Source organism: Clostridium sp. AM27-28 (assembly GCF_003480955.1).
Classification (GTDB): Bacteria; Bacillota; Clostridia; order Lachnospirales; family Lachnospiraceae; genus Otoolea; species Otoolea fessa.
Genome location: NZ_QUJT01000007.1, coordinates 115343 through 171677 on the forward strand (window position 1 = coordinate 115343; position 56335 = coordinate 171677).

The following is a 56335-nucleotide window of genomic DNA, read 5'->3' on the forward strand; positions in this document are numbered from 1 at the left end:
CTCGCTATTTACAGAAAGTGCGAAGTCATTCATCCAGTCTGTATTTCCTGCTGGATTAATTCCCACAGCTTCTCCTATAGCGGTTGCGGTACCAGAAGCAGGAGAGCTTCTTAAGTTACCAAGCCACGAGAAGATTTGTGGAAATCCGATGAGACGGAACGGTATAAAGGGAAATGTCAGCAACCCAAGAAGCAGGAACCACAGATTATACTGCATACGGCTGGAAAGGTTGTCTTTGAATATCCGCTTGGCTATCAAAAGAATTCCGATGATACCGCTGATAAATACATTGCATATTAAAAAGCGTATCATAAAATCAGCCACGTTAATTGCCTCCTTTTTTTGACCTCTTTGAAAGAAGGGAGCGGAGGGTATCTATTTCTGTTTCAGACAGTCTGTCATTTTCTATATAGGCAGACAGCATGGCAGTGATATCTCCGTCATAGTATCGTTCCAGAAAAGAATTGCTTTCCTGGCCGATGTATTCGCTTTCCTTCACGACTGGGGTGTAAACAAACACTCGGCTCTGTTTTTCATAAGTCAGAGCGCCTTTGGTCACAAGGCGTTTGATTAAAGTCTGTATCGTTTTCGGACTCCAGCTTGTGGTCTGTAATAATTTATCTGTTATTTCATTTGTACTGATCGGCGCATGTTTCCATACGATTTTCATAACTTCAAATTCAGCTTCAGAAATCTGTGGTAAATCGCTCATTTCAAATCCCTCCTTAAATCTTACAGTTGTAATAAAAATATTATAGACGCTATTTATGTGGTTGTCAATTTCAGAAAAAACAGATTGACTTGAAATCTTACTCGCGTAATAATTGAAATATTACAAGAGTAAAATTTGGAGATGGCAACAAAAAGAAAAGAACCAGAATCACAACGGATTAGCTGGTTCCTTTACTCGTTTGAATTACCTCTTTTATGTATAAGTGCTAAGAGGTATTCAATTGCTGGAAGAATCTCGGCTGCCTCTTGCTCATCACATTCCTGTAGCATCAATAACATCAGATATCACGGCATTTGTACTTGTGTTTCCACCGAGAAATGATGAAGAGAAATACATCATTTTACCATACTGTTGGATACCGGAAGATAATATGAGACTCCGTGTCAGAAGGGACCATGTTCCTTATGATGTGTGGACAGCAGAAGGGTGTCTTGAAACTACGGAAGGAAATGTCATTCATTATGGTTTTATAGAGAAATTTATAGAGGAACTTGGAACGAAGTACCATATAAAAGAAATTGCTTTCGACCGTTGGGGAGCAACGCAAATGGTACAGGATTTGGAAGGAATGGGATTTACTGTTGTTCCTTTCGGGCAGGGGTACAAAGATATGAGTCCGCCAACGAAGGAACTTATGAAGCTGACACTTGAGGAGCGAATTGCCCACGGTGGGCATAAGGTTCTTCGTTGGATGATGGACAACGTGTATGTCAGACAAGACCCTGCCGGAAATATCAAAATGGATAAAGAAAAATCCACAGAGAAAATTGATGCTGCAGCCGCAACCGTCATGGCACTTGACCGTGCAATTCGTAATCAGGGCAGCGAGGGAAGTGTATATGATGGCAGGGGAATTCTTGTTTTTTAAGAAAGAAAACCTCTCCGGCAGATGGAGAGGTTTGAAGGATCATGGTTTTGTTTATGTATCGGAATAAGAACTGCATTTTTCTTCCAGCATTTTGAAATTACAGCATCTTGCAGCAAGGGAAGAATCCGGCTTGGCAATGCACTTCTGGTATAATTTCAGGGCTTTGTTTTGCAGAGTGTCCTGAACATTGTCAATCAGGGCTTTTTCTTTCTGGAGAAGGTAAACATAGTCGGTTTTTTCCTTTTCGTTGCTGAAAGAACGGAAACTTCCTACCTGATTATATTTTAACTGAGTAAGGCAGTTATCAGGAACCGGAATCATATTATTGATATTTAATACCGCATAAAGATATCCGGTGGATTCATCCTGGAGTTTGTGGAAATCCAGACTGTTGGACATCTTCTGATGTTTTGGTTTTGCAGAGGAAATAGGGACATAGTAGTGGAAATCTCCGATAGTAAGAAGAATTCCCACATGGAGTTTCAAACGTTCCCCATACTCCACATATCCGACACGGGAATCAAACTGTGTCAGGTAATTTATGTATATTTTATCGGCAACGAACCAATCCATAGAGCCTCCTGAAAAGTAAAAAAGCGGGTGGATTACTCCACCCACTGCTGTTAACCGATTGTTTTAATTGGACAATCTAACCGCTTTTAAACGAGCATTTTAACTGGACGCTCTAACTGCTGCACAGATATTTCTATCTGTGTTTTTATTATATGCAATTTACAGCAAAAAATCAATGCCTTTAATTGCTAAATTTTTATGAATTTTTTCGATGTTTATAGATTCGATTTTATCACAGGCAGATACAAAAAGAAAGAGAGGGATAGCAGATGGGAATAAAAAGTTTGTTTGGTTTCGGTCAGGCGAGGGATAAGCCTGTACGGAATTACAGCAATGGTGAGTATTCGTTCAATTTCGGACGAAGCACCAGCGGAAAGAGCGTCAATGAAATGACAGCCATGCAGACTACTGCAGTTTATGCATACACCACAGTTTGGTATCAGGGCACAGGTTCAGCATTTGAAAGCCTATGCTTCCACAGTGGATTTGAAGTATAAATGCGTTGATCCGCGATTTAAGTATGTCACAAGAGGCTGTGCTGAATATGTGTAGTGGCTTGGACAGAAAGAAAATCCAGATGGAAGGGGATGGGCAGCAGGAGCCGGATATGGTGCAAAGATTATTACAATCTTAAATGCCATGATTGGAATTAAGAACGAGACAGCAGAAGCGGAAGAAGTCTGGTATCGTGTGCGTAAGACATGGGCGGATGCTGCTACACAGAAGGGGGCATTCCATAGTTTGGAAAATGCCAAGAGGTGTGCAGATGAAAATGAGGGATATTCCGTATTTGATGAATCCGGTAAAGTGATTTATTCCAATGCTACATTCACACCGTATCTTGTGAGAGTATCTATCGAAGATTTGAACATCCGCAAGGGTCCGGGAACAGACTACGACAAAACAGGTAAGTACACCGGAAAAGGTGCTTTCACTATTGTGGAAGAAGCAGAAGGCAAGGGTGCGAGCCTTTGGGGGCTTCTGAAATCTTATCAGAAAAATCGTGATGGATGGATTTCAATGGATTATGCCGAGAAGGTTTAGAAGCAAGCCGGACAGAGACAACAGGTTTCTGTCCGGCTGCTTTTTTCGGTTCCTGACAAGTTTGGGCAGAGTGAAAAAAGAGTGGGTGGAAACCGTAGAATTGCTTGACTTTACAGGGGTTTAGAGTGATTTATACACTACCAAAAACGAAAGGAGTACTTATTTATATGGTGAATGCAGGAACGATAAATAGGGTGGCTTTTTACTGCAGAGTCAACCATCGTGACAGAGACTATGAAAAATATCTGGACGATGTAATGAGGCGGTTGGAAGAAGAATATGGAAAACAGAAATGGGATTTGCAGATATTCTTTGAGGAAGCTTCAGGAGCCGACCCGAACAGAAAAGAATTTAATCGTCTGAAAGCGGAAATCGCAGCAAAGAAGATAGATGTGGTGGTTACCATGAGGGCTGCCACGATTGCCCGTAACTGGGGACAGTTTATGGAGTTCATGCTGATTTGCAGTAAGAAAAATGCGGATGTGGTGTGCATTGACAAGGTAGAAGATGCACAGGCCATTTTCCGAAGAATTCATGAGTTTAAGAAAAGGTTTTTTGAAGGAAGTGATGTAACGTGCGAGTAAAAGTGATTAACAAACGACCAGCTTCGGTCTTACAAAAGAAAAGGGTTTGTGCTTATGCCAGAGTTTCCACAGACAGCAGAAGACAGGAAGACTCTCTTGAAAACCAGATGGAAACCTATGAGAGACTGATTACTGGAAATCCGGAATATAAATTTATCGGAGTATTTGCTGATTAGGGTATATCCGGCTATTGTGAAAACCGCCCACAGTTCCAGAGAATGATGGAGAAGGCAAGGGCAGGAGAAATTGATTTAATTATTACAAAATCCATATCGAGATTTGCAAGAAATACCGTCACCGTTCTAAAGTTCGCAAGGGAACTGAAAGAACTGGGTGTCGGTAATTTTTTTGAAGAACAGAACATTAACACTCTATCAGGGGACGGTGAAATGATGCTTGCCGTCCTCGCTTCTTTTGCACAGGAAGAAAGCAGAAGCATGAGTGAAAACACTAAATGGTCCATTCGGAAGAAGTTTGAGAGAGGGGAAGTGATGATTACCACCTCTCGTTTCCTCGGTTATGATAAAAACGAATATGGAGATTTGATTGTGAACCGAAAGGAAGCGGAAATTGTCAGTCTGACTTTTGACCTTTATCTGATGAATGTTGGCTCGTCAAGGATTGGGGAACTGCTTGATTACCTGGGCGTGAAAATGGTGACGGGAACTACATGGGAAAGTGGGACCATCAACGGGATGCTTTGCAATGAAAAGTACAAAGGGGATTTCCATCTGCAGAAGTATTATACCCCTGAAAACAAAAGAAACTATACAAGGAAAAACAACGGGGAAGTGCAGAGTTATTACATTTCGGAAAACTACGAGCCAATCGTAACGCCTGAGGTATGGGAAAAGGTGCAGGAAGTCAGGGAACAGCGGAAGCGTGACAGGAATATCGGACAGGACAGCACAATGAAGTTCCAGAACCGCTATCCCTTAAGCGGAATGCTGATTTGCCCTTACTGCGGAAAAACGCTCCGGCGCAGACAGGTTTACAAGAAGAAAATTCAATGGCTCTGCAGCACCTACATTGAAAAGGGAGTCAAGGCGTGTAAAGGGATACGAATTGATGATGCAGAATTGCAGGGATTGAATATTGCGGAACAGACAGTAGTTGAGGAGGTGATTAAAAATGGCAAGAAGCATTACTGTTATACCAGCAAAGCAGATTTCGACTGCGGAATCAGGAACAGCACAGTCAGTGCAGAAATTGAAAATGGCAGCGTACTGCCGAGTGTCAACCGACCAAGAAGAACAGTTATTAAGCTATGAGAATCAGGTCAATTATTACACAAATTATATTAGCAAAATCCTCTTTATGAATATGTAGGGACTTATGCGGATGAAGGAATTTCGGGAATCAATACCAAAAAGAGGGATGAATTCAACCGCATGATTGCTGATTGCAGGGCGGGGAAAATAGACATGATTATTACTAAGTCCATTTCCCGATTTGCAAGAAATACGCTGGACTGCTTGAACTATGTGCGAGAATTGAAAGATTTGGGGATAGGGATTATTTTTGAAAAGGAAAATATCAATACCCTCGATGCAAAGGGCGAAGTGCTGCTGATCATTCTTTCCTCACTGGCACAGGATGAGAGCCGGTCCATTTCAGAGAACTGCACATGGGGAATTCGTAGAAGGTTTGAAACAGGAAAACACAAAATGAGTACAAAGCGTTTTCTTGGCTACGATACGGATGAAACGGGGAAGCTGGTAATCAACAGGACACAGGAGCCGATTGTAATTCGGTTGTATCAGGAATTCATGGACGGAAAAACAACCGATTACATCAAGAGGATTTTTGAACGAGAAGGCGTGAAAAATTGGGATGGCGGTACGAAGTGGCAGTCCACAACCTTAATGAGTATGTTGGAAAATGAAAAATACAAGGGTGATGCCTTGCTGCAGAAAAGTTATACGGTGGATTTCCTCACCAAGAAACGGACGCAGAACAAAGGGAAAATTCAGATGTTTTATGTGGAGGATGACCATGATGCCATCATTTCAAAGCGGATATGGGAATGTGTACAGCTTGAAATAAAACGCAGGAAAAAGTATCTGGAGGAGCATGGGACAAACTCCTATTCCCACCGGCCGGAAAGCAATCCATTTGCATTCAAGATAATTTGCGGAGACTGTAATAAAGTATTTGCACGGAAAGGCTGGCGGAGCAGCACAGGTGTTGACCGGAAGGTATGGCAGTGCAGTGAGCGGTACAAGGTTAAGGGTGTGGTAGGCTGCACTAACCGACATGTAGAGGAGGAGACGTTGGTAAAAGCGTATTTATTGGCTTGGAACGCATTGGTTGAGAACCGAGAAAGCTTTCTAGAATGGTGGCAGAAGCAAATACAAGGAGAGGATTTGTTGGCCGGATATCGGGCGGAGAAGTTTATGGAGTACACGGATGGAGTAGAGCCGCTAGTGGAAATGGATACGAACTTTATGTTGAAGATATTGGATCATATAAAGGTGTTTGAGGATGGAGTGCTGGTGGTGGTGTTCTTGGATGGGACGGAGATTGAGTGCAAATAAATATGAAAAACAGAAGTGTATAAAGTCATTCCATATTTATTTACAAAAGGAACTGGTGCTTTCCGTTGCAGTATGTTATAATTGTTGTCAACAACATTGTTTACAACGATGAATAAGCGGAGGAAGAAAATGTCTGATGTCAATAAATTATTAGAGAGAGCAATATATGAAATAGATTTTGTTGAGGTGGATGAAATATTTTTGGTTAAAGATTTGTTCAAAGGCTATGAGTGGAAACGCATTCCACGAAGTGACAGATTGTTGCTAGGAACTTTATTCTTGAATTATGTAAATACCGTTTCTGGAGTAATAAAACCGATTGAAAAGACGTCTTCTAATCAGCAGCAATATAAAAAAATAGCAGATAGGATTGAGAAATAAAATGCCAAATATAGTGATATTTTCATTTTTTTCGGGTGTGGGAATTTTAGATTTAGCATTTGAAAAAAATGGTTATGAAATAGTGTTTGTAAATGAGTATGAAAGTTGTTTTATGGAGGCATATAGGTTTTCTAGAAGAAACTTACTAATAAAAGAGCCTCGTTTAGGATATTCAAATAAAAGTGCTTTGGTTTATACAAAGGGTAAAAATAAGCAGAAATTAATAAGAATGATTCAAGAAGAAAAAGCAGCAGGCAATGTTGTTGGATTTATTGGAGGACCTCCCTGTCCAGATTTTTCGATAGGAGGAAAGAATAGAGGTGCATCGGGGAAAAACGGAAGATTAACAAAAACGTATTTTGATTTGATTGTTAGATGCAAACCGGATTTTTTTCTATTTGAAAATGTGAAGGGACTTGTAAAAACGGAAAAGCATAGAAGGTTTTACAATGAAATGAAAATGAAAGTAACGCATAGTGGTTATGTAATATCTGATAAGGTTGTGAATGCTTTAAGTTATGGGGTTCCGCAGTTTAGAGAGAGAATTTTAATGGTGGGATTTTGGGGAAATGATTTTAGAAGAAAAGGAGTGCTTAATGTTGACGAGAGAAACTACTTTAGCTTTCCGTGGGAGAAATATAAACAATTTGACATAGAAAAAATTCTAAGCTTAAATTGGCCGGTTGCTGAAGAATTTAAGGAAAATAGTAAGCGAGATTTTGTGTATGACGTACCGGAATCGTTAACAGTAGAATATTGGTTTAGGAAAAACAAGGTCACGGAACATCCAAACCAGAATAAGGTGTTTTCTGTGAAGGATGGATTAGAAAAAATCAAAAGAATATTTGAAGGTGATACAAAAAGAAAATCGTTTAAGAGACTTCATCGCTGGAAATATTCTCCAACAGCAGCATACGGAAATAATGAGGTGCATTTACACCCTTATAAAGTACGTCGATTATCAGTTGCTGAAGCAATGGCAATACAATCTTTGCCAGAAAAATTTATTTTACCTAATGATATTCCTTTGACAGCTATGTTTAAGATGATAGGAAATGGTGTTCCTTATTTGATGGCTGAATGTATAGCAAAAACACTTAAAGAACTTGTTAGTCAAGTATATGATGTGTAGAAAGGACAAAAAAATGGAGCATAAACAAATAAAAATTAGTCCAAGAGTAATTAAGCATTTAGGAAAGGATTTAATTACCACTTCCGAAGTGGCTATTATTGAGTTGATAAAAAATTCCATTGATGCTAAAGCACCAAATATAAAGCTTCTGCTTTTTGAAGATGGTAACATGTTAGGTGGGGCAGAAAAATTTTCAATTCCTGTATGCATGGATGACATATCCGAACTAGTACCCCGGTCTCTTTTGGGTGAGCCTTTGTTGATTGTTGAAGATAACGGTAAAGGTATGAATGAATTTCAACTGGAAAAAGGGTTTCTGGAAATTGGGACAGACTTGAAAAACAATAATGGTGAGACAACGTTGGGAGAAAAGGGTATCGGTAGATTGGCGGTACAACGATTAGGAAAATATTTACTGGTTGAAACTGCATCTGAATCAGAACCGTTTGCTACATTGACGTTCATTAATTGGGATGAAATAAGTAGTGCTAGTAATAGTGATTATTTTGTTCCATATAAAAAAGTAAGGAAAATGGGAGAGAGTTATACAAGATTATGGATTCTAGGAATTAATATTAGCGATTTTTTAGAAACTCCGGCTCAGATGGTATTACATTTTGATAATTCAAGTTTAGTAGTTAATAGAGAGTTAAAATCGGCTATTAATTTTTTGATTTCACCTTTTAGTAAAGTAAATAAGAAAACTACAATTCAAATGTATTATAACAATATAGAATTAGATATTGATTTTCCGGATAAAATGTTGCAACTTTCGGAGAGCATTCATAAGTTTAGAATTGTTGAAAATGGGGGAGAAATACTATTAAAGTATGAACTTAGTTTGCAACCTTGGTATATAGAGCGTGTTCATAGAGTTTTGGCGAAGCCTGAAGCATTTAAACGGCTCAAAAAAGAGCATAGATTTTATAAAGAATTGTTAGATACAAATAGAGATAGAATCGAAAATGTTCTTGTACAAGAAGTGCGTTACGATGAGTTGTTTGACTTAGTTGCACAGACATTTTATGACATGTTCGAGCTGGGTATAACAGATAAAAATATAAGAAAAGAGTTTGCGGAACAAAAAGCAAATGAATGTATGAAAGCACTAATAAAAATAGTGCCTATTTCGGGTGAAATTTTTTCGTTTAAACAGAATGCAGCAATAGGAGAGAACATAATAATTGAGTCTTTAAAAGAAATCGAAAAAGATCAGGAATATAATTTAAAAGCATTAAAGGAGTTTTTAAAGGATTATAATGGTATAAAGCTATATCGTGATGTATATAGAATCGGCTTTTTGGGAGATAAGGAAAATGACTGGATTAAACTGCAACAATTCAGGACGAAAGGTCAACAATGGTATAGATTTGATTTGGGTAATACAGTAGGATATGTTTCAGTAAGAGATCCAGAGCAGAAAAATATTCAGGAGATTAGCTCTCGACTAGATATAAATCAGAATGAAGTTTCTTATGCATTTAAGATGCTGATAGGTATTGTTTTCAATAATTTATTTTATGAATTAAACAGAAAGTCAAATGATATTATTAAAGTCTTGCTTACTGAAAATGGATTATTGGAAGATAATATATCGAAGCGTGTAAAGAAAAATTCAACGGACATTGAAAAGTTCATTATGCGTAATAAGCGAGTAATGGCTGAGATGCAGAAAATCACTAAAGAATTTAGTGGCAATATTAAAATTGAAGGTGAAAAAGCATCTATGCCAATCAGTTTGTATGAAAAGATGGAAAAGGTTTTTCAAAATGTTACAGAGCATTTTGGAGAAAACGAAAAGGTACAAAAGCAAGCAGCTAATTTATTAGTAGAAGCGGATGAACAATTAAAAGCAATAGAAGTAGAGTCTTACAACAATTACAAATTAATGGCAAATGGATTAATAACGGAGACAATTACGCATGAGTTGCATTCTATTAGTAAAACGGGTATAGATGAAAATATCGAAGAACATTTTGGCTATTTGAAGGATTACTTTGTAGCACAAAAAAACGTAAAAGTTTATAACACACATGTTTACCCGATTCAAACAAGTTATTCAATTGTTGCAGGAAAAATGAATGATGTGGCGAATTTATATTCTTTTCTAGAGAATACGTTTATCAAAAAAGGTACTTACGATGAATTTATACTTCAACAAATACAAGTAGTTGTAAAAAACATAGAAGAAAATCTGGTAAAAACAATCAAGGATAATGACATTAATATAGTTTGCAAAACAGAAGGTTTATCGTGGTTTGTTCCTAAAGGCGTTTTAATACATGTTTTTTACAATTTGTTTAATAATTCAATTTACTGGATTGATAAAAGAAGAAAATTTGCGGAGGTAGATAATGTATATGAGTATTCGGAAAGGGATCAGATAACAGTAGAACCATATGGAAGTGATATCGTGGTATACGATACAGGAACAGGTGTAATTAAAACGATGGAGGATATTTTGTTCGAACCTCTAGAATCTGGTAAGCCAAATCATGAAGGCAGGGGAATGGGGTTATATATAGTGAAGAAAATATTAAATTCATTCAATGCAAATATCGAATTACTATCTGAACGAAATTCATATGGTAATCGTTATAAATTCCTTATATCTATGGTAGATGAGGAGGGTTAAAATGGCTATAACATATGATAAATTTTTTAGAATTACGAACTGCGATACTATCATATTTTTAGAAGATGATTTTGCGTTTAAAAATAGCAAAGAAAGCCTTTTTTATGGACTGGCAAGATTAAATGGTAATAGTCGAGAAAGATTGTATGTTGAATTAAAGGATGCAGGCGCAGATTTTGTAGATGAATTGCAGGAATATAGTGCCACTGTGAGTGGTTATATAGAGGCTATTGATTGGGAAAATGAGATACCTAGGGATGATATTGAAACGTTGTTCTCAATTATTGAAGGAGGCGGTCAAGATGGTGGCCTCATAGGAGTAAAACTGCGAAAAAATTATGCAAATATTGACGTAAAGGACATGGTAAAGTTTGCTTCAATATTGAATCAATACGGGTTGGGTGTTCAGATTCCAAGTTATTTTGAACAAATCTTCAATGATTATATTTATAATGATGGTGAATGGAAAAAATACAAGATATATACAAATTTTAACGCAAAAACGAAAGATTCCTTTGCGAAGGACTTGAATGAGTATGGCCAAGCGAATAAAACGATAATATGTATCATTGATAATCAGTTGGAAGAAGAACAAAGAGCTAATGAAATTCTACAAGAAATTGAACAAATTAATGAGAATGGTAGAAAAAATATTGTTGCTGCTATTTTGAGTTCTAAAGAAAAGGAAGAAAAAATTAGCAGTAAAGTTTTTGCAGAGCATGTGTCAAAGGATGCACCAGATGGTTTGCAGATTGCATTGGCTAAGAGTGCATATAGTTTGCTACTATTCAAGTTGAAGAATGTATATCAGAAGATATTAGAAGAAGCTTTTGATGACGCTATAGTAAACAAGGACATTGCATACTATTTTGCTAAGATGGCATCTAATGAAGGTGTTACAAATTATAAGGTAGTAACGGATTGGCTCAATTTACTATTTCAATATAAACTTAACGTAAATAATGAAATATTTGATATTATAAGGCTTACTCAAATGATGGATATATTGAATGATGAAGATATTCAATATTCAAGTGAAATGCAAAAATTGAATACATTTGAAGCGTTTGATTTAAGCATTAATCAATATTACCAACCTCCGGCTGCCGGCGATATTTTTAGAGATAGTAACGGGAATTATTATATTCTTGTAGGACAAGATTGCGATCTAATGATTAGCCAATCGCGTAGTGGAAATAACGCTGTGATAGAATTGGTTAAGGCTTCGGTTGTTAGTCAAAAGGATATTGAAAAATATGAGAAAAATTTGGAGTATATGTATGTTAATAATTTTAGGGAGTCCGATACAGAGCAGCCGAAAGGGTTAGAAATCAAATATTCATCAAGGGTATATCTTGATAATGTAGTTATACGATTATGTTGTTTTAATAAAGACGGAAAATGTAAAATAAGTTTAAACGAAAAACTTGATCCTGTAATACAGGATATAATATCGCCATACTTGTGTGATACATATGTAAAAATCCAACAGTTTTTGAGAAATATAGATGAACTTAAACAAACAGTTGGTGATAAAATGAATGCGGTTCTGGAGTCGGAATTTTCGCCGCGATTAACATCTATCGTGCATTATGAAAAAGATCAAGATGGTTGCATAGAATATCCGTATAGAAGAATTGGCCGATTGAACAGAAGCTATGTATTGTATTTGTATAAATTGTTCTTAGAATACAGAGGGAGACATCCGTTTGATTGTATTAATTTGACACGCCATGCAAGCTTAACAATACCTGTGGTTGGCAGTAATATAGAACTTCCGATAGAAGTGATTTTGTCCACGAATCGGGAGGATAATAGAAAACACTATTGCAAAAAATTAGATTGGTATATATATCCAAACAATTTAGAACAGGTAATAAAGGAATTATTTAATGAAGCTGTTCAAATAAAAGATTCGAAGTTACTTGTTTTGACAGATAGTGAAAATAACATAGAATGTACTGGTAATAAAAAGATAATCCTTACTAAAACTAAAAAAGGTGTACAACTTCAGTTGAAGTGACATGCAATAAGTGTCGAGATGCTCTCTATAGTGGGGAGGTTTACCTATCCCCACTATAGAGATAGAAATAATTTCGCAAAAGCTACCAGTTTCGCTATTTAGTATAAGAAGTAACTTTCACCGCATGTGGAGACGGTAGTCTTGATGTCAAGAAAATAAAATCAAGTGCCAGAAAGCGGTGTATTTCCGGGCTTTTTCGGAGGGTTGGATTTGAAGCCAGACTTCCGAAAAAGCTCGGTTTTCTTATATTGAAACATATCTACTGCAAAAAGTGTGTCAGGTTGTAACCTCGGATTAGATGTCACGATTTGAGACAGTGGATTAGATGTCAGGCATTTTGGGATGATTTTTGGAAAATGAAAACGGATGACAACCAATCCGGCAACTCGACCATTTTGGGTGTTTGTAGGCAATGGGATAGATGTGAAGGAAAAGCAGATTAAATCGGAGGTCAGAAAAATATAAAATGAACAAATATAGAATTATTTTTAGCCCAACAGGTGGAACTGAAAAGGTAGCAAATACGATGACAAAATTCTGGAATGAAGTGAAAGACATAGACCTTTCAAAAACAGATTTGGATTTTAGTTCCATTTCATTAACAAAAGAAGACATAGCTGTGATTGCAATGCCTTCTTTTGGTGGAGTAGCACCACAGCTTGCATTAGATCGGCTTGCGAAGATGAAAGGTAATCAGTGTAAGTGTGTGATTGTTGCTGTATACGGAAACAGAGCATATGAGAATACGCTTGTACAGATGGAAGATTATGCTGTTAAAGCAGGTTTTCATGTGATTGCAGCTGTATCAGCAGTTGCGGAGCATTCTATTTTGCATCAGTATGCGACCGGAAGACCGGATGAAAATGATGACAATCAATTAACTGAATTTGGTAATCAAATATTAGAAAAAACGGGAAGTGGTAATGAATCTACGCCAAGCATTCTGGGGAATAGACCATATAAAAAATCTAGTGCAGTTCTGATTCCAAAAGCAAATGCTTCATGCTCTGGTTGTGGATTATGTGCGGATAAATGCCCTGCAGGAGCAATTGACAGGAAAAAGCCAGGAATGACAGATAAAAGTAAATGTATTTCATGTATGCGGTGCGTAGCCGTATGTCCAAAGCATGCTCGGAAGGTAAGTGGCTTTATGACGGCAGTTGCGGGTATGGCAATTAAAAAGGCTTGCTCAGTCAGAAAAGAATGTGAATTGTTCATATAAATCGAAATTTATCGACAACTCCACTTATTTTATATCCTGCATATCTCCATATTTATCTTTCAGACTTTCTATTCCGCTAATTACAGAGAGGAAACATGATTGATCTGTATCCATTTCAAAAGAGAGAACATTATTAATGTCAGGCCTTTCCTGAGATTTACCCTTTACCGTTGCATGTCCAGAAGAACCCATTGTTAGGGTAAATATTAAATCGTTTTCTAAGAGCAGTGCATACCGATATGTTCCGGTGCGAGAGTGATTGCAGGGATTAACGATTTGGCGACATTAGAGCCGCTACTGGAAAAGCAGTGGTCGGAAAAGAATAAGATAAAACCGACAGAAGTTTCTATTGGTTCTCATAAGAAAGTGATTTGGAGATGAGAGAAAGGACACGAGTGGGAAGCTGCTGTTAAGAGCAGGACAATAAATAAAACAGGTTGCCCGTATTGCAGTGGGTACATACTCCTGAAAGGGTTTAACGATTTGCAGACAACACACCCTGAAATTGCTTCGGAGTGGTCGGAGAAGAACTTGCCATTGAAGCCTGATGAAGTAAATGCAAAGTCGAGGAAAAATGTCTGGTGGAGATGCAGTAAATGCGGTAACGAGTGGAAATCTGTTATCAATGCCCGTGTGAAAGGTACGGTATTGCGGTATGGAAAAATCCCATACCGCAGATAGTATGTTAGGTGAGATGGTACAAAGTTATACTGTCAGAAATAATATTTTCAAAAAAATTAGAAGATGTTAATCTGTCAGTTTGTTTTCTTCACCCCAAACACAAAGCTGATCTAACACTACCATTAGTGACTTGCCACGTTCCGAAAGACAGTATTCCACCTTGGGTGGAATTTGAGGATATTCAGTACGGATAATCAGTTTGTCAGACTCTAGTTCCTTGAGATTGGTACTTAATGTTTTATCGGAAATTGTTTTCAGATAACGCTTCAGCTCATTGAACCTTACAGTTTTAAATTCCATTAAACAATAAAGAATGACCATTTTATGTTTGCCGGAAATCAGGGACAAGGTGTAAGCAAAGCCTGTATCTTCAAAATTGGCATTTTCAATGTAGTTTTGTATCATTACACTTTCTCCTTGGATAGTACCTATCATTTTGACCAGTACTTGAAATTCTGAATTGATTGGATATAATTATAAGCAGGATAAATAATTCTGTCAATTTAATTTTAAGGAGAGATTATTATGAGAACAAAGTTGAAAATTACGGAAGGAATTTTTCCTATGCCAGTGTTGATGGTGGCAACTTATAATGAGGACAACAGTGTGAATGTAACTGCCGATGAGAGCGTTATGGTAGACGGTAAAATTGATATTTCCAAGGTAAATGCCATTGCATTTGACCCTTATGCTCATGGTTACTACAAGGTTACAGAGCGTGTGGGTGAAGCTTTCAAAGATGGGTTAAAACTGAAAAAGTAAAGCTACAGGAAAGAAAAATTGATTAAGAGAAGATTACATCGCTTGACAAGGGCACACAGCCCTTTGTCGTGTGCGATGGATAAGTAAAAGTCAAATTTTCCACTCAATCGAAACGTGTTCATCGGTTGCGCGGATCTGTGAGATCAGGCCGTCGGCAACCTGCCGCCTGTCCTCGAAGTCAATTTCTTCCCATTGGTTGAGGTAGACCGACAGCCGTTCGATTTGTTCCGGGGACATGGTTTCCGCCGACAGCGCCGCGATCTCTTTTGTCAGGGCTTGGCGGCGTGTGTCCAGCTCCTCGATTTTGCTGTTGGCATAGGACAGCAGCACCGCATTGGCCCCGGTCAGAGTATTCAGCAGCTTTTCAATCTCGTCCTCCACGCGGGCAAGCTCCATGTTCAGCGCGGTCAATTTGGGATTGACCGTTTCCCGCTTTGCCGTCAGCGTCTGGAACTCGGACAGCTTCTTGACCATTTCGCCGTACAGGAACCTTTCAAATTCCCGTGTACGGAGCGTCCCGCAGCCGTCACAGCTTTTACTGTCGGCCCGCTTGGAGCAGCGGAGATACTGAACGCCTGTAGGATTGCCGACGCTCATAAGCGCGTACCCACAGCGGCCACACTTGACCTTTCCGGCAAGCCATGTGTTCTTTGCCTTGCGCCCGCCTTGGAACGTCTTGTTCGCCATGAGCTTCTTCCGGCAGCGCAGCCATGTATCAGACGATACCAGCCCCTCGCTGGGAGCAAGAACAAGTATCTGATCTTTCAGGTGCTTGTTTTTTCTTTCCTGCACATCCCGGCCCTGATAGAGATAGCAGCCGTTTGTCCCGGCAAAATCCGTGGCTTCATTGACTACCACCGTACCCTGGCTTTTGAAGAACTCGTACATATCGAGGTCAGCCTGCGCGTAAATGGGGTTTCTCAAAAGCTGGGAGATAAAGCCCCGTTTCATTTCCTTACCGTAGATCAGGATACCCTCGTCGGCAAAGTAGCGGGCGATGTCCCCGAAAGAGGTTGCGGGCTGGGAGTACATTTCAAACATCAGCTTTGCAATATCTGCCGTTTCCGGGTCAGGCTTCATCATTTTTGTGCGGATGCCCTCAATGGTGGTCGGCTCCAGTTGGAAGCCGTAGGGGGCCGCGCCGCTCATGTGAAAACCGTGCTGGCAGCGGGAATAGTAGGCATCGGTCACGCGCTTCTGGATGGTTTCACGTTCAAGCTGGGCGAACACAATGCAGATATTCAGCATGGCCCGCCCCATCGGGGTGGACGTGTCAAACTTCTCCGTGGAAGATACGAACTCAACATTGTATTCCTGAAAAGTTTCCATCATGGTTGCGAAGTCCAGAATGGAACGGCTGATACGATCCAGCTTGTAGACCACCACGCGCTTGATCAAGCCCCGGCGAATATCGGCCATCATTTCTTGGAACTTGGGCCTGTCGGTATTCTTGCCGGAATAACCCTTGTCGGTGTATTTGCGGAAATTGCCTCCTCTCAACTCATACTTGCAGAACTCGATCTGGCTTTCAATGCTGATACTGTCCTTGCGGTCAACGGACTGTCTGCCATAAATGGCATCTTCACGAATAATCATTTGGTGCTCCTTTCCGTGTAGGAGCTACCAAACCTTACACCTATATTATACCTCTGGCAGCCCCGCATCTCAAGGATGTCCCGCATTAGTGCATCTGCGCCCGTCCCGGCGCATACTTCACAAAGACCTCATACAGACAGCTTTCAATTTCACGCTTGCGCTTGTCCCGTGCTTTGGGAGAGAGCATCGGGGTCAGGTTTTCCACGGTGATGGATTTGCCCTGAAAAGACGCGGTTTTGACTTCCTTGTGATAGCCGACTCTTGCCTCCGTCATCTGAAAACCTCCTATAATAATCAGCGGTGTGAATAGATTTGATGGTTTCCCGTTGTCCGTGGGGAAACGTGAAAGGACGGCACAACAGCGCCGTCCTTTGACCTTGCCCCACTTCTGGCCACGATGACCAGAAGCAGCGGGACAGTTGTTTTCCGTTTCAATCCACAAAAGAGGGAGCCGCCGCGCCGGAATGGTTTGGGCTGTCATAAGACAGAAAGGCCCGGTTGGACGGCTCCCTGTATGATTGTTGTGTGCCGTATTTGCCACGCATCCCCGGCACGGGGAGTATTCCAGACCGCCGATGGCTTCGGCTGCATAGCCCCACAGTACCGCTGCCCGTGGAGGGCTGGCGCATACCGCAGGGACTCCCCCTCAAGTCTGTGGGAGGGCGTGAGCAAGTTTCATTATCCTCCGCGCTGTCCTCGCGCCCGGTTTGCCAGCACCGGGTCAAAGGCTGCGTTGATCGCTCGGCCAGCTTGTCCATCACCTCCTGAACTGGCTGTCGTGGCGGCGCACCTTACGTCGCTATCACGCGGATTTCGTATCGGGAATACTGTCTATTCAGTTTTCAAGGTGAGGAAGAAAACTCCTCTCACCTATCAGGAGGTTTCGGGGGCAAATGTACTCCCTCTTACAGAGATTTTTTCAAAATATTTTTCATAGCGGCCAGCCCGCGCTCAATGGAGCAGCAGATGCGGCTCCGGCCAACGCCCTCGGCTGCCGCGATCTCGGCCTTGCTCATGCCGAGAAGATAGTGCTGGTACACACGCCGGGCCTGCGTGGGCGGGAGCTGGGTCAGCGCGTCATAGAGGGCAAACGTGGTTTCCCGCGCCTCAATGTACTCGTCCGGGGTCATGGGCTGGCGGAGCACGTCGGCCTCAAAGCCGGGATCGGTGTCCAGCGAGCACTCGCCATTTCTGCGCTTCTGCCGCTTGTAGCTGTCGCACAGGCGGCCTCCCATAGAGAGGGTGGCGGCGATCTCGTCCGAAACTTCCAGCATCACATTTTCGGTCATATAGGGGTAATACCGTTTCAGGTTGATAGTCGTCATAATTGTCCTCCATTTCAAAAGGTGGTTGGTGAGTGCGGATTGAAATGGAGAACAGGCGGCCCCCGGCACCTTGGAGCCTCTGGCCACCGTGACCAGAAGCAGGGGCATATAAAAACGCCCGCACAGCATGACGCTATGCGGACGCGAGTAAATAAAATTCGTGTTACATGATGTTTAGTTTCACTTTCGAGGCCGGACTGCTCCGATGGAGGGGCTATGCTTTTTTTAGCTGGTGCAGATCATGAACGCTATGGAAAAGTAAAATGGACACGGCAGATTAACCTCCAATCGGCTACCGTGTCCCTGCAAGTCGTCATCAGTTTGTGCAAGCGCAAAGAAACGGCGGCTCTGAAATTCAAAGCCGCCGTTTCATATAGGCGTGTTGATGGGACTGCTGTACGACGGCTTTTTTTCTTTTGCCGTCGTGCAGCAGATTTGGCAGAGTTAGTGCAACGCTTTATTACAGGTTATAGTTAATTTATTCATACTTCTTTCCAACCACATATATTGGCAACAGCACACCGCAAAGGAACATAGCCAAGAAAACATATTTCCCTATGTTTTCCCATACATCTGCTACAATGCTGCCCGCCACGATGTTGATAATCGGGAATAGTATCATACACAGGCACAAACTCAAGCGGAGAGTTCTCACAATATGTGGCCAGTTGCGATTATTGAATTTTACTCCCGGCACATTCATGCGGAATGGGCCATCATAAAAAATGTTTACACTGTTTTCATCATAAAAGCTTGATAACTTAGTGCGGACGAAGCAGCAAAAGTACGCGCCGAATACCGCACTTAGAAGCGCAAGCGTTTCCAAGGTTTCCATGCAGGGCTGCGCCGTTGTATAGTTCAGAAATGTACCGATACAACAAATCAAAAGGGAAAATCCGTAAAAGACAATCCACTTGCTCTTTACATGATATGCCCTTTCAGGGCTTTCGTCCGCATAAATGATTGCCGTCTTAACAATATCCTCAACTTTATCAGGTTTTAGTACATCATCGTTCGGCAATCTCTCACACATCAAAAGTTCCGTAACGGAAACATCCAACAGATTTGCCAGCGGGATCAATAGAACGGTATCGGGCAAGCTAACTCCCGTTTCCCTTAATTAAAGATATTGTTGGGTAAAAAAGAAAGGTCAGTCGATTTTGCCGATGAAGCGGTAGTAGATTTCTACTTCCTGCTCACGACTTCCGTCCTCGCCCTTGACAGCTTCGTGGACGGTTATTTTTTCAATTAGAGTGTTCAGAAGTTCGGCGGTCAGCTCCACAGGGTTGACATACTGTTTCATTAGGGCAATCCACTTTTCAGCATCCGCTGCGGTCTGTACGGCGGCTTCCATCATTTCGTGAAGCTGTCTTATTTTTGTTTCAAGCTCCTTTTGCTCGTTCTGGTACTTCTCGGACAGCATATTGAAGTTATACTCGGTTATGCGTCCGGCAGACCAGTCCTCATACATTTTAGCAAACAGCCCGTCAACCTCGGCTTTACGCTTCTCTGCCTTTTTCAGCTCCGCAGCCTGCTTTTTCTTCGCAGAGTTTCTTTCCCTGTCGCTGGCATTGAGTAGCCGTTTCAGCAGCTTGTCCTCGTCTTTCTGTACCATCATAGACCAGTATTGCAGTCTTGCAAGCACATAGGCATACAGTACATCATAGCGGATATAGTGCATGGAACACTGGCGTAATCCCTGTCCGTTCTTGCTGCAATGGTAGTACCCGTATGGGTTTTTGTTCTGCTTGTTTTCCCCATAGGCTAAAGACCATCCGCAGTCTGCACATTTTATCAATCCTGCGAAAATCTGTGTCGTACCGTTTCTGCGTTTCCTGCGTCTGCTTGCAATCAGCTCTTGAACTTTTTGGAACACTTCTTCGGAAATGATGGCTTCGTGGGTATTTTCCACACGATACCATTCTTCCTGCGGCTTCCGCACCTTTTTCTTGTTCTTGAATGAAATGTTGCTCTGCTTGTTGTGAACGCTGTGACCGATGTAGGTTTCCTCTTTCAAAATGCTCTTGACCTGTGCAATCGTCCACGCATAGGCTTTTTCTGCGGGCGCACCGGCGTAGATATTGGCGAAAGTCCCGTATCTTTCATAGTTCAGCCAGCCGGGGGTAGGTACTTTTTCCTCCACCAGAATCCGTGTAATGCTGGCGGCTCCACGCCCGTGTACAGCAAGGTCAAAAATCTTCTCTACAATCCAGCGTGTTTCCGGGTCGATCAGAAGATGACCTTTTTTGTCCGGGTCTTTTACATAGCCCAGCGGTGCATAGGCTCCATAGTGTGCGCCATTGGCAAATCTTGTGTGCATGGCAGCCTTGACCTTTTTGCTGGTCTGTCGGGCGTGCATTTCATTCAGGATGTTTAAGAACGGTGCAAGCTCGCTTTCTCCGTTGATGGTGTCCACATTGTCATTGATGGCAATGTAGCGTACTCCCTTGCTGGGGAAATAGATTTCCGTGTACTGACCGGTCAGGATATAGTTTCTTCCCAGACGGGATAAGTCCTTTGTGACAACGCAGTTGATTTTCCCGTCTTCGATGTCATCAATCATCCTTTGGAAACTTGGACGCTCGAAATTTGTCCCACTCCATCCGTCGTCAATGTACTCGTCTACAACGGTCAGCCCATGCTCTGCGGCATACTGTCTAAGCATCATGCGCTGGGTCTGGATACTGCCGCTTTCCCCCTGTAATTCATCGTCACGGCTCAATCTCAAATATAGTGCAGTGTTATAAATCGTTGTATTGTATGGTTGTTTCACGGTTAAAAATCCTCCTTCTAAAAGAAACAACCCACGCTTATACAATACTCGCTGGTACAAGTATATCATAAGCGTGGGCTGATTGACAGTCGTTATTCCGTATTTTTTCAGGAAGCGGCGGCAGCGTGCTGGATCACATCTTCCAGCAGGCTGTCAAGCGGCTTCCCATCCTGTGCGAAATGCTCCGATACCTTGATACGGACTTTCCCCATGACAAAATACTGGGTGCCGTCTTTTTCGGTAAGCAGGGTGCCGCTGTTTTTGTTATTGCTCTCGTTTTTGCTTTTTGCCATAGGCAGTTACCTCCATAAATGAAATATGCCCGACAAGGGAATGTCAGACAGGTGTACAGCCGCAGACTGTCTCCGTGTCAACCAAACCGTGTCAACCGGCAGAAAAGACTTTGAAAACAATCCATAGGCGCTCTATTATTACTTTTTACTTTTTCTTTGATTTCTTGGTTGACATGGTTGACAAAGGAGAGAAATGCCCCAAATATCAGGCTTTTCCCCGTCAACCGGCTGTCAACCAAAGCGTCAACCAAACTGTCAACCGGTGGCTTTTCAGAATGGAAGTTCCATTTGCCGGGCTTCTTCTTCCGTGATTTCCTGAAAACCGTCCCCCTCCGGCGGAGCTTGGTTGACACGCTCCCAGCCTTTTTGAGAACCGTATTTCTTATACCGCTTCGGGCTTTTGTAGGCTACCCAGCCCTGTATGATGCCGCCCGCAATGCCGGTATTCATAATCTCGCAGATTGCCCGTGTCTCCCAGTCTGCCGGGGAATTTAAGTTCCCCAATGCTTCCTCATAAAGCTGCTTGGAGCATACCCTGTCGCCGGTGTAGTCCTCCAAATAGGCGTAGATCATGCCAGCCTGTGTGTCCTCCTGCATGAAGTCCTGCTGATGGGCGTTCAGGTATCGGTTCATTTCCATGCTGAATGACAGCTTATACTTCCCACTGCGGTAAACCGTCATGGCTTCCGCCCACATCTGTTCGATATACGCCCTCGCCGCCGCTTCATCGTCCAGTATGTGAACCTCCGCCCGTTCCGGGTACACCGTCACGGGGAGAAAGCGCCGGTTGCCGGTGCGGTCACGGGGTAAAAAGTCCTGCCGGTTGGTCGTCCCTCCAAATACACATTGCCGCAGCCGGTCTGCCGGATGTGTCTCATACGGCACTTTGTAGGTTTCTTTCTGGCGGCTTAAGAATGACTTGATTTCCTCAATACTCTTGGCGTTGGCTGTGGCGATCATCTCCGACATCTCGATAATCCAATGCCCTTGCAGCTTGCGGTACACATTTTCATCGTCCAGCTTCTTCAAATCGTCTGAAAACCATTCGTCCCTGCCTGCCAGCAGCCGGAAAAAGGTAGATTTCCCGGCTCCCTGACCACCAACCAGACAGAGCATGACCTCAAACTTGCTCCCCGGTCTGAATACCCGCCGGATGGCTCCCATCAGGAACAGTTTCAAGGCTTCATAAGTGTATTCGTCCGTATCGGCTCCCAGAAAGTGATGCAGGGCGTAACGGATGCGCTCTGTGCCGTCCCATTGCAGGTTGTTCAGGTAATCCCTGACCGGATGGTAGCGGTTTTCATTGGCAACAATCTTGATGGCGCTCTGCACCTTTTTCTCGCTGGTAAGCCCGTAATTTTCTTCCAGATACAAAAGCAGGTAGTTCATGTCCATGTCGGTCAGCGTGGTACTGGTGCGCTCCCAGCCCAGCGGCTTCACAATGTCAATCTGCTCCGTCAAAAGGTTCAGACGCAGTGCCCCACGAAACAGCGGGTCACGCTGGAACACCGTCAGGCAGTTTCGGATGCTGTTCTTCACGCCGCCTTTCTGCGTCCCCTCTAACGTCTCCCGGATTTCTTCCGGTGTCTGCGCCGGTTCCATTGTGTCCATCGTCCTTTTGACCGCTTCCTGCGTTTCCGGCGGCAAGCTCTGAAATTCGCTGTTCAAGCCGCAGCACCTCCTTTCCCTGTGCGGCGATCAATGCCGCTTTTTCTTCTATTTCTCCGTATAACAAAATATCCAAAAGGTATTCTGTGTAGCTTATCCTCTGCAACGCTTCCACAAAAAGAGGATGCCAGATGGCATCCTGCGGCTGTGGGGCGTGTGCTGTTTTCCAATGCTCCAGCAGGCGCAGATAATCGCATAGCACCCGGAAACAATACCGTTCCGTTTCCTGAAATCTCTGCTCCGCTGATTTTTGTCGGGGCTGTGACCTGTTGTGACGCTTCCTATCTGGCGGCGCATTGCCGGATTTCTCATAGGAAACGCCGAAGTCCTCCGCAAGCCTGACCGCAGCTTCCCGTTTCCCCAATCCATGCAGCAAAGCGGCAAAGTCGATCACATCCCCGGAAGCCCCGCAGCCGAAGCAGTAAAAGCGGCTGTCCACTTTCATGCTGGGCGTGCGGTCATTGTGGAATGGACAGCAGACCATGCCGTTTCTTCCCACCCGGATTCCATAGAATGAAGCAGCCTGCCGGGTGGTAACAGACTGTTTCACCGCTTCAAATACATTCAAATACTCCCTCCATAAAAATACCGGTAGCGGTAAAGCTGCCGGTTATATCATAGCTCCATCTCATGTTTCTTTCTCTGTACTGCCTGTGGCTGCTCCCTCCGGCGCAGTGCGGTATCTACGGCGTTCTGCACCTGCCGCAGCCGTATGACTTCCTCCCGGAGTGGCTTGTGCTGCGGAGACAGTTCGGCATACTCTGTTTTTAACTGTGCATATTCCTGTTTCCATGCTTTCAGGGCAATGGGTTTTCCGTCCAGTTTTTCTTTCAGAATACGGCGGGCGGCATAAAACAGCCGTAACTCCGCATCGTGGGATGTTTCAAATTTCTCCCTCTGTTTCTTAAACTTGATATTGTTCAATTCCGTATGGACAGGTTTTAGCCGCTGGTAATTCTCGCCCTCCCGTATCAATTCCTGCAATTCCTTTATCCGGGCAGATTTCTTTTTCATGGAGCCGCTTAATGCTTCAAATTCTTCACTGACAGAGGAAAGACGCTCCTGCAAATCCTCTAATGTGAGCAGCTTGTTTTCCGTCAGATAATTGACGGCTTCGGCAAACTGCTTTAAGTTTCCGGTTCTGGCTTTATTGCTCCATGCCCCTGCGTTGCGCTGGTTGTAATAAGCGATCAGCAGGTCGGCAAGGCTCGGTGTCTGGGGTTTGGAAAGTTCTTCTTTTACCTCTGCCATCCAGACAAACAGGGCTTTGATCTTCTTCCTCACATCCTGCATGAGCCGGTTGGTGGCTTTAATCCAGCGGTTCAGTTCCCCTTTCTCGGTGCGGATGCCCTTTGCTTCCATCTGCCGGACATTAGCTCCCTCGTGGACAGTAGGTATCAGGTCAAGCCCCTGCCGCACATAGGAACGGTGGTCGATACGCACATCCAGCCCTTTTTCCTCAAATTTTGTATTAACGGCAGCCGCCCACTGCTCCCGCCAGTGTTCCAGCGTTTCCGGCTCATGCCAGTCTGTTGTATGGACAGCGTTAAACATATAATCGCCGTTTTTATCCCGGATTCGGTTTCCATCTTCATCAAGAAGATATTCCCGACGCTGTTTTTGTCCCCATGTGCCATCCGGGTTCAAAGGGCGCATGGTTGTCATCACATGAAAATGCGGGTTAGGGATGCCGCCGTCCTCTTTCTCCGGGCTGTGAAAAGCAAGGTCGGCAATCATGCCTTTTGTCACAAACTGCTCCTGTACGAACTTCCTCGCCAGCTCCATGTTTTCTTCCAGCGTCAATTCATTCTGCATGGCAATATCAAAGGAATAGGCAAGCTGTGCTTTTGGATGTTTCTCGCAGTTCTCCACAGCATTCCAGAGGGTCGCCCGGTCAAGATATATTTCCGGCGCATGGGGCGGCAGCATGATTTCCGAAGCGATCACGCCGCCCTTTTTGGTGTAGTCGCTGACTTCTCCATAGTAGCTGCTGTAAAGACGCTCCCCGGCTCGGTAGGCTGCGCTGGCAATGGCGCTCTGACCGGCGCTGCGCTTGATCTGTGCGATTGAAAAATGATAAAGTGCTATCCTTAGTCACCGCCTTTCTCCTGCCCGGAAATACGGGCGTGGTTCTCTGCGGCAGACCGGATGAAATGCTCCGCCTGCGGCAGATTCAAAATGCTTTCCATGAGGGAATAAAATTCCGCTTCGGATAGCTCCTTTGTCTGTGGTGCAATGCTCTCAATAGCTGCCCCACGGGTAATCAGCCGGTGCGTCCTCTGTTTCCGGGAACCGCTTTCCAGATACGCCTGCCGGTTTTTCAAACGCTGCATTTTCCGTTTTTCCTGTTCCAGCAGGACAGTGGTTTTTTCATATTCCTGCTTCAACTGTTCCAAAGATTTTTCCATGTTCTCACATCCTTTGCTGATAAGATAAAGAAAGACCATCCGCAGACAGTCCGTGTGTCAGTGCTTCTATAAAACCCGATGAAAAGGGAAAACCGCAGAGCGGATTTCTCTTTGCGGCGGGTACACAGGGGATAGCCGCTTTAGCGGCGCAAGGGGGTGCAGCCGCCTTGTCGGAGCGAAGCGAACGCAGACCTCGGATTGCTGATTTTATCAGCGGCAGAGGTAAGCTCCGCAGGACGCACGATACATGGTCTTTAGACTATGTATAGAAGTGCGCCCTTAGTTCCTAAGGGATTTTTCCGTTTCCGGCAGTCTTGTCCTTTTTCTTGGAACGCTTGGAAAGATACTTCGGGCAGTCAACCACAACCGCCCGGAAGCTCTGTTTACATTCGTGCTGGCATTTCCGGCACAGTTCGTTGTAAGTGATACGGCTGCGGTCATTTAAGAAGAAAGACCATTCCAGCCGCCGCTTGTTGCTCATTCTTGCCATAACCGGCTCCTTTCTCCGTTTCTATCTGATGTACGCAGATAGGCTGTTTTGGTGTAGCGTCTCGGTATCATTTTTAAGGTTTTTTCTCTCTGTATGCCCCTTTGGAAAGTGCGGCAGTATTGCAGTCAGGGAATGATACCTCACGCTTATTTGTCGCTTCCCGGTACGGTTTCGGAGCCTTTTGCCATCCATTCAAAGAAAGCAATTTTGCTGACCTTGATAAGCCTCCCCCTGCGGAACGCCGGAAAGCCGGGGGTGTGTACCAGCTCATAGGCGCTCGCTCTTGAAATTCCCATAATCCGCTGAATGTCCGCCACATCCAGAACCAGCGGTAAATCCTCGTAGCTGTTCAATCTCTTTTTATCGTTCATTCTGTTCCTCCCATAAATCAAATAGGTTAAAATGCTTCCTGCTGCCGCTCTCCCCAAAAGCCGTTTTCCTGCCCCATTCCTGCGGTGTTTCCCTGCATTGGTGCGCCGGATGCGTCACTTCTCCTGCCGGTCATATCCTTTTTGGACGGTCATTCACTTGTCAAGGTACTGTGCGGTACGAAATTACCAACCGCAATCATCATAGCGTACTATCCTTGACAAAACAATGATTCTGCGATACCATGAGTGTAACTGATATAACTGAATTATATAATTACCATAAACAAAGGCAGGGGATAGGGATGGAGAATCAGTTTATACGGCATGAGCCATGTTTTGAGAGGATTTTGTTTGTCCTGACGCTGGACAGGAAGAAAATGAAAGAGCGGATTTTGATTGGGGAAGAACAGCAGATCCGCTTCCGGCTGAACGGGAGCCAAAACGCAGAGGTGCTTTGTGATATGACACGCCCGCTGGGAACTTTTTTGATAAACTTTGAGCGTGACACGGACAGAGATTGGAACTTATACGGGCTTTCTCCGCTGCGGCAAGCCCTCCACTCCAACCGACGGAAACAGCCGGAGCTGGAGCAGACGGCAAGCGAATTTCTCTGGGGAAAATATCTTAGCAATGACCCTCTGAAAATGTATGTGGCGTTCCGTATCTGGAACAGCTATCTGCTTGCCAGAGAACCCCGTGACCGTAACGCTGCCTGTGACCGCTTCATGGATAAAATGAGCAGCCTGACCGGGGTATTCCATAACGAAGCCATGAGCTTTGACAGGGAGACAGGAAAACCGAAACATTTTCAAGCTGGCAGCCTTTATTTCAAAGGCGCACCGTCAGAAGATACCCGGCTTGACCTCTGGTTACCGGACAACCGGCGCACAGAAGAATGTGTGTCTGCCTATGCGTCCCTCTACCCGTTGATTACCTATTATCTGAACAGGCTGAATGACTGGGGGCTTTGCTTCCGGCGGTGCAAGGTCTGCGGGAAATATTTTCTGGCAAAGAGCCAGCGGTATGAGCTGTGCAGCGACAAGTGCCGAAAAGCACAGGCACTTCAAAACAAGCGGGAATTTGACGAGAGGGCAAGAGAAAATAACTATGACCTGCTTTATAAAAATGAATGCCAGAACTGGCGCAACAAAATAAACCGGGTAAAAAATACCGCAGGCTTTCCGGCTGACCGTCTGGAAAAAATACAGGCTGCCTTTTCCGACTTTAAGAAAGAAGCCTTACAGAGAAAAAAGGCTGTAAAAACAGGAACGGCCAGCCCGAAAGAATTTACGGACTGGCTGTATCAGCAGAGTAATGTAATTGTGAAGCTGACTGAATACTAAATTTTTTCTCGTTGTGAGGTTTCTGTGACATTTGCCTGATGGCAGTATCGAAATTGCAGTAATTACTCATGCAAAATGCTTCTTCGTTTTATACACTATACCTATATGGTGGAGCACCAAATGAAAGGAGCAAAAAATATGTCTGAGATTCAAAATGCGATTGAAGTAAAGAACTTAAAAAAAGGTTTTGGTGGCAGAGTTTTGTTTGAGAATTTTAGCCTGAATGTAAAAGCAAATACAATCCATGCGATTATTGGCCCGAACGGTTCTGGAAAGACAACACTGCTACGCTTGATTACAGGGGTATACCAGCCAAATGCAGGGACAATCAACATTGCAGGGAAATATGCAATGGAGCTTGAAAATGACTATCTGTATGAAGAACAGACTGGTCTTGAAAATTTGAGAATTTTTGGGAAATACTTTGGATTTGAAATAAATGATCGTTCAGACAGTTATTGTACGCAATTAGGATTGACCGAGCATTTAGGAAAGCGTGTTAGCACTTATTCTAAAGGAATGAAAAGAAAACTGTCCCTTTTGATTGTGATTATGATGGGACGGGATATTCTGCTCATGGATGAACCAACATCGGGTGTAGACCCCATATCCAGAGTAGAAATCCGTAGTTTGATAGAGGCTCTAAAAGCTGACGGAAAAACGGTTATTATCACTTCACATGACCTTAGCGAGATTCAAAAGTGCGCTGATGATGTATCTATGATTAAAAATGGCAGATTGCTGTTTGATAAGGGTATTCAAGAAATGCAAGGACAATCATTGGAAGAAATCTTTATTAAGGAGGGCAATCGGTATGAGTAACATGGGAAAAGGCGCAGTCTACTATCTTACCAGAAGCAAAAGCCTCCTAATTGATACTGCGATTGTTGCCATTCTGGCAACTTTTATGAGCTTTGCAATGCAGATGGACGCCTTGCAGTCTAAGGGAGAGGATTATTTAGTCTTAATGCTCTATGCGGTTATTTTGGGTCTTACCTCCCTGCAATCCGGTGCTATGATTGTAGATTTGACAGCAAAGGATAAGTTAAGCCGGAGAATTGAATTTTTTGCAGCTTCTGGAATTGCGGTAAAAGAGATTATAAAACAGTATTCGGTACAGATTTTCCGCTTTTCTGGTATTATCCCGTTCTTTGTTTTTATGAGTTGCTATTACTTTACCGACTGGACAATGAGCTTTGGGCGGATCGTATGCGTTTATCTTAGTATTCTTGTACTTAGTTTTTGTGAGATTGTCGCTTTGAATATCATTGTACTGGATGTGAAACGAGTAAAACTGTTCAAAAATGTTCTGTTCTTTGGTAATTTTGCACTGGTTTATTTGATTGCGATGTCGGCAGAACGAATTACAGAGCTTGTGAATCAACATCATATAGGAATTGACTATTTGATTATTGTGGTTGATGTTGCACTTTGCATGATGTTTGCACTATTAAGTTTCTTTAAGACTCGGCACATGAGCAACGAAACAGTTATCAGGAGGGATGGCGAATGGGTTTGATAACCTTAAACCTTAAAAGGGTATTGAACTGGAATTTTATATTTATGAGTGCGGTAGCAACTATCTTCGGCATAATCTCTCTGATGAACTTTGGGGATATTTCAGAGAACATTGTATTTGGCGTTGATATAAAGTATTTTATGCTTGATGGCTACCTGTGCTTATTTATCTTTTTTGCCGGAGAAATAAGCAAGGATATGTTGCAGCAAGAAAAAATTACAAAGAGAATAGAATGGAAACTTGCTAATGGTATTAAAATCTCAAGTATTGTTAAAGAGAATCTGCTATCACTATGGATTGGAACGCTGATTCTTTTGTTTCCTCTGCTTTTGATGATTTCCATTCGTCTGCCAAACCTTATCTTGTTATCAGGCACCTATTTTCTGATCCTTAGCATATTGTATTCGGCATTTATAAATGTTTTGATTCTCTGGATTAGAAATATGAACTGGTTTAAGAGTATTCCTATCTTTGCAACACTGCTTCATATTTTGCTGGTTTTCTTAAAATGTGGGATATTTATGAAAACGAATAATGTGTGGGTGTTGCTACTATTTTCTCCAGTGAGTATAATAGTTTTGACTGCGTGTGGTTTATGTCTGATGACTAAAGAACGGATCGTATCATCATATTACTAACATAATGAATTTTAGCTGAAAGGAGGGGGGTCTATGCAGGATAAACGCTTCTATCCGTATCTGTTTCTTCATGCGGGTATTGTGACTTTATGGGTTATATTGGATAGAACACATAAAGGAATTGCGAATGACGGAGCCATCAACTTATTGTCGATTGCCGTCTTGCTTTGTTATTTCAATCTGCTCTATCTACATGTAATGACATCACGGCGAAAGGCAACAATATCTGAATGTGGCTGGAACCTGCTTTCTGTTTCCTTTATTGCGGCGCTGATGTATGATGGATTTTCCACCTTATACACGGGTGCATTTCTGGTTTTTGCATTGATTATCGGAATAATGCTGGTAAGAACTGACGCAAGCCGGGGAAAAATGGTTCGCTTGCTGTTTGGAATTGCGTCTATCATACTGTCGTTTTTCAATTTCCGAATTCTACCTGCGGTAACTATGTTAATTGGAATGTTCGTGGGAATTTTCCTTGATTATAAATATATAAATTTGAAACAGGTTAATATTCTTCCGATTGCCCAGAGGAAAGCAAGATATGTCCTTGTTTTCATGATTCCTTTGCTTACAATCGTACTTTATTGCTTTGATTTGTCCACCCTGCAAGTCAATGTATTTTTTCAGCTTATAATGCTTTTATTTGAGGCTTTTGCTGTCATTCATCTTGGCGACATGGAAGCTCGTTACAACGAGCTGACAAAGTATTATGAATTAACGAACTATATTGCAAGTGAGAGGGAAGATTTTTCAATGCTACTTCACAACGATGTGCTTCAAGATATTGGAGGTGCCAAAAATCTTCTGTCGCTTCGCTCACCAGCTATTGATGAAACAAAAAGGATATTATCTGATTTGGAACTGCGAATAAGAAATATGATGAATTTCTATTCGTCTAATATCTTTTCGGGGTATGCTTCATGGGAACATATTGAATATATGCTTGACGCCATTAAGAAGCTGTACCCAAAGAAAAATATATTTATAGATTTTACCATTGACAGCGAAGCAAGGATTGCTTTGAAAAAAGATAACAGTTTGGAACAGACTATGCAGATAATCAAAGAGCTTGTCAACAATGTTTATAAACACGCTGCCGCTACTTTTATCCATTTGGAAATCGCGTTAAATGAAGAAAGTAAACTCGTAATTACCTGTCAAAATGATGGAGCGAAACCAAATGACATTGAAAATATTCTTTCTTCCAAAGGTGGCATGCTGTTCTTGACGGTGTTGATAAATGGGAATGGTGGTAACATTCAGTATTTAGAGAAAGATGGTATTTTAACTGCAACGGCAGTTTTGGGGAGAAAAAATGAAGATATTACTATTTGATGACCACAGGATATTTGGAGAGAGTTTAAGCAAACTTCTGGAAGATTGGGACGCAATCTCAATCTGTCACTATGTAAGTAATGAAACAGAGTTTTGGAATATTCTTTCCGTAGACGAATGGGACATTGTATTATTGGATGTTAACCTAAGAGATCAGTCAAAAAATTCTGGCATTGACCTGATAGAAAAAATATATAACAAAAACCCAAAAACAAAAGTGGCTATGCTATCCTCTTATGATATGCCGGTTTATAGACAGGAGGCACTTAAAAGAGGTGCTGTAAGTTATATTGACAAGTCGGCTTCTGCTGATGAACTGGTAAAAAAACTTACAGCTATTAGTAAAGGTCACAAATCCACTACGCCCCCTTTATTAAATCCCCTGACAGATCGTGAAGCGGAAATTATTAAGGCGATTGGAACAGGGAAAACAAAGCATGAAATAGCTCAAGAACTGTATATCAGTGAACGGACACTTTACAACCATATCCAAAGCATCTATGATAAGCTGGGGGCTAAAAATGCTATCGAAGCCTATAACAAGGCTATTGCACTTGGATATATCACACCCTTAATATGAGTTTAGGCAATAAGAGGGACAGATATATCAGAACACAAGTGACAAGTATGCACATTATGTAAGCAGATGGCAAAAACAAGTATCATTGAACGACTTCATCAAAACAATAAAGAAAAGCTGGGAGCAAAATTAAGTCTGCTTCCAGCTTTTTTGTATTTGTTATTGTATGTGGTTGACTAAGAAATATTGTTTAAGCGTGAGTTTGTGATATTGGGTGTGGTATCTTTAACTATGGGAATGCCCCGTTTCCCATTTGCTTACAGCCTTATCAGATATACAGAGTTGTTCTGACAACTCTTTTTGAGTGATTCCTTTTTCTTTACGAAGTGCGGCGACAAATGCGCCAAATTTCTTCTTGTCAATATTGAACATTGATTTTGACCTCCTGTGATTGCTAAGAGCATTATCGCTCTAACGCTGCCATTTAGCAACCGAATGGCAAGCGAGTATATCATTTTGGATGTTGAATGATAGTAGAGTTGAGATATTTCTTTCGTGAAAGGTACACTATTGTTTATTTTATCATTACAGTATCACAAGTTCAACTGTGTACATAAAATGAAAAATGAGTACGAATGAAATGTAGCACCGTTCAAATACTATCACCCGAAATGTAAAATTACATTAGGTGGTGATGACATGAAGAACGAAAAGAGCGAACGCAAATTTGATTTTCGTCCGATGGGGCTTGCAATCAAGAAAGCCCGCGAGAAGAAAGGCATGACACAGGAGCAACTGGCCGACATCATCGGGCGGGACACTCGTACTGTCATGTACCACGAAAACGACGGTCAACATCCGAGCTTAGATATTTTCTATCAACTGGCAACCATGTTCGACCTGTCAGTAGATGAATACTTCTACCCCGATATGAGCGCCGATGAAGCCGCAAAGAAGCGGATCAACATTCTGCTTAATTCCCTCAGCGAAAGTGAGCTGCGGCTCGTCGAAGGAATTATCGACGCAATCATAGAAAACCGTGGAACGGAGGGAGCGTAAGAAACGGCGCTGCCTCCGTTTTTTCGCGGAGTTTCCGGGGGAGCGCGTTAGCGGCAAGCAAGGCAAGTGTATTGACACTTGCAATTTCCGCGCTGCGGAAATGCTTGTTGGGGTGCCCCCAAACCCGCTGGACTTCTGGCCACCGTGACCAGAAGAAACATTGTCTGCGTCGCCGTCCCTAACGGGCCTGCTCCTTATTGCGCTGGTTGTCCGTCAGCCCGCGCAGGTGATCCACGCTGCCCTTGACCGCTACCAGCTCCCGCATATCCTGTTGAGCCTTGCGGTATTCCAAATAAAGAGCTTTTTTCCGCGCTGCCAGTTGGCGGCGTTTTTCTTTTAGTACGTCCATTTTGGGGAGCTTCTCGCCGCCCAGCAGCTCGGCCATTGTCGCCTTGGCCGCCCGGTAGTCGGCCAGCTCCGCCTCATGCTCGGCAAGATATTTCCGGCTGTACTTTGCGGCCTTATACCCATCGAACACAGGGCGGGTCTTTGCGTACTGCACTACGGCGGCCATCAGATCGGACACACGGGAAAGCTCCGCCTCGGTATGCTGAATGTCCCCGGCCAGCGTGTGAAACCGCTCTGTGGCGGCGTCGGTCTTTACGGCCAAATCGTCATATTCAAATAGCTGGTGCTCTTTCAGATATTGCAGCGCGGCAGCCATCTGTTTGAGGTTATACACCTTGGCCCAGCGTTCATAGGCGGGGCCTTTGCCCTGACGCATCCTCTCCTGAATATCGATCAGCAGATTGACACGGCGGGGTGCGGGCGCTTTCCGCGCCGTGGCCGTTCGTGTGGGAGCCTTGCCGTCAATGACGGCCTGCACGTCCTCGGGGCCGTAGCCGTCCCCCAGCGTGGCCGCCCGGAAACGGGCCGCCCGCTGTTGCCCTGGCACAAGGAATGAGATCACACCGCCGCGCCCGTGCTTGACCTGTATGCCTGCCGTTTCCATGCGCCGGAGAAAATCTGCGAAGTCCCCGGGGCGCTCCGTCAGGGCCGCGTCAATGGCAAGGCGAATCTGTTCTTTCTGTGAGAGCTTTTGATTTTCGCCCAGCCATTGACCGTAGTGCAGATACCGTCCCTTGCTGTGGAGCTTGGGATTTGCAATCACGGATAGGTCGTGCTCCAGACATACCCGGTCAGACAGCCGCCGCAGGGCGAACGAGGAGCCGATGAAGTTGCGAAACTTCCGGGAGCGGTCATAGGCGGTGGAATTGTAGTAGATGTGATTATGAATGTGCTCTTTGTCTATATGGGTACAGACGAAGAATTGATACTTGCCCTTTGTCCAGCGCATCGCCGTTTCATAGCCGATGCGGTTGGCCTCCTCCGCCGTCACCTCGCCGTGAGGGAACGCCTGCCGGATCTGGTAGCACAACGCCCCGTGTCCGGCCCTGCGGTCAGTTTCGCCCTGGTACTGATTTTTGACCAGCATGAACTCGGCGTGTGCCGTGGCCGGATCGCAGAGGTAGGAGGAAACGGCCCCCAGCTTCTCCGGGTTCAGGCCATAGTCAAAGCGGTCTTTCAGGCTTTGCAGGGCCGTCCGCTTATCGGCCCGCTTGTGGGATTTGAGGTAGGTTGTGGCCGTAGGCATCCCTCCTTTCCATACGACAAACGGCGGATGGGATCAGCCGCCGTTTTCTGCATCTTCTGGCCACCGTGACCAGAACTCAGCCCATGATGAAGCCCCGCAGGGAGCCGTTCAGCTCGTCCAGCTTGGCAAGCAGCCATCCGGCCAGCGCAGGCAGGCCAAAGGGTGAAATGGCAAACGCCATCAGCAGCCCCGCGATCCCCGTGGAAATGTCTTTCTCCACAAACAGCATCAGGACACTCAGCAGCCCCAGCACCGACGCGAGGATGGAGAGCAAACCAGCGGAAAGACTCAGCAGGAACGAGAGCACGGCCACGAGCAGGGTCAGCACCAACACAAAGGGAGCGGCAAGGATTTTGAATATAATCCGCATAGGGGGGTCCTCCTTTTTCCTGTATATGTCTATTATAACTCTGAAAAAATCGGCACTCAAGGATGTCCCGGCCCTCCGCACTTCTGGTCACGATGACCAGAGGTGCGGACAGCCGGGGAACGGCGCGAGGCCGTTCCCCCTGTGTCACATCGTTACAATGGCGGAGAGCTGGGCCAGCAGATCAGACAGCGGCCCCCACAGATCGGCATAGTCCTTTTGCAGACGCTTCAGCTCGTCCGGGTACAGGCCGCCATAGCTGTTGGCATGGATGGCCGCCTGATTGAGATTGTTTGCACAGCGCCGCTGGAGCGACACAAGCTCCTTGACGGGTTCAAGGTCAACGTGGAGCACATAGCCGCCCAGCGCCATTTTTCGGATATAGGCGCTCATGTTGCGGATGCCCGCCTCGGCCATGCGCTCCCGAATGACCTCCAGCTCGTCAGGCCGTACCCACACATAGATGGGGACGCTGCGGACGCGCTTCTTTGTCAACGCTCCTCACGCTCCCGGCTGCGGCGCTTGGGCGGATGTTCCCGTACCTTGTCCAGCGGCTTATCCTCCGGGGGCGGCACAGGCAGATTGTTGATGATGCCGTCAATCTGATTATAGTTCTGCTCCATAGAAAGCTCGGCGTTCTTGTTGGGATTGCGTTCCTGATCCATAAATGTCCTCCTATCTGTCGCCCCGGTCAGGGGCATTTTTCTTTGGGGCAGCTTGGCCCCGGTCAGCCTCGGCCTGCTTTGCGGCGGTTTTCATCTGTTCCCGGATCGAACGGGGCCTGTCGGGATTGTCAGGCGCAGGCCGCAGCTCATAGTCAGACGCCTGCCGTTTCGTCAATGGCCGTGTGTAGGTCAAATGCCCCCACGCCAGAAATGATTCATTTTCAACCGGGACGCGCTGATCGTAGTTGACGATCTCATCCGGGGCGTTACGGGGCGGCTTGGGGAATGTCCCAATGTCCACAGGGCGCTGGGTAGAGTAATACTTGTAAAGGCCGGGAGCCTCGACCTGCCTGACATCGACGTTGTAAAGGCGCTGGTATTCCTGCACCCGCGCCGCAAAGTCCTGTTCCAGAGCGGCACGGTCGCTGCCGTAATGCCCCCATTCATACTGCCGCTGGCCGTCCTTGTCGTCATAGCAAGCCCATGTGACATAGGGCGAGGGAGCGGTAGGATGATGCCCCAGCGCAAAGCCCCTGCCATTTTCCAGCATGACGGCCTGAATGATCTCATAGCCTTGGTTTTTGTCCATACGACCTCCTTTCCAAAATGTTAGCAATATCTCTGCAAAACCGGGCGGGGCTATGAAATCATACGCCCCGCCCATGAAGCGGCCCCGGAAAGCCCTACAATTAAGGGTGTTTTCCGGGGTCAAATGCTCACAGCCTACCCCCGGTATTTCCGCATATAGCCGCGCTGCTTCTGCCGCCTTGCAGCCCCGGCGCAGGCCGGTGAGCAATACCGCTGCCGCCCGTCCGGGAGAAAGGCCCTGCCGCACACCGGGCAGGGCCGGGTTTCCACCACGGCCTCCACGGTCAGCGACCTTTCCAGCACGGGATCAAGGGGCAGCACCGCCGAACGGAAATAGCGGCAATAAGCGCCCGTCCAGCATTTCCCCAGCATATAGCACTCGCAATCCAGCGGCAGACAGCCAATGTCTTTGTCATAGTTGGCGCACCAACGCTTCACAAGGGAGCGGATCGCCGCCTTTTCCTGCCGGGTCAGTTCACGGCTCATGTTTGCCCCCTGTCTTGGGCTTGAGCTGTTCCCGGTAGCAGGACACGCAGCCGATCCCATGCCAGTAGGGGCAGCCGTCGCAGCGGGAGCCTTTGGGCGGCAGGTTGGGCGGAGCGCCCTTAAAGTAGCTTTTTTCTTTCATAAAGTCCTCATAGGGGCTGTCGGTAAACCTCATTCTTCACCGTCCTCGTCCCACGGCGGCCCGTCATCCTCGGGAGCGGTTTCGTCATAGTCCTCCGCGCCGTCATACTCGCCGCCGTAGTCGGCCTCGGACTCAGCGGCCCGCTGCTTCTTGGGACGGTAGATTTTGAAGTACCAGCCAGCGCCGCCGCCAATGACCACCACGGCCAGCGCCAGCAGAAGCATACCGCCGTTGCCCGTGGCCTTGGGCTGCTCCGGCTCGGGGTCAGGCTCCGGCTCTACCACAGGCGCAGGCTCGGGAGCCTTGCCCTGGCACTCGCTCATGTTCACGGCGCAGACGGTGCAATCCGTGTTGATGGCACCAACGGCGCATTTATTGGTACAGGAACACTCCGGCAGCTCACCGCCCGCCGCCTGCATCGCCGCCAGCAGGTCGGCCTCGTCCACCATGTTCAAAAAGTAGGTCTGATACTGCTCGCCGTCCTCATCGGTGGGCTTGTCATAGTCAATGACGATGTAAAAGGTGTTGCCGTCGCTGGTCTGCACCGTGATGAACTGCTTGTTGGTGGCCTTATCGTAGAGCAGGTCACGGGTCACAAGGTTGCCGTCCTCGGTAAAGCCCTCGCCGGGGTCAACGGTTTCGGCGGGCAGCGGCTCCACCGGGGCAAGGCCGTCCCATTCCTCGCCGCCTCCGGCGTAGGCCGTGACCGCCATACTGCCCATGAGGACGGACACACAAAGCGTTATCAGCAAAAGCCGCAGTTTTTTCATTCCGTCACCTCCGCCTGTTCTGTCGGCTTCTGGCCACCGTGACCAGAAGCGCCGCCCCGAAGTTGCTGGAGCACCAACGGCAGATCGGCAAGGGAAATACTCATGCCGCGCACGATCTCCACGATCTCGCTGTTTTCCGCCTCCAGCTTCTTTTGCTCCAATTCTTTGAGCCGTGCCTGCTGCTCGGCAATTTTGGCTTTGACCTTTTCAATCTCGGCCTCAATTTTTGCGCTTTTCGTAATTGCCATATCAAAAAACCTCCTTTACGGTAGTCGCCCGTAGGCGTAAAGATGGGACTGCCAATAGCTGCTGTTCAGGTTGGCATAGCTGATAGGATCGCCACAATGGAGCATCCAGCCGTCGCCCACATAGATGCCCACATGAGAAATGCTCGCTGTGTCATAGGTGCCGACAAAGAACACCAGATCACCGGGCCGGGGGCTGCTCGTCCGGGAGCAGATGTTATAAAGGCCCTGCGCCCCCAGCCGCCCGAAGCTCCAGCCGCATTGATTGTAGACATAGCTGACGAAGCCGGAGCAGTCAAAGGATGTGGACGGACTGCTGCCGCCCCACACATAGGGGAAACCGAGATACTTTTCCGCTTCTTTCAGAATGGCGGCAAAGGTTTCATCGTCCAGATAGGACTCTGGGACTTCATGCTCCGGCGGGCGGTTGGTGATGTATTTCCCGATATAGCCGGACGAGGGGAACAGATCGGGCCGGTTTCCCAGCGTGGACATATACAGGGCGTACATGGAAAGCTGCTCCTCGGACATCATGTAAACCGGGACGTGGGAGAGATTGAAGTTTTCCAGCGTGACATAGCAGATGTAATAGTTGTACGGCACCTCCATCTCATAGTCGTTGCCCTCTCTGTCCGTCCGGGTAACGGTGCGGTAGCGCACCTCCACCACCACATCCTCGGTCAAAATGTACTGGTAGTCAAAGAGGTCTTGCAGCGTCCCGCGCACCTCTTCCAATGTCCACGCGCCCTCATGGAGCGCGGAGATCATGGAGATCAGCACATAGGGATCGTGTTCAATGCTGTCGAGGTCAAAATGGTATTCGTCGTAATCGTGGGTGCGGGTGTAGGTGTCGAGGTAGCGTTGCAGCTCGTCCTCCAAAGCGCAGTAGGCGGCCTCGGCTCCCAGCATATCCGCGTCCTCCGCCTTATAGGTGCTGGCGGCGATGGCCGCAAGGGTGCTGTTTCCCACGGAAACCATCGAGGACATACACGATTGCAGGGTCAGCACCACCAGCAGGCAGCCCAGCGCAAGCAGCGTCCCCACGGGATGCCGCTTGACGAACGCCGCCGCTTCCCGGACAAACCGCTCTGTGGCTGACGCGGTTTGTTCGGCGGCCTTGGCGGTCTGCTTGGCGGTTTCCCGCGCCTTGCGCTGATACTCCCGTTTCAGCTTGTGGCGGTGCCATAACCGGGCGGCGGCGCTCTGCGCCTCCGGCTGCTCCTGTGCAAACTTGCGGGAATGGTAGTCCGCCGTGGCCTTGATGTACCGGGACTCCGCACGGGCGGCAGCCTTGGCCGGGTGCTCCCGGATGGCCCTGCGTACCTTGTACCGCCCATAGTGCAGCGCGGCCTCGCCGGAACGCTCCACAAAATGACCGCCCTCCACACCTACATTGTCGCGCTCCTCCTGATACACCTTTCCATGCAGAAAAGCATGGGTTTCATGTCCGGCGATCCGGGCGATCCGCTTGATGGGGCCGGGCTTTTTCGGCGGCTTCTGCTTTGCCAGCCTTTCACGGGCCTTGTTCAGCCGTTCCTCCCGGCTCTCCATGCGGAGCTTGGACTTGTGGAGCTTGGCCTGTTCGCTGTCGGTATGGAACTTCTGGCCACCGTGACCAGAAGCAGCCCCGCCCTTGGGCGGCTTATTCTGCCTGTTTTCCATTGGCAGCGTCCTCCGGCTTGGTAGTCAGCAGGTCGTAAATCTCGCCACGGGGGAAGCGGTCAACAAACGGGATGGTGACGCTGCCATAGAACAGCAGGCCCTCGCCGGAGTTGGACTGCGTGATATACGATAGCTGGTGCTCTGAAATACCGATCTGCTTGGCAAGAATGGCGCGGTCACTCTGCGCCTGCGACAGCAGGATCATAAAATCCGTGTTGTCCAGAATGTTCTCGATCTCCCGGCTGGCCAGCAGGTCTTTCACATTCTGCGTCAGGGCCGAGGGGACGCAGCCCTGTTTGCGGAGCATCTTCCAGACGGTCACGAAGTAACTGGCGGTCAGCGGATCGCGGAGCAGAATATGGAACTCGTCAAAGTAGCACCACGTCGCCACGCCGTTTTTGAAGTTGGTTCCCACCGCAGAGGTGACAAAATCGTTGGTGATGTGCATGGCGATCTTGCGGAGGTTTTCGCCCATGCCTTTCAGCACAAAGCACACCACGCGGGAATTGAGGTTGACGTTGGTGGGATGGTTAAAGAGATTGAGGGAGCCTGTGCAGTAAAGTTCCAGCGCCGTTGCGATCCGCTTGGCCTCCGGCTCCGGCTGGCGCAGCAGCTCCTCATACAAATCTTGGAGCAGCGGCGTTTTGGCCGTTTCCAGCCCCAGCGCCATCTCCCGGTACACCTGACGCACACAGCGGTCAATGACGGTTTTCTCGATAGGCTGCAAACCGTCCCGGCCTCCCACCACCAGTTCACACAGCGACAGCAGAAAATCCGCTTTCAGGGACAGGGGGCTGTCTCCGCCGCCCATGTCCATCTGGACATCCATCGGGGAAATGTGGTTGGGGCTGTCCGGCGCGATCTCGATGACCTGACCGCCCAGCCGTTCCACCAGCGGAGCATATTCGCCCATCGGGTCAACCACGATGATGCGATCCTGCGGGATGGCAAGAAAGACGTTCAGCAATTCACGCTTGGCGGCAAAGCTCTTGCCGCTGCCCGTGGAGCCGAGGTATAAGCCATTGGCGGATTTCAGCTTTTTGCGGTCAGCCATGATGACGTTATGGGATAGGGCGTTCATGCCGTAGTAGAGGGACGGGCCATCCATGCGAAGCTCCCTCGTCATAAAGGGAACGAAGATGGCCGTGGAGCTGGTGGTCATGCCGCGCTGAATTTCAATGCCGTTGTAGCCGAGGGCCAGCGAGGACATATAGCCCTGCTCCTGCTGCCAGTCCAGCCGCTTGACGACGCAGTTATATTTCTGTGCGATGCCGTTCACGGTGAAAATGTCGTTTTCCAGCCGCTCCCGCGTGGGGGCGGTGTTGACGATCAGGAACGTCAAAAGAAACATTCGCTCGTTGCGGCTTTGCAGGTCGGCCAGCAGCTCGGCGGCATCCTTGGAAAAGGTGACGAGATCGGGCGGGAGAATGTCAGGATCATATCCGGCGCGGGTAGCCTTGCGCTGCTCCTCCACTTTCATCTTGTCAATGTCGGAGATTTTGCCCTTGACCGTTTTAATGGCCTTGACCTGATCCACCGTCTGAATGTGCATGGTGACAGTCAGCTCGGCATCCAGCTCCAAAATCTCCAACAGCAGCTTGTCCGACAGCTCCGACGCCATAATCTGCAAGTAGGACACCGCGCCCCATGTCTGGCCCACGCGGAACGAGCGGCTCTGCCGGAAGTCAAAGCTGTCCGGCACGATAAAGTCTTTCGTTCCCATGCCCGTATGGGCGATGTCCGCCCACTTGAAGCGGAACGGCTCCCGGCTGCCGGGGTGAAGCTGGCCGTGCAGCAGGGCCAGACGCTCCCGCCCGTCAAGGGGCTGGCTCTGTACCCCCAGCCGCTTAAAGTTGCCGATCACGTCCGCCTCCACACGTTCCAGACGGGGACGGGCGGCGGCCACATTTTCAGCGGGGATGCAAAAGGTGACGTACTTGGCCCGTTCGATACCGTTGTTGCTTTTGGCGATCTGGTTTTTCAGCATCCCCGTGTATTCCGTGCGGACGCTGTTGAAGCGGTCATCCGCCTCGGAGATATTCACCTTGTAGCGGCTCCCGGAGCGGCTGCGGCGGTTGACAAAGGAAAGCTGGAACGGCAGCGAACTGTCAAAATAATTCAGCCACGAACTCCAGCCTCCGAAAATGGCCGTCTGATCCTCGGCGGACGCAACGGAATAGTTGATGTCCTCATATTCCAGCGTTTTTGTGTAGACACCGCCGGGGAGCTGACAAATGCCGTCTGGCAGCATCCGCACATAGGGAATGGTCTGCTGGGCCGATATGGTCGCCGGACGATTACAGGCCCGCGTCAGGCTTTTTGACTTCTTGGGGCTTTTGCTCAAGTGTGACCTCCTTTCCCGCAAACGGGGCGTAGATATTCTGCGTCTGATAGGGCCTCACACCGGGCCGCAGGAACTTGGCCCGGATGATATTCCGGGCCACCTTTTCAAAGGGCAGGCCATCACGCTCATACATCGCCATGAAAAAGGCCGGGAGCATGATCGCGATCATCAGGAACATCGCCCCGGTGCCGCCCAGCGCGTGACGGGTCAGCAGATACACGGGGATACCCACGGCAGCCGCGCCGCCGAAGCAAATAAGCTGGCGGCGGGTAAGGTTAAAGGCAATTTTCGTCTTGATCTTGGAAAGATCGTTGGGAACATTCACATAGGGCAAGAAACATCCTCCTTTCCGCTATCTTCTGGCCACCGTGACCAGAGGCCCGCTGTCGGCTCCACCTCGTTGCCCCACACGTCCCAGCCGGGAGTGGTCTGCCGTGCGAACAGCTCCACGCGGGGCCTGTCGCCCATGAGGGCAACAATCTTGTCCCGCGTTTCGTCCGGCTTTTTGCTGTGGGCCTCGATGGGGGAAATGATAAATTGGTGAATATCGGCGGCCTGCCGCTTGGGGTGTCCCTTGGTCGCCAGCAGGCAGACCTCGGCGTTGGCCCTCGTCCAGAAGCCCAGCCCATAAAACCAGCTATCCGCCTTTTTGTTCTTTTTGAGCCAGACAAAAGCGACGCTTTTATAGGTGAAGCCCCACGCACGGATGAGCCGCAGGGCCTCCGGGAGCTGTGGGAACGTGGCCCACATGAAAAGGGCGCTGTCCTTGGCCGCAAGCTCGGCCACAGGCAGCGCGCACAATTCATCAATGCTCATGGTGGGGTAATGGTTTTCTGCCGCCCCCTGCACTTTCTTTGCGGAGTAGCGCCACGGGGGATCGGCGTAAATAATTTCGTAGGTTCCTGTCATCATTCTCCTTTCCCGCCAGATGCCACAGCCTCCTGAGCCCGCCGGATGCGCTCCGTGGCGGGGCCGTAAAAGGCCGGGGCGGTTTCAAAGCAGACGAAGCGGCGGCCTGTGTTCAGCGCGGCTACGGCAGTTGTGCCGGAGCCAGCGCAGACGTCCGCCACCACCTCGCCGGGGCGTGTGTAGGTGCGGATCAGGTACTCGCACAGGGCCACGGGCTTCTGCGTGGGATGCGCGGTGGTTGTCACCGTGGGGAACGCCAGCACGTTCCCCGGAAAGCGCCGCCCATCGGACTCGCCGCTGGTGCGTTCAAACTTTCCGTAGTTGGGGCTGTTCCCGCTGCAACGGTGGATTTTCTTGTACGGCTTGCCCTGTTCAAACTGCGGGAAATAGGCCGGGGACTTCTGGTAGAACACCAGAATGTTCTCCGTCTTTTTCAGCGGAGCGCGGCGGGCATTGAGAAAACCCGTGCAGCGGCTTTTGTACCATACCCACTCATAGCGGAGCATGGCGAGGTTGGACGCGCCCAGCACCTTGTCATAGGGGCATTGTGCGAAAAACAGCACCGCGCCCTCCGGCTTGACAGCCCATTTCACCGCCTCCCACAGCTCCGGGAGCGGCAGCGGCACATCCCAAAAGTTCCGGGTCGTGCCATAGGGCGGATCGGTCAGCAACATATCCACGCTATGCTTCGGCAGGGAACGCAGGCCCTCAATGCCGTCAGAGAGGTGCAGGCCCTCCGGGATCGGCCTCTGGCCACCGTGACCAGAAGCGGCGGTATCAGCGATAAGATCACCTTTCCTTTCTCAATGGGCGCTGAAGATGCTTTTGGAGATCGTCCCGGTTTTCATCAGCATGAAGCACAGAAGCACCGTATAGCCGATACAGCCCCAAATCGCGCCGATAGGATCTCCGCCTGTGGCGATACCCTGAATGAGCACCGCATAGATGGCAACGCAGACGAGAATCAGCATCCCCTGAAAGCCCACGGCAAACAGGGAGCGCAGATAATTCTGGCCCATCGCGCCAAGCTCTCGGTTGGAGAGCGTCGCCACGGGGATGGGGGCTAAACTGGTCAGCAGATATATCTCGATCATGCGGCCATATACGATCACGAAAATAAAAATGTTCAGCGCCAGCATGGTAAACTTAATGAGGAACGATTGCAGGAACAGGCCCAGCAGAGAGCCAAGCTCCATCGTTTCAAGGGTCATTTCCAGATCGGTCAGCATATCCGGCGTGATGTTGGTTGCGCCTGTGACGATGCCCGCCGCGCTTGCGATCACGCTTTGGGACACGTCAAAGACTGCCATGACAATATTGAACGTGTTGGACAGGATCAGGATGGCACAAGTGGTTTTGAATACCCATTTGTAGATATTCGCTACATCGAACTCGTGCATATTGTTCTTTTCCAGTATCATCTGGATCAGCTCATAGGTGGCAACGAAGGTCAGGATCAATCCGGCAATCGGCAATATCACCGTTTCGGAAAGCTGCCGTATCAGGGAGAACACCCCGGCGTTCCATGCCGCCGGGGTAGTCCCCACCTGTACGGATATTTCCCCGACGCGGGTATTCACCGTGTCAAACAGCCCCTCGAGGTTTCCCATGATGCCCTCGATCAAAAGCCCTTTGAGCCATTCCGTGATCCATTCGGTGAGAATACCCATCGGCAGCTACACTTAAAACAGGGTAGACAGCAGAGGGATCAGGGTCGTACCCAGCACGATGATGCCGCCGCCCGCCATGAGCTGCTTGATGCCCTGGCTTTTGGCCGCTGCGTTATCCGAGCCGTAGCCCTCCAGCAGATTGACCACACCCCACACGGCAAGGCCAGCGCCAAGCGCCACGACGAGAGTTTGCAGGGTAGTAACAGCAGAAGCAAAAAACTGCATAAATCCTCCATTTCTCCGGGGTCAAGGCCCCGGCTATGAAAAAAGCCGCCATTTCTGGCGGCAGCTGATCCTCTGGACACCGTGACCAGAGGTTATACAAAGGCGTCCGGGTCGTCGAGATCGTCATAGTTGAGGATGTCCTCGTCCTCGCCTGTGAGCGCCTCGTCCGGCACGTCCACCTTGTAAACGGTATAGGTTTCGTTGGGGTTGAGCTTGTCCATCCGCCGCGTCACAAGGCTGTTGAGGTCAAAAGCGTTCTTCACCTCGTCAGCCTCGGCGGTGTATTTGTAGTTTGGATGCTGCTTCAAATCGTACTTCTTGGAGTAGAACGGCGGCAGCCCTCGGAGCTGCAAAATGCACCGATCTCCGGGCATGGTGGCAAGCTCGCTGGGTGTCATTAGCTCCCGGCCCAGCCGCTGCGTGTTCTGGCTGTAGCTTTCGGACTGGCCCCGTGAGCGTCCCTCGGTCTGCATGGAGATGGTGGCCTTGCCCAGCCAGTTTTCTGAAATTTCCTTGATGGTGCTGGCTTCACGGCCACCGAGGAACAGCACGCTATCCATGTTGCCGAGAATGGTTTCCGCGTTCTTGTCGTAGATGGCCTTGCACTGGGCAAGCTGCTGATACAGCAGGCACAGGCTGATCTCACGGGAGCGGATGACGGCCACCAGCTTTTCAAGCTGGGGCACCTGTCCCGTATTGGCCGCCTCGTCCCACAGTACCCGCACATGATGGGGCAGCCTGCCGCCGTGAACATTGTCCGCCCGTTCACACAGTAGATTGAACATCTGCGAAAAGGCCAGCGCCACAAGGAAATTGTAGGTGCTGTCCGTGTCGCTGATGCAGAAAAAAGTAGCCGTCCGGCGATCTCCCATGCGGTCAAGCTCCAGCTCGTCATAGGACATGATCTCCCGAAGCTGGGGAATGTCAAAGGGGGCCAGACGTGCGCCGCAGGAAATGAGGATGCTTTTGGCCGTCTTGCCGCTGCTTAGCTTGAATTTGCGGTATTGCTTCACGGCGAAGCAATCCGGCTTGCGTTTGGCGAGGCCGTCAAACATATAATCCACGGCGTTTTTATAGTTTTCGTCATCCTCCTTGACCTCCATGCCGGAGATCATGTCCACCAGCGTATTCATATTCCGATCCTCGGCAGGCCCCTCGAAAATGATGTAGGCAATCAGGGCGCAGTACAAAAGCGTTTCCGCCTTCGTCCAGAACGGATCGCCCTCCTTGCCCTCGCCCTTGGTGTTGGTGATCAGGGCGTTCACGAATTTCAGGATGTCGGCCTCGTTGCGGATATACGACAAAGGGTTATAGTGCATGGACTTGGAAAAGTCGATGCTGTTGAACACTTTGATCTGATAACCCCGGCGCTGGAGAAAGGCTCCGACCTGTCCCAGCACACCGCCCTTGGGGTCTACCACCACATAGGAAGAATGGGCTTGAAGCAACTGCGGCGTGAGCCAAAAGCGGGTCTTGCCCGAGCCGGATGAGCCGATGCCGCAAAAATTGAGGTTGCGGGCATTGGAGGGATTTTTGGGGCGGGTATTCATGGTGAGCCGTTCCGTTGCAGTCAGCAGCATATTGTTTTCAAACTTGGGATCGACAAAAGGCTTAATGTCCTTTTCTGTTCCCCAGCGGGCTGTGCCGTACTCGGCATCGCGGCGAAATTTCTTTGCTTTTTTCGCCTTGCAGTAGATCAGCAGCCGGAACGCCAGCGCACCCACAACGCCCACCAGCCAGTCAAAGGGGACAAGACCGGGGGCGAAATCGGCAAAGGCCGCGCCGATGGTCTGGCCCAGCCCCAGCAGCTTTTCCCCGAAGCCCGCACCAGCGGCCAGACGGTACGCCGTGCCGATTTTCAGGCAAAACCAGCCGATGAACAGGTACGGGATATTCGGAAGAACATACTTCCTGATTTTATCTGTCACCATGCGCCGCCTCCTTTGTCAGCTCCCGCTGGGGCTGCTTTTTCACCTGTTCCTCCGCCTGCCGGAGTTGCTCCCGGATCGGTGTCTGCCGGGACTTGGCCCGTTTCAGCTCCAAACGGGAATACTCGGCAAAGCAGCCTGTGATGGCGTCGGCCTGCCGTGCCTTGAACAGAAGCAGATATTTTTCATCCCCCACACGGCGGATGGCATAGTCCACGCCCCATTTCCGGGCCACCTTGTCAAACAGCTTAGGCGTGTCCACTTCAATGGCGTTGGTGTCCCCACCGTGGCCCATGAGCTTTCGCACACTCTGTTTGCCGTGGGGTGTCTGCGCCTTGCGGTGCTCCTTGGCGATCTTCCAGCCCACGGCTGCCACCACATAGGCCAGCGCACGGGCGGTCAGCTTGGACGCCTTGACGCTGATGGCGATGGTCTGCCGGGACACTTCATCTCCGACGATAGCTTACACCTCCTTTGCCCTCTGGCCACCGTGACCAGAAGCGGCCTATCTGTCCTCACGGCTGGCGGGGAGCCGCAGCTTTTCCTCGTTCAGCGCCGAACGGTCTATGACCTCCTGATACGCCGCCATCTGCTCCCGGATATTCAGCTTGGGATAGGCGAAGATACGGTGCTCCGGGGGAATATCCTCCATCCCGTGATACCGCTCCACAAAGCTGCCGCCGTTATTGAACACATAGCCGCCGGGGGCAAAATGGCCGCCGTCGTTGATCCGTGCGTCCCGCCCGTAGGCTTCAAAGTCGAAGTAGGGCAGCACATTATCCGGCACATCCAGCATTTCCATTTCCTCGATATAGGCCCGGCCCAGCGCCTCCTCACTGTCGATACCGGGGTAGAAGTCATAGCAATCCAGATTTTGCGCGAGGTTGATCAGGTCATGGACGCTGCCCGTGTATTCGCCGCTGTCAATGACGGCCTCAAACTTTTCAATGTCGCTCTGGTCGAGGTCAGACAGCACATGGGCCAGATGGTTCAGCTCGTCAATGCTTTCATACTCGCCCAAATGGTCATACAGGCCCAGCACATCACCGTCGAATGAGGTAATAAAGATTTCCTCATACCGTACCCCATCCACGCCGATGCGCTTCAAAAGGGCCTGCACCTCCTCCGTGGTGGCCGGGAATTTCAGCGTTTCGCCTACAAGCCGCCCCTCGTTGTATTTGCCGAGGTTGGTTATGTAGGCTTCAAACAGGGATGACATATCAGCGGCGGCCCTGACGCTTTACGGTCAGGATGCCGTCCAGCGTGGTTGCCGTGATCCCCAGCCGCTGGGCCACAGCCACATCGTTTTTCATGCTTTCCGTGGAGATACTGCCGCACACCACCAGCACATGAGAGCGGCGGAGCAGGTCACGGCCCATGTCGATGCCGCTCTTGTGCTCCTCGGGAACGGCGTCGTTCAGGAAAAGGGGCTGATAGAGCGTGGGGCAGATGGGCGAAAAGCCCGCCTCATAGACAGCGCGGCAATACTTGGCGGCCTGCTCTGTCGCCTCACAGGGATCGCCGCTCCACGCGGCGGTGATATACGCAAGGGGTCGTTTCATTGTGAAAACCTCCGTTTTTATATAATGTGGTGGGTCAACCTTTTCCCCCCGCCCTTTTCCAATCTTGGAAAAGGGGGCGGCTCTGGAGAATATACCCCCGCCGCTTGCCGGAGAAAAAGCACAGCCGGGGCAGGCGGTCAAGGGCAAAGCCGCCGCACACGGCGGGGCGAAGCCCCCTTGACAGCCCACTCCCGCCTGTGCTCGATTACGGGCGGCGACGGGGGATATAACCCAAAGAGCCTGTCCTATCGGGGCAGCAAAAAGCCTCTGGTCATGGTGGCCAGAGGTCGTTACTTTTCCATATCCATTTTTTTATCGGGCTTGGCAAGCTCGGGCGGCTGCCGCTCTTTCCAGTCCTCCAGCAGCGTCATGATCTGGTCTTTCATCTGCCGGGGTGTGGCCTCCTTGCCAAAAAACTTTTCCAGTTCAGCGCCAGTAATGATCACGTCACGATCCTCCTTTTTCTTTTCTTCACACAAAATACCGTCGATCACATCCGGGGAGAGCTTGTTTTCCTTGTCCAGCTCGCGGAGCCGTTTTGCCTGACCCTTGGAGGGCGAAGCCTGCTGGCCCTCAATGGACACGGCGATATACTTCTGGTGCTTGGGCCGCACACGGGAAATTTCCACAGCCGGGGTAAAAGACAGCTTTCCGTCATCCATCGTCTGCTTCAATTCCGGCACAAGATCATTGAGCCAGATATATCGCTGTACGGTTTTCACGCTCATGCCGTTGCGCTGGCCCACGCTTTCAAGCGAGAGCTTTCCGGCCTCGGTGCTGTCGCCACGCGCCCCCTGATGCTTGATGGCCTCATACTGCATTTTCAGGGACATGGCCTTTTCGCTGGGCAAAATCGTTTCACGCTGACGGAGGTTGTCATCCGTCATAGCGAGAATGGCCTCATCATCTGTCATATTGCGGACGATACAGGGCATATTGCGATACCCGGCAAGCTGGCTGGCCATCTGGCGGCGGTGGCCCGCGATGATCTCATAGCCGCCGCCCTCACGGGGACGCACCAGCGCGGGCTGGTTGACACCGCCGTTGCGGACGCTCTCCACCAGAGATTTCATTTCCGCATCGTCACGGACACCGAAAGGATGATCCTTGAACGGATGCAGGTCGGAAAGGTCAAGATAGACGATTTCCTCTTTTTCGTCTCTGGTAGCGTCACGAGGCGTAGGCGGCACTTCCGGGGCCGGGGGCGCTGCCTTTTCTTCGGGGGCCGCATGGGTCTTGCCAGCCTTGGGCGGCTTACCCTGCTCCGGGGCCGTTTTTTCCGCCTTGGGCGGACGGCCTCGGCGTGGCTTCTCCGCCTTTTCCTCTTTCTTGGCCCCCGGCTCTGTGGGCGCAGCTTTTTCGACTTTTGCAGTGCGGCCCCGTTTGGGCTTGGGCTTCTCCGGCTCCGGCATGGGCTTTTCCCATTCCTGCTTGCTGTACTCGGTGACGGAAACGGGCGGGGCCTCCGGCTCCTTTGGGGTGTCCGGCGGAGCGTCCCTTTCCGGCGCGGGACGCACAGCGGAAAGGTCAATCACCTTTGCGGACGGAGCGGGGCCGCCGCCCACATCAGGGATCTCGACCTGCTCCATTTCCGGGGCCTTTCCCGACATTTCAGGCGGGGCCTGTTCCTCCGTGGTAGGGGGATGCTTGTTTTCTTCTGCCATGACACGAATAACCTCCTCAACAAGAATTTAGGCCACGCCGCACGGCTGGCCCATATCGGCACACAGAGAAAACGCTGTCTGCATACAAAAACACCGCCTATGTCCTATTAGGCGGTGCATTGTGTAAGGCTTGGCAGCTCATTTTCAGTTGTTTTTCTCTGTGTGCCCTTGTCAAGCGATGTTTCTTTCATAAAACATAGACACAAAATTTAATATTATATGGAGAATGGCACAGGTGCTAAATTCGGTAATCATCAATAAAATAATAGCCAAGCTGGGATATATATCCATGCTTGACTACTATCTAACAGTTTGTGAAAACTAAAGAACCGCCTTGGTACGGAACCGTATGCCAGGTGGTGTGGGAGGTCGGTAGATAAAATAATTATCTACCTCCTACCCGATTTTAGAAATTAAGAAAGTTCTGCCACATTCTTGTAGCCCGGATGGAATTAATCATCAATGCCGTATTTGTTTTCCAGCGCTTCTTCTGCTAATTCCAGTTCATCTTCCAGTTTTTCAATCGCGCGTTCTCTCGCTTTGTATATCTCGAAGCTAATCTCTTTCATCTGGTAAGCATACTCAAATTCATCATCAAGTTTATCCAGTTCGTCATCAACTGCGTCTACCTGTTTTTTCAAAGCGTAGAATTGTTCGTGATTCTCAGATGCATTTGTAGATGTTTTTGCATTGTTTACACTTTTTGTTATATTACGGATATCGTTTTCATAAGAAGAGAAATCATAATCCATTTCGTTCGCATTCTCTACTGCGTTTTCTGTGTTGCTGATATTATCATCATTGTCATCTGTATTTGATGTTACAACTTCCTGTGTCTTAATTTCTATATCTTCTGCTGCTCTATTATTGGATGAAGTGCATCCTGTAAAAGCAAATATTAATGTGAGAGATAATAAAACTACTAATATTTTTTTCATAACGTGTTCTCCTTCCGTCTCTTGGATGTTTTGTTTTTGCTGTTATATGTATCATATAGGGGGAAGATTAAAAAAAGATTAAAACAAATAGTAATTTCAAAAAATGAAAAAAGGACTCTAGCACACGAAAATGATTGGTATTATAATAATTACATTATGAGATTACTGATTGTAGAAGACGAGAATGATTTAAGAAACATTGTCAAAAAAAGGCTTGTCAAGGAACATTACAGTGTAGATGCCTGTGGGGATGGTCTGGAAGCGATGGATTATATCGATATGACTTCCTACGATGGTATTATTCTTGACATCATGTTGCCGGGAAAGGACGGATATGAAATCTTAAGAGAATTAAGGCAACGAGAAGATGATACACCGGTTCTGTTACTGACAGCAAAAGACAGCATTGAAGACCGTGTCAAAGGACTGGATCTTGGTGCCGATGATTACCTGATCAAACCATTTGCATTTGAAGAACTGCTTGCAAGAATCCGTGTCATGATGCGTAGAAAGCCACAATTTACATCCAATCAACTAAAAATAGCAGATCTTATTCTGGATCGTGACACAAGAAAGGTTACAAGAGCCGGAAATGAAATTGATCTTTCTGCAAAAGAATTTATGGTTCTGGAATGTCTTATGCGCAACAAAAATATCGTAATGACAAGACAGCAGATTGAACAGAATGCGTGGGACTTTGATTTTGAAGGCGGTTCCAATGTGATCGACGTATACATTCGCTATTTGCGAAAAAAAATCGATGCACAATATGAACAAAAACTCATCCACACTGTTCGCGGTGTTGGATATGTAATGAGGGAAAACGAATGAAACAGATGACGATCAAGAAAAAAATTACGCTATGGTACACCGGAATCATCGCCGTAGTTCTTGGGACTATTCTAGTTCTCTTCCTTCTTTTTGTGGATAGGATTGGAATTTCTGCGACAGAAGAAGCAATCAGTGCCGCAGTGACCGGATTCTCTTCAAATATTAATTTTCAGGATGATTCCTTTTATCTTGACGGCGATACCGAATTTTACGATAACGGTATTATGTTTTGTATTTATGACAAAAACGGACGATTACTTTATGGAACGATTCCAGCCCAATTTCCAGAAGAAACTATCCTCATGTCGAATACACCGCGAACGATAAGCGAATCAAATCGAAAATGGATGATATATGACAGCGTTTACACTTACGGTGATGATGACGAAATGTGGGTACGAGGAATTACCTCTGTACATTCTATAGAACTTTTCATACAGACATCCGAGAAAATGCTGTTGATTGTATTCCCATTACTCATTATTCTGATCGGGGCCATCGGATATTTTATGATCAAGCAGGCATTGAGACAGGTGGATCGTATCTGCGATGAAGTTGAAAACATCAGCAATGGAAAAGATCTTTCCAAACGATTGTCTCTGCCAAAAGCAAAAGATGAATTATACGAATTGTCGAAGAAATTTAACGAAATGTTCGAGCGCTTGGAATTTTCGTTTGAGAAGGAACGTCAATTCACATCAGACGTATCCCATGAATTGCGGACTCCCGTTGCTGTTATCATTTCCCAGTGTGAGTACTTATTGGAAAATGAAAACTTATCTGCGGAAGATAAGGAAGAGATTGCAGTCATCTTAAGGCAGGCAAAACGAATGTCAAAGCTGACAAGAGAAATGTTAATGATCGCCAGAAACGAACAGGATGAGCAGCATCTGATGGAAAAACTGGATTTTGGATTATTAAGCGAACTTGTAATAGAAGAACTGCAGACAAAAGCACAGGAAAAAAATATTGAGATCACCCTGCAAAAGCAGGACGACTTATTTATGAATGGCGACCAGACATTGATTTTGCGTATGATGATGAATTTAATAACCAATGCCATCAATTACGGAAAAACAAATGGACATATTCATGTTATCCTGAAGGGCGAAAATGACCAGATTGTCGGTGAAGTGAAAGATGATGGTATTGGAATAAGTGAGGAACACCTGGACAAAATCTGGGAGCGTTTCTATCGCATAGACAAAAGCCGTTCCAGAGAAAATGGCGGTACCGGTCTCGGCCTTTCTATGGTGCGCTGGATTGTAAACCTCCACAATGGAACCATTCACGTCGAAAGTATCGAAGGTATCGGAACGAGTTTTATTTTCCGATTTCCGAAAATATAATGAGTACAGCTATCGTAATCTATTTTGGAAAATGGATAAAATCTGTCATTCCGATAAACCTCATTGTACTGTTACTACTTGGGCATGCCCTGCACCCTTGTATTTGCCCTTATCAGAGTCCATAAACGCTGGTGGGACGATATAACACAAGGGAAACAATAAGGGAAAGCTCACCTGCGATAAACCCAGTGTTTTCAATGGTTTGAGGAGAATTTAATAACAAAATATAATAGTTATTAAATCTCTTAAAACAGGTGAAATCTCAATCGAGATTGACAGAGGTAATGAAATGTTTGAAGAATTAGGAATTAGTTTTGGCACAGCACTAATCGTATTACTTGCATTATATTTTATAATTAAATGGGCGGTCAAAAATGGAATAAAAGAAGCCTATAGGGATATTACAGGGAAAGTCACTACCGAGGATATTGAGGCAGAACAAATATGTAACGAAGAGGAAAAATAGTTAATAAAGAGAGGTGCATATGCTATGCCAGGTATACTCGTGGTTGAAGATGATGAAAATTTAAATCGTGGAATTACATTTTCATTGCAAAAATCCGGATATGAGGTTTTTTCAGCAGAATCAGTGAAAAAAGCGAAAAGAATTGCAAGTGATAATAATGTGGATGTTACCATTTGTGATGTGAATCTTCCGGATGGGAATGGACTGGAATTTGTAAGGTGGATGAGATGCAATTATAATACATACATTATTTGTCTTACAGCACTAGATCAGGAGATGGATCAGGTCATGGGATATGAAGCAGGGGCAGATGATTATATTACAAAGCCGTTTAGTCTTTCGGTACTTCTTTTGAAAATAGAAGCACATTTCCGCCGCAGACAGGAGAAAACGGAAGCCGGAAAGATGATTTCGGGAGATATCGTATTTATCGCAGGAGAAATGAAAGTCCTGATAAAGAGTCGTGAAACCAGTCTGACAAAAACGGAGTTGAAAATGCTGACTTTTTTTCTTCAGAATCCGAAACAGATTCTTTCAAAAACACAAATATTGGAAAATGTGTTTGATCTGGAAGGGGATTTTGTGGATGAAAATACAATCGCTGTCAATATCAGAAGACTCCGTGAGAAAATCGAAGACAATCCGGCTGCACCGGTCTATATAAAGAATATCAGAGGTCTTGGGTATATATGGAATCAGGAGGTAAGGCAGTGACAAAGAGATATCGCAAGAAGATTACAGTAGCGCTCTCCTTGGTATTACCTGTCATAGTATTGTTTGCAATATTAAATTGCTTTACCACGTATGTGTTTTATGAAGATTATAAATATAAAATGAATCTTATGACAGAGATTGCTGCAAAGGAAGAATTTTCCGGGCTGGATGCTGTTTCGGAATTGCTTAAGGATAAGGATATTGAAACTAACGAACAGGGAAGGCGATTATTGGAGCAATATGGATACTGGGGGAATAAAGGGAATGCATTTTATTCGCAATTCCGGCATCAGGTTATGGTGACCGGTGCTGTAAGCACTGTGATATGCGTGCTTCTTTTGACTTTTTTACTTTATTGGAAGAAAAAAGAAGATGCGTGTCATCAGAAAATTTTAGACCAGTTGGAAGAAATTCTGATCAGATTCCGTGAAAATAAATTTGATGATTTACTGAAAACGGAAAATCATGCAGAACTGGAAAAATTGAATGACCAGCTTGAAGCAATCGGACATCATATTCAGTTGATAAAGGAAGAATCAAGGGCAGAAAAGGAGAACACGAAAGAAATGGTTTCTGATATTTCTCACCAGTTAAAAACACCGGTTGCAGCTTTGGATACATGTTTTAGTGTGCTGATGCAGAATGACTTAAGTGCCACAGAACAGGAGGAGTTTCGTATCCGTTGTCGGAGTGCTCTGGATGGACTGGAGACATTATTGCAGTCGCTTCTTGAAATATCCAAGATGGAAACTGGACTGATTCAGATTAATAAGAAAAAACTTCCGCTTATGGATACTGTCATATCTGCTGTGAACTGTACTTATCCAAAAGCGGATGAGAAAGAAATTGAATTCGTTTTTGACTATGCAAAAGAGCTGGAAACATGCATGGTTATGCAGGATAAAAGATGGCTTGGTGAAGCTGTGATCAACGTTCTGGATAATGCAATCAAGTACAGCCCGGATGGTTCAAAAATATTTATCCGGTTACAAAAAAGAAACGATCTTGTAAGAATGGAAATTGAGGATCAGGGAATTGGTATTCCGCAGAATGAGTATCACAAAATTTTTCAACGATTTTACAGAGGAAGTTCCAGGAAGGTCATGGAAAAGAGTGGTACAGGAATCGGACTTTTTCTATCGAGAGAAATTATCGAAAAACACGCAGGTACGATTACGGTAACCTCCGGTAAAAAGAAAAAAGGAAGCACGTTTGTGATTCAATTACCATATGATTACTTCCTATTAGGAACACTGTAAATACAAGGCTTTTCGGAGCCTGCAAACCAGAAAAAATAATATTTGATCTATCACATTACGCAAAAAGCCGTCCGGCATGAGAAACGGGCGGCTTTTTTGCGTGGATAGACGGAAAGGAGGCACAAAAATAACTACAAAATTTTAGCGCTCTAATTTGTGCAACTTTAACGAAAAGGAGGATCGTAAATGGCCGATGAAAAACTGAATACTGGCCCTGCGGAGAATATTTCCCCGGAGGCCGCCGAGCCTATCGCCACACCCGAACAGGCCGCAGCATCTGAACCCCAGCAGGAACAGACCGAGCCTGCCATACCTGAGCCCGGCGATGTGGTTGTGTCCTTTGACAAAATCAATGAGCTTATGGCAGAAAAGAGACAGAACGCCCGCGCCGAAGTCGAAAAGGCGGAAAACCCCGAAGCGCCGGAGGCGGCAGCCCCCGGAGAAACACCGCAGCCCGCCAATACGGAGGAACCGAAAAAGCCGCGCCGTGGCCGTCCGCCGAAAGCAGAAAAGGCCGCGACTGAAAATCAAAAATCGGAGAAATCGGCTGAGGCCCGCAAGGGCCGCCCACCCAAGGCGGATAAGACGGCCCCTGACAAGCCCAAGCCGTCCAAACGAGACAAAGTGTCCCGAAGTGACGGAAAGGCCCCGGATGCCAAGGAGCCCATTAAGCCCGCACAGGATACGGCACCGAAGGAAACTGCTACTGCGGAACAGACGGCTCCCGAGCCGACCACACCGCCCCGCCCGGTTGAGGAAGGCAAGCTGGTTTATCTGAAACTTTCCGAGGTTCATCCATTTCACACATTCCGTCCGCACCCCTTTAAGGTAAGGGACGATGCGAAAATGCAGGAAATCGTTGCTTCTATCCGCGTAAACGGTGTAATGGTTCCCGGTCTTGCCCGCCCGGAGAAAGATGGAAACGGCTATGAAATTGTAGCGGGCCATCGCCGTACCCACGGCAGTGAACTGGCGGGGCTGGAGGAAATGCCCTTTATCGTCCGTGAAATGACCGACCACGAAGCGGTACAGGCCATGAAGGACAGCAACAAGCAGCGTGACGGGATGCTCCCCAGCGAATTGGCCGCGCTGCTGGAACTCGAGGTTGAGGACATCAAGCATCAGGGCGGGCGGCTGAAAGGCGTTGCAGAAGGCGATGTTGGGAAACGCTCGGTTGAGATTGTGGGCGAGGCGCATGATATGAACTATAAAAAGGTCATGCGCTACTTGCGGCTCAACTCCCTTGTGCCGGAGCTTCTGGATAAGGTAGACGATAAAAAGATGGGCTTCATGCCTGCCGTGGAGCTGTCCTACATCAAACCGAAAAATCAGAGGCTTATCGCTGTTTCCATTGACGGGGAGCAGGCTTCGCCCTCGCTGGCCCAGGCTAAACGGCTCCGGGAGCTGGATAAGGAAGGCAAGCTCAACGGCGATGTCATTG

Annotated in this window: 65 protein-coding genes and 3 pseudogenes (2 of these 68 cut by a window edge); 29 read left to right on the forward strand and 39 right to left on the reverse strand. The window is 47.3% G+C overall.

Annotation, left to right across the window (positions count from 1 at the left end):
• On the reverse strand, window positions 1–324 hold the 5' portion of the coding sequence (locus tag DW720_RS09285) for a BlaR1 family beta-lactam sensor/signal transducer (RefSeq protein WP_118742994.1). The gene continues 1473 nt to the left of window position 1, outside the view; the window shows 324 of its 1797 coding nt (coding positions 1–324); it begins with the start codon at window positions 322–324; its stop codon lies beyond the left edge, outside the window.
• Window position 325: 1 nt separating this feature from the next.
• Window positions 326–712, reverse strand: a complete 387-nt coding sequence (locus tag DW720_RS09290) for a BlaI/MecI/CopY family transcriptional regulator (protein WP_107001152.1) — start codon at window positions 710–712, stop codon at window positions 326–328.
• 295 nt (window positions 713–1007) lie between these two features.
• Here DW720_RS09290 and DW720_RS09300 point away from each other — a divergent pair.
• Window positions 1008–1601, forward strand: a pseudogene (locus DW720_RS09300) (terminase TerL endonuclease subunit); the annotation flags it as partial.
• Window positions 1602–1652: 51 nt separating this feature from the next.
• Here the strand turns inward: DW720_RS09300 and DW720_RS09305 are convergent.
• Entirely contained in the window at window positions 1653–2174 is a 522-nt protein-coding gene (locus tag DW720_RS09305) for a type III toxin-antitoxin system ToxN/AbiQ family toxin (protein ID WP_107001151.1), read from the reverse strand.
• Window positions 2175–2443: 269 nt separating this feature from the next.
• Between DW720_RS09305 and DW720_RS09310 the strand changes: the two are divergent.
• The 12 genes and pseudogenes from DW720_RS09310 to DW720_RS15980 all read left to right on the forward strand — a co-directional run.
• Window positions 2444–2596: pseudogene (locus tag DW720_RS09310) on the forward strand (phage portal protein); the annotation flags it as partial.
• Window positions 2597–2813: 217 nt separating this feature from the next.
• On the forward strand, window positions 2814–3218 hold the full coding sequence (locus DW720_RS09315) for an SH3 domain-containing protein (protein WP_107001150.1): 405 nt from the start codon (window positions 2814–2816) through the stop codon (window positions 3216–3218).
• Window positions 3219–3385: 167 nt separating this feature from the next.
• Entirely contained in the window at window positions 3386–3802 is a 417-nt protein-coding gene (locus DW720_RS09320; RefSeq protein ID WP_107001149.1) for a recombinase family protein, read from the forward strand.
• A 179-nt stretch (window positions 3803–3981) separates the two neighbouring features.
• The gene (locus DW720_RS09325; RefSeq protein WP_347560715.1) at window positions 3982–5073 is read left to right on the forward strand and encodes a recombinase family protein; all 1092 of its coding nucleotides are present in this window, start codon (window positions 3982–3984) and stop codon (window positions 5071–5073) included.
• Window positions 5074–5160: 87 nt separating this feature from the next.
• Window positions 5161–6339, forward strand: coding sequence for a recombinase family protein (locus tag DW720_RS09330; RefSeq protein WP_347560716.1), 1179 nt, complete (start codon window positions 5161–5163; stop codon window positions 6337–6339).
• Between the two features lie 129 nt (window positions 6340–6468).
• Entirely contained in the window at window positions 6469–6720 is a 252-nt protein-coding gene (locus tag DW720_RS09335) for a single-stranded DNA-binding protein (protein ID WP_107001148.1), read from the forward strand.
• Window position 6721: 1 nt separating this feature from the next.
• The gene (locus tag DW720_RS09340) at window positions 6722–7852 is read left to right on the forward strand and encodes a DNA cytosine methyltransferase (RefSeq protein WP_107001147.1); all 1131 of its coding nucleotides are present in this window, start codon (window positions 6722–6724) and stop codon (window positions 7850–7852) included.
• A gap of 13 nt (window positions 7853–7865) precedes the next feature.
• Window positions 7866–10487: an ATP-binding protein gene (locus DW720_RS09345; protein WP_181357226.1), complete on the forward strand. Its 2622-nt coding sequence runs from the start codon at window positions 7866–7868 to the stop codon at window positions 10485–10487.
• Between the two features lies 1 nt (window position 10488).
• Window positions 10489–12510, forward strand: coding sequence for a hypothetical protein (locus DW720_RS09350; RefSeq protein ID WP_107001145.1), 2022 nt, complete (start codon window positions 10489–10491; stop codon window positions 12508–12510).
• Between the two features lie 466 nt (window positions 12511–12976).
• Window positions 12977–13732 carry a 4Fe-4S binding protein gene (locus DW720_RS09355; protein ID WP_107001144.1) on the forward strand — a complete coding sequence of 252 codons (756 nt, stop codon included), beginning with the start codon at window positions 12977–12979 and terminating at the stop codon, window positions 13730–13732.
• 255 nt (window positions 13733–13987) lie between these two features.
• Window positions 13988–14170: pseudogene (locus DW720_RS15975) on the forward strand (zinc-ribbon domain-containing protein); the annotation flags it as partial.
• A gap of 45 nt (window positions 14171–14215) precedes the next feature.
• Window positions 14216–14413, forward strand: coding sequence for a zinc-ribbon domain-containing protein (locus DW720_RS15980; protein WP_279221246.1), 198 nt, complete (start codon window positions 14216–14218; stop codon window positions 14411–14413).
• Window positions 14414–14479: 66 nt separating this feature from the next.
• Here DW720_RS15980 and DW720_RS09365 read toward each other — a convergent pair whose 3' ends face one another.
• Window positions 14480–14818, reverse strand: a complete 339-nt coding sequence (locus DW720_RS09365; RefSeq protein WP_107001143.1) for a helix-turn-helix domain-containing protein — start codon at window positions 14816–14818, stop codon at window positions 14480–14482.
• 120 nt (window positions 14819–14938) lie between these two features.
• Here DW720_RS09365 and DW720_RS09370 point away from each other — a divergent pair, with 120 nt between their 5' ends.
• A complete protein-coding gene (locus DW720_RS09370; protein WP_107001142.1) occupies window positions 14939–15175 on the forward strand; it encodes a hypothetical protein in 237 nt (78 codons plus the stop codon).
• 90 nt (window positions 15176–15265) lie between these two features.
• Here the strand turns inward: DW720_RS09370 and DW720_RS09375 are convergent, their stop codons facing one another.
• From DW720_RS09375 to DW720_RS09385, 3 genes are all read right to left on the reverse strand, one after another.
• A complete protein-coding gene (locus tag DW720_RS09375; RefSeq protein WP_118749559.1) occupies window positions 15266–16771 on the reverse strand; it encodes a recombinase family protein in 1506 nt (501 codons plus the stop codon).
• A gap of 85 nt (window positions 16772–16856) precedes the next feature.
• Complete coding sequence (locus DW720_RS09380; protein WP_118544239.1) at window positions 16857–17045, reverse strand: hypothetical protein; 189 nt, start codon at window positions 17043–17045, stop codon at window positions 16857–16859.
• 631 nt (window positions 17046–17676) lie between these two features.
• Complete coding sequence (locus DW720_RS09385; RefSeq protein WP_147355508.1) at window positions 17677–18114, reverse strand: sigma-70 family RNA polymerase sigma factor; 438 nt, start codon at window positions 18112–18114, stop codon at window positions 17677–17679.
• A 198-nt stretch (window positions 18115–18312) separates the two neighbouring features.
• Between DW720_RS09385 and DW720_RS09390 the strand changes: the two genes are divergently transcribed.
• Window positions 18313–18573, forward strand: coding sequence for a hypothetical protein (locus DW720_RS09390; protein ID WP_118749561.1), 261 nt, complete (start codon window positions 18313–18315; stop codon window positions 18571–18573).
• A gap of 1 nt (window position 18574) precedes the next feature.
• On the opposite strand, the gene DW720_RS09395 is transcribed toward DW720_RS09390, so the two are convergent.
• The 9 genes from DW720_RS09395 to DW720_RS09435 form a co-directional block, all read right to left on the reverse strand.
• Window positions 18575–19195, reverse strand: a complete 621-nt coding sequence (locus DW720_RS09395; RefSeq protein ID WP_118749562.1) for a hypothetical protein — start codon at window positions 19193–19195, stop codon at window positions 18575–18577.
• Between the two features lie 51 nt (window positions 19196–19246).
• Window positions 19247–20869 carry a recombinase family protein gene (locus DW720_RS09400; RefSeq protein WP_118749563.1) on the reverse strand — a complete coding sequence of 541 codons (1623 nt, stop codon included), beginning with the start codon at window positions 20867–20869 and terminating at the stop codon, window positions 19247–19249.
• Between the two features lie 107 nt (window positions 20870–20976).
• Entirely contained in the window at window positions 20977–21162 is a 186-nt protein-coding gene (locus tag DW720_RS09405) for a hypothetical protein (protein WP_004849804.1), read from the reverse strand.
• A gap of 270 nt (window positions 21163–21432) precedes the next feature.
• Window positions 21433–22773 (reverse strand): virulence-associated E family protein, encoded by a 1341-nt coding sequence (locus tag DW720_RS09410; RefSeq protein WP_118749564.1) that lies wholly within the window; start codon window positions 22771–22773, stop codon window positions 21433–21435.
• The gene (locus tag DW720_RS09415; RefSeq protein ID WP_118749565.1) at window positions 22658–23398 is read right to left on the reverse strand and encodes a CHC2 zinc finger domain-containing protein; all 741 of its coding nucleotides are present in this window, start codon (window positions 23396–23398) and stop codon (window positions 22658–22660) included. The genes DW720_RS09410 and DW720_RS09415 overlap by 116 nt, the downstream gene beginning before the upstream one ends.
• Before the next feature lie 47 nt (window positions 23399–23445).
• Window positions 23446–24918, reverse strand: a complete 1473-nt coding sequence (mobQ, locus tag DW720_RS09420) for a MobQ family relaxase (protein WP_182436540.1) — start codon at window positions 24916–24918, stop codon at window positions 23446–23448.
• 2 nt (window positions 24919–24920) lie between these two features.
• Window positions 24921–25238 carry a DUF3847 domain-containing protein gene (locus DW720_RS09425; RefSeq protein ID WP_182436539.1) on the reverse strand — a complete coding sequence of 106 codons (318 nt, stop codon included), beginning with the start codon at window positions 25236–25238 and terminating at the stop codon, window positions 24921–24923.
• Window positions 25239–25524: 286 nt separating this feature from the next.
• Complete coding sequence (locus tag DW720_RS09430) at window positions 25525–25728, reverse strand: hypothetical protein (RefSeq protein WP_004614949.1); 204 nt, start codon at window positions 25726–25728, stop codon at window positions 25525–25527.
• Window positions 25729–25874: 146 nt separating this feature from the next.
• Window positions 25875–26099 (reverse strand): helix-turn-helix domain-containing protein, encoded by a 225-nt coding sequence (locus DW720_RS09435; RefSeq protein WP_005362423.1) that lies wholly within the window; start codon window positions 26097–26099, stop codon window positions 25875–25877.
• A gap of 302 nt (window positions 26100–26401) precedes the next feature.
• Here DW720_RS09435 and DW720_RS09440 point away from each other — a divergent pair, with 302 nt between their 5' ends.
• The 6 genes from DW720_RS09440 (at window position 26402) to DW720_RS16150 (ending at window position 31517) form a co-directional block, all read left to right on the forward strand.
• Entirely contained in the window at window positions 26402–27442 is a 1041-nt protein-coding gene (locus DW720_RS09440; RefSeq protein WP_118719090.1) for a DUF6076 domain-containing protein, read from the forward strand.
• Window positions 27443–27562: 120 nt separating this feature from the next.
• Window positions 27563–28264, forward strand: coding sequence for an ABC transporter ATP-binding protein (locus DW720_RS09445; protein WP_118347102.1), 702 nt, complete (start codon window positions 27563–27565; stop codon window positions 28262–28264).
• Window positions 28257–28961: a hypothetical protein gene (locus tag DW720_RS09450; protein ID WP_118347100.1), complete on the forward strand. Its 705-nt coding sequence runs from the start codon at window positions 28257–28259 to the stop codon at window positions 28959–28961. The genes DW720_RS09445 and DW720_RS09450 overlap by 8 nt, the downstream gene beginning before the upstream one ends.
• Complete coding sequence (locus tag DW720_RS09455) at window positions 28952–29599, forward strand: hypothetical protein (protein ID WP_118719088.1); 648 nt, start codon at window positions 28952–28954, stop codon at window positions 29597–29599. The genes DW720_RS09450 and DW720_RS09455 overlap by 10 nt, the downstream gene beginning before the upstream one ends.
• Window positions 29600–29632: 33 nt before the next feature.
• Window positions 29633–30937: a hypothetical protein gene (locus tag DW720_RS09460; protein WP_118347096.1), complete on the forward strand. Its 1305-nt coding sequence runs from the start codon at window positions 29633–29635 to the stop codon at window positions 30935–30937.
• Window positions 30918–31517 carry a response regulator transcription factor gene (locus tag DW720_RS16150; protein ID WP_118347094.1) on the forward strand — a complete coding sequence of 200 codons (600 nt, stop codon included), beginning with the start codon at window positions 30918–30920 and terminating at the stop codon, window positions 31515–31517. The genes DW720_RS09460 and DW720_RS16150 overlap by 20 nt, the downstream gene beginning before the upstream one ends.
• A 225-nt stretch (window positions 31518–31742) precedes the next feature.
• On the opposite strand, the gene DW720_RS09470 is transcribed toward DW720_RS16150, so the two are convergent.
• Window positions 31743–31889 (reverse strand): helix-turn-helix transcriptional regulator, encoded by a 147-nt coding sequence (locus DW720_RS09470; RefSeq protein ID WP_118749567.1) that lies wholly within the window; start codon window positions 31887–31889, stop codon window positions 31743–31745.
• A gap of 267 nt (window positions 31890–32156) precedes the next feature.
• Between DW720_RS09470 and DW720_RS09475 the strand changes: the two genes are divergently transcribed.
• Window positions 32157–32516, forward strand: a complete 360-nt coding sequence (locus tag DW720_RS09475) for a helix-turn-helix transcriptional regulator (RefSeq protein ID WP_118749568.1) — start codon at window positions 32157–32159, stop codon at window positions 32514–32516.
• Window positions 32517–32694: 178 nt separating this feature from the next.
• Here DW720_RS09475 and DW720_RS09480 read toward each other — a convergent pair whose 3' ends face one another.
• The 22 genes from DW720_RS09480 to DW720_RS09590 form a co-directional block, all read right to left on the reverse strand.
• Window positions 32695–34044 carry a relaxase/mobilization nuclease domain-containing protein gene (locus tag DW720_RS09480; protein WP_118749582.1) on the reverse strand — a complete coding sequence of 450 codons (1350 nt, stop codon included), beginning with the start codon at window positions 34042–34044 and terminating at the stop codon, window positions 32695–32697.
• 142 nt (window positions 34045–34186) lie between these two features.
• On the reverse strand, window positions 34187–34480 hold the full coding sequence (locus DW720_RS09485; RefSeq protein WP_021887817.1) for a CD1845 family protein: 294 nt from the start codon (window positions 34478–34480) through the stop codon (window positions 34187–34189).
• Window positions 34481–34624: 144 nt separating this feature from the next.
• The gene (locus DW720_RS09490) at window positions 34625–34972 is read right to left on the reverse strand and encodes a plasmid mobilization relaxosome protein MobC (protein WP_021887816.1); all 348 of its coding nucleotides are present in this window, start codon (window positions 34970–34972) and stop codon (window positions 34625–34627) included.
• Window positions 34969–35142: a DUF4316 domain-containing protein gene (locus DW720_RS09495; RefSeq protein ID WP_021887815.1), complete on the reverse strand. Its 174-nt coding sequence runs from the start codon at window positions 35140–35142 to the stop codon at window positions 34969–34971. Before DW720_RS09495 ends, DW720_RS09490 begins: the two co-directional genes overlap by 4 nt.
• A gap of 10 nt (window positions 35143–35152) precedes the next feature.
• Complete coding sequence (locus DW720_RS09500; RefSeq protein ID WP_118749569.1) at window positions 35153–35731, reverse strand: hypothetical protein; 579 nt, start codon at window positions 35729–35731, stop codon at window positions 35153–35155.
• 134 nt (window positions 35732–35865) lie between these two features.
• Entirely contained in the window at window positions 35866–36216 is a 351-nt protein-coding gene (locus DW720_RS09505) for a cysteine-rich VLP domain-containing protein (protein ID WP_118749570.1), read from the reverse strand.
• Window positions 36206–36391, reverse strand: a complete 186-nt coding sequence (locus tag DW720_RS09510; protein ID WP_118749571.1) for a hypothetical protein — start codon at window positions 36389–36391, stop codon at window positions 36206–36208. Before DW720_RS09510 ends, DW720_RS09505 begins: the two co-directional genes overlap by 11 nt.
• A complete protein-coding gene (locus tag DW720_RS09515; RefSeq protein WP_118749572.1) occupies window positions 36388–37128 on the reverse strand; it encodes a DUF4366 domain-containing protein in 741 nt (246 codons plus the stop codon). The genes DW720_RS09510 and DW720_RS09515 overlap by 4 nt, the downstream gene beginning before the upstream one ends.
• The gene (locus DW720_RS09520) at window positions 37125–37376 is read right to left on the reverse strand and encodes a DUF4315 family protein (RefSeq protein ID WP_118749573.1); all 252 of its coding nucleotides are present in this window, start codon (window positions 37374–37376) and stop codon (window positions 37125–37127) included. Before DW720_RS09520 ends, DW720_RS09515 begins: the two co-directional genes overlap by 4 nt.
• Before the next feature lie 15 nt (window positions 37377–37391).
• Window positions 37392–39035: a C40 family peptidase gene (locus tag DW720_RS09525; protein WP_118749574.1), complete on the reverse strand. Its 1644-nt coding sequence runs from the start codon at window positions 39033–39035 to the stop codon at window positions 37392–37394.
• Window positions 39016–41286: a VirB4-like conjugal transfer ATPase, CD1110 family gene (locus tag DW720_RS09530; protein ID WP_118749583.1), complete on the reverse strand. Its 2271-nt coding sequence runs from the start codon at window positions 41284–41286 to the stop codon at window positions 39016–39018. The genes DW720_RS09525 and DW720_RS09530 overlap by 20 nt, the downstream gene beginning before the upstream one ends.
• A gap of 46 nt (window positions 41287–41332) precedes the next feature.
• The gene (locus tag DW720_RS09535) at window positions 41333–41713 is read right to left on the reverse strand and encodes a PrgI family protein (RefSeq protein ID WP_118749575.1); all 381 of its coding nucleotides are present in this window, start codon (window positions 41711–41713) and stop codon (window positions 41333–41335) included.
• Window positions 41701–42291 carry an MT-A70 family methyltransferase gene (locus DW720_RS09540; RefSeq protein ID WP_118749576.1) on the reverse strand — a complete coding sequence of 197 codons (591 nt, stop codon included), beginning with the start codon at window positions 42289–42291 and terminating at the stop codon, window positions 41701–41703. The genes DW720_RS09535 and DW720_RS09540 overlap by 13 nt, the downstream gene beginning before the upstream one ends.
• Window positions 42288–42962 (reverse strand): site-specific DNA-methyltransferase, encoded by a 675-nt coding sequence (locus DW720_RS09545; protein ID WP_347560712.1) that lies wholly within the window; start codon window positions 42960–42962, stop codon window positions 42288–42290. The genes DW720_RS09540 and DW720_RS09545 overlap by 4 nt, the downstream gene beginning before the upstream one ends.
• Window positions 42963–43091: 129 nt before the next feature.
• The gene (locus DW720_RS09550) at window positions 43092–43958 is read right to left on the reverse strand and encodes a VirB6/TrbL-like conjugal transfer protein, CD1112 family (RefSeq protein WP_118749578.1); all 867 of its coding nucleotides are present in this window, start codon (window positions 43956–43958) and stop codon (window positions 43092–43094) included.
• Between the two features lie 12 nt (window positions 43959–43970).
• The gene (locus DW720_RS09555; RefSeq protein ID WP_097785041.1) at window positions 43971–44183 is read right to left on the reverse strand and encodes a Maff2 family mobile element protein; all 213 of its coding nucleotides are present in this window, start codon (window positions 44181–44183) and stop codon (window positions 43971–43973) included.
• A gap of 92 nt (window positions 44184–44275) precedes the next feature.
• Window positions 44276–46114, reverse strand: coding sequence for a VirD4-like conjugal transfer protein, CD1115 family (locus DW720_RS09560; protein ID WP_118749579.1), 1839 nt, complete (start codon window positions 46112–46114; stop codon window positions 44276–44278).
• Entirely contained in the window at window positions 46101–46556 is a 456-nt protein-coding gene (locus tag DW720_RS09565) for a PcfB family protein (RefSeq protein WP_347560713.1), read from the reverse strand. Before DW720_RS09565 ends, DW720_RS09560 begins: the two co-directional genes overlap by 14 nt.
• 60 nt (window positions 46557–46616) lie before the next feature.
• Complete coding sequence (locus tag DW720_RS09570) at window positions 46617–47330, reverse strand: antirestriction protein ArdA (RefSeq protein WP_118749580.1); 714 nt, start codon at window positions 47328–47330, stop codon at window positions 46617–46619.
• Window position 47331: 1 nt separating this feature from the next.
• A complete protein-coding gene (locus tag DW720_RS09575; RefSeq protein WP_055060880.1) occupies window positions 47332–47673 on the reverse strand; it encodes a hypothetical protein in 342 nt (113 codons plus the stop codon).
• Window positions 47674–47963: 290 nt separating this feature from the next.
• On the reverse strand, window positions 47964–49337 hold the full coding sequence (locus DW720_RS09580) for a ParB/RepB/Spo0J family partition protein (RefSeq protein ID WP_118749581.1): 1374 nt from the start codon (window positions 49335–49337) through the stop codon (window positions 47964–47966).
• Window positions 49338–49789: 452 nt separating this feature from the next.
• Window positions 49790–50275 (reverse strand): entericidin EcnA/B family protein, encoded by a 486-nt coding sequence (locus DW720_RS09590; protein WP_107001141.1) that lies wholly within the window; start codon window positions 50273–50275, stop codon window positions 49790–49792.
• A 36-nt stretch (window positions 50276–50311) separates the two neighbouring features.
• On the opposite strand from DW720_RS09590, the gene DW720_RS09595 reads away from it, so the two are divergent.
• The 7 genes from DW720_RS09595 to DW720_RS09615 form a co-directional block, all read left to right on the forward strand.
• Window positions 50312–51106 carry a response regulator transcription factor gene (locus tag DW720_RS09595; protein WP_338108859.1) on the forward strand — a complete coding sequence of 265 codons (795 nt, stop codon included), beginning with the start codon at window positions 50312–50314 and terminating at the stop codon, window positions 51104–51106.
• Window positions 51103–52455, forward strand: coding sequence for a HAMP domain-containing sensor histidine kinase (locus DW720_RS09600; RefSeq protein WP_107001139.1), 1353 nt, complete (start codon window positions 51103–51105; stop codon window positions 52453–52455). Before DW720_RS09595 ends, DW720_RS09600 begins: the two co-directional genes overlap by 4 nt.
• Window positions 52455–52580 (forward strand): DUF6040 family protein, encoded by a 126-nt coding sequence (locus tag DW720_RS15995; RefSeq protein ID WP_243023761.1) that lies wholly within the window; start codon window positions 52455–52457, stop codon window positions 52578–52580. The genes DW720_RS09600 and DW720_RS15995 overlap by 1 nt, the downstream gene beginning before the upstream one ends.
• 164 nt (window positions 52581–52744) lie before the next feature.
• The gene (locus tag DW720_RS15740; RefSeq protein WP_021939191.1) at window positions 52745–52921 is read left to right on the forward strand and encodes a DUF6019 family protein; all 177 of its coding nucleotides are present in this window, start codon (window positions 52745–52747) and stop codon (window positions 52919–52921) included.
• Between the two features lie 24 nt (window positions 52922–52945).
• Window positions 52946–53635, forward strand: coding sequence for a response regulator transcription factor (locus tag DW720_RS09605; RefSeq protein ID WP_118742995.1), 690 nt, complete (start codon window positions 52946–52948; stop codon window positions 53633–53635).
• A complete protein-coding gene (locus tag DW720_RS09610) occupies window positions 53611–54894 on the forward strand; it encodes a HAMP domain-containing sensor histidine kinase (protein WP_118742996.1) in 1284 nt (427 codons plus the stop codon). Before DW720_RS09605 ends, DW720_RS09610 begins: the two co-directional genes overlap by 25 nt.
• A gap of 186 nt (window positions 54895–55080) precedes the next feature.
• Window positions 55081–56335, forward strand: the 5' portion of a protein-coding gene (locus DW720_RS09615; RefSeq protein ID WP_117529949.1) for a ParB/RepB/Spo0J family partition protein. Its footprint extends 194 nt past the window's final position; 1255 of the gene's 1449 nt are visible here — the first part of the coding sequence; it begins with the start codon at window positions 55081–55083; its stop codon lies beyond the right edge, outside the window.

What these genes read in the sequence shown, in the direction of transcription:
- DW720_RS09290 (WP_107001152.1), bottom strand. Translation starts at nt 712, where the DNA reads ATGAGCGATTTACCACAGATTTCTGAAGCTGAATTTGAAGTTATGAAA.
- DW720_RS09305 (WP_107001151.1), bottom strand. Translation starts at nt 2,174, where the DNA reads ATGGATTGGTTCGTTGCCGATAAAATATACATAAATTACCTGACACAG.
- DW720_RS09315 (WP_107001150.1), top strand. Translation starts at nt 2,814, where the DNA reads ATGATTGGAATTAAGAACGAGACAGCAGAAGCGGAAGAAGTCTGGTAT.
- DW720_RS09320 (WP_107001149.1), top strand. Translation starts at nt 3,386, where the DNA reads ATGGTGAATGCAGGAACGATAAATAGGGTGGCTTTTTACTGCAGAGTC.
- DW720_RS09335 (WP_107001148.1), top strand. Translation starts at nt 6,469, where the DNA reads ATGTCTGATGTCAATAAATTATTAGAGAGAGCAATATATGAAATAGAT.
- DW720_RS09340 (WP_107001147.1), top strand. Translation starts at nt 6,722, where the DNA reads ATGCCAAATATAGTGATATTTTCATTTTTTTCGGGTGTGGGAATTTTA.
- DW720_RS09345 (WP_181357226.1), top strand. Translation starts at nt 7,866, where the DNA reads ATGGAGCATAAACAAATAAAAATTAGTCCAAGAGTAATTAAGCATTTA.
- DW720_RS09350 (WP_107001145.1), top strand. Translation starts at nt 10,489, where the DNA reads ATGGCTATAACATATGATAAATTTTTTAGAATTACGAACTGCGATACT.
- DW720_RS09355 (WP_107001144.1), top strand. Translation starts at nt 12,977, where the DNA reads ATGAACAAATATAGAATTATTTTTAGCCCAACAGGTGGAACTGAAAAG.
- DW720_RS09365 (WP_107001143.1), bottom strand. Translation starts at nt 14,818, where the DNA reads ATGATACAAAACTACATTGAAAATGCCAATTTTGAAGATACAGGCTTT.
- DW720_RS09370 (WP_107001142.1), top strand. Translation starts at nt 14,939, where the DNA reads ATGAGAACAAAGTTGAAAATTACGGAAGGAATTTTTCCTATGCCAGTG.
- DW720_RS09375 (WP_118749559.1), bottom strand. Translation starts at nt 16,771, where the DNA reads ATGATTATTCGTGAAGATGCCATTTATGGCAGACAGTCCGTTGACCGC.
- DW720_RS09380 (WP_118544239.1), bottom strand. Translation starts at nt 17,045, where the DNA reads ATGACGGAGGCAAGAGTCGGCTATCACAAGGAAGTCAAAACCGCGTCT.
- DW720_RS09390 (WP_118749561.1), top strand. Translation starts at nt 18,313, where the DNA reads ATGCTTTTTTTAGCTGGTGCAGATCATGAACGCTATGGAAAAGTAAAA.
- DW720_RS09405 (WP_004849804.1), bottom strand. Translation starts at nt 21,162, where the DNA reads ATGGCAAAAAGCAAAAACGAGAGCAATAACAAAAACAGCGGCACCCTG.
- DW720_RS09410 (WP_118749564.1), bottom strand. Translation starts at nt 22,773, where the DNA reads ATGGACACAATGGAACCGGCGCAGACACCGGAAGAAATCCGGGAGACG.
- DW720_RS09425 (WP_182436539.1), bottom strand. Translation starts at nt 25,238, where the DNA reads ATGGAAAAATCTTTGGAACAGTTGAAGCAGGAATATGAAAAAACCACT.
- DW720_RS09430 (WP_004614949.1), bottom strand. Translation starts at nt 25,728, where the DNA reads ATGGCAAGAATGAGCAACAAGCGGCGGCTGGAATGGTCTTTCTTCTTA.
- DW720_RS09435 (WP_005362423.1), bottom strand. Translation starts at nt 26,099, where the DNA reads ATGAACGATAAAAAGAGATTGAACAGCTACGAGGATTTACCGCTGGTT.
- DW720_RS09440 (WP_118719090.1), top strand. Translation starts at nt 26,402, where the DNA reads ATGGAGAATCAGTTTATACGGCATGAGCCATGTTTTGAGAGGATTTTG.
- DW720_RS09445 (WP_118347102.1), top strand. Translation starts at nt 27,563, where the DNA reads ATGAAAGGAGCAAAAAATATGTCTGAGATTCAAAATGCGATTGAAGTA.
- DW720_RS09450 (WP_118347100.1), top strand. Translation starts at nt 28,257, where the DNA reads ATGAGTAACATGGGAAAAGGCGCAGTCTACTATCTTACCAGAAGCAAA.
- DW720_RS09455 (WP_118719088.1), top strand. Translation starts at nt 28,952, where the DNA reads ATGGGTTTGATAACCTTAAACCTTAAAAGGGTATTGAACTGGAATTTT.
- DW720_RS09460 (WP_118347096.1), top strand. Translation starts at nt 29,633, where the DNA reads ATGCAGGATAAACGCTTCTATCCGTATCTGTTTCTTCATGCGGGTATT.
- DW720_RS16150 (WP_118347094.1), top strand. Translation starts at nt 30,918, where the DNA reads ATGAAGATATTACTATTTGATGACCACAGGATATTTGGAGAGAGTTTA.
- DW720_RS09470 (WP_118749567.1), bottom strand. Translation starts at nt 31,889, where the DNA reads ATGTTCAATATTGACAAGAAGAAATTTGGCGCATTTGTCGCCGCACTT.
- DW720_RS09475 (WP_118749568.1), top strand. Translation starts at nt 32,157, where the DNA reads ATGAAGAACGAAAAGAGCGAACGCAAATTTGATTTTCGTCCGATGGGG.
- DW720_RS09485 (WP_021887817.1), bottom strand. Translation starts at nt 34,480, where the DNA reads ATGCGGATTATATTCAAAATCCTTGCCGCTCCCTTTGTGTTGGTGCTG.
- DW720_RS09495 (WP_021887815.1), bottom strand. Translation starts at nt 35,142, where the DNA reads ATGGATCAGGAACGCAATCCCAACAAGAACGCCGAGCTTTCTATGGAG.
- DW720_RS09500 (WP_118749569.1), bottom strand. Translation starts at nt 35,731, where the DNA reads ATGGACAAAAACCAAGGCTATGAGATCATTCAGGCCGTCATGCTGGAA.
- DW720_RS09505 (WP_118749570.1), bottom strand. Translation starts at nt 36,216, where the DNA reads ATGAGCCGTGAACTGACCCGGCAGGAAAAGGCGGCGATCCGCTCCCTT.
- DW720_RS09510 (WP_118749571.1), bottom strand. Translation starts at nt 36,391, where the DNA reads ATGAGGTTTACCGACAGCCCCTATGAGGACTTTATGAAAGAAAAAAGC.
- DW720_RS09515 (WP_118749572.1), bottom strand. Translation starts at nt 37,128, where the DNA reads ATGAAAAAACTGCGGCTTTTGCTGATAACGCTTTGTGTGTCCGTCCTC.
- DW720_RS09520 (WP_118749573.1), bottom strand. Translation starts at nt 37,376, where the DNA reads ATGGCAATTACGAAAAGCGCAAAAATTGAGGCCGAGATTGAAAAGGTC.
- DW720_RS09525 (WP_118749574.1), bottom strand. Translation starts at nt 39,035, where the DNA reads ATGGAAAACAGGCAGAATAAGCCGCCCAAGGGCGGGGCTGCTTCTGGT.
- DW720_RS09530 (WP_118749583.1), bottom strand. Translation starts at nt 41,286, where the DNA reads ATGCTGCCAGACGGCATTTGTCAGCTCCCCGGCGGTGTCTACACAAAA.
- DW720_RS09540 (WP_118749576.1), bottom strand. Translation starts at nt 42,291, where the DNA reads ATGATGACAGGAACCTACGAAATTATTTACGCCGATCCCCCGTGGCGC.
- DW720_RS09545 (WP_347560712.1), bottom strand. Translation starts at nt 42,962, where the DNA reads ATGTTGCTGACCGATCCGCCCTATGGCACGACCCGGAACTTTTGGGAT.
- DW720_RS09550 (WP_118749578.1), bottom strand. Translation starts at nt 43,958, where the DNA reads ATGGGTATTCTCACCGAATGGATCACGGAATGGCTCAAAGGGCTTTTG.
- DW720_RS09555 (WP_097785041.1), bottom strand. Translation starts at nt 44,183, where the DNA reads ATGCAGTTTTTTGCTTCTGCTGTTACTACCCTGCAAACTCTCGTCGTG.
- DW720_RS09560 (WP_118749579.1), bottom strand. Translation starts at nt 46,114, where the DNA reads ATGGTGACAGATAAAATCAGGAAGTATGTTCTTCCGAATATCCCGTAC.
- DW720_RS09570 (WP_118749580.1), bottom strand. Translation starts at nt 47,330, where the DNA reads ATGTCATCCCTGTTTGAAGCCTACATAACCAACCTCGGCAAATACAAC.
- DW720_RS09575 (WP_055060880.1), bottom strand. Translation starts at nt 47,673, where the DNA reads ATGAAACGACCCCTTGCGTATATCACCGCCGCGTGGAGCGGCGATCCC.
- DW720_RS09580 (WP_118749581.1), bottom strand. Translation starts at nt 49,337, where the DNA reads ATGGCAGAAGAAAACAAGCATCCCCCTACCACGGAGGAACAGGCCCCG.
- DW720_RS09590 (WP_107001141.1), bottom strand. Translation starts at nt 50,275, where the DNA reads ATGAAAAAAATATTAGTAGTTTTATTATCTCTCACATTAATATTTGCT.
- DW720_RS09600 (WP_107001139.1), top strand. Translation starts at nt 51,103, where the DNA reads ATGAAACAGATGACGATCAAGAAAAAAATTACGCTATGGTACACCGGA.
- DW720_RS15995 (WP_243023761.1), top strand. Translation starts at nt 52,455, where the DNA reads ATGAGTACAGCTATCGTAATCTATTTTGGAAAATGGATAAAATCTGTC.
- DW720_RS15740 (WP_021939191.1), top strand. Translation starts at nt 52,745, where the DNA reads ATGTTTGAAGAATTAGGAATTAGTTTTGGCACAGCACTAATCGTATTA.
- DW720_RS09605 (WP_118742995.1), top strand. Translation starts at nt 52,946, where the DNA reads ATGCCAGGTATACTCGTGGTTGAAGATGATGAAAATTTAAATCGTGGA.
- DW720_RS09610 (WP_118742996.1), top strand. Translation starts at nt 53,611, where the DNA reads ATGGAATCAGGAGGTAAGGCAGTGACAAAGAGATATCGCAAGAAGATT.